This window comes from Photobacterium sp. J15 (assembly GCF_963870815.1).
GTDB classification, from domain to species: Bacteria; Pseudomonadota; Gammaproteobacteria; order Enterobacterales; family Vibrionaceae; genus Photobacterium; species Photobacterium marinum.
This window is the reverse complement of the sequence record NZ_CAWMUI010000001.1, coordinates 461371-519041: the sequence shown is the minus strand read 5'-3', so window position 1 is coordinate 519041 and position 57671 is coordinate 461371. Positions and strand designations below refer to the sequence as shown.

At 49.4% G+C, this 57671-nt stretch carries 48 protein-coding genes (1 of these 48 running past the window's edge); 16 read left to right on the top strand and 32 right to left on the bottom strand.

Going from position 1 to position 57671, the window contains the following annotated elements; translation table 11 throughout:
* The first annotated feature begins 8 nt into the window (after positions 1–8).
* Both panB and panC read left to right on the top strand, forming a co-directional pair.
* Positions 9–803, top strand: a complete 795-nt coding sequence (gene panB, locus AACQ93_RS02465; RefSeq protein WP_064601931.1) for a 3-methyl-2-oxobutanoate hydroxymethyltransferase — start codon at positions 9–11, stop codon at positions 801–803.
* 10 nt (positions 804–813) lie between these two features.
* Positions 814–1698: a pantoate--beta-alanine ligase gene (panC, locus tag AACQ93_RS02460; protein WP_064601930.1), complete on the top strand. Its 885-nt coding sequence runs from the start codon at positions 814–816 to the stop codon at positions 1696–1698.
* A 97-nt stretch (positions 1699–1795) separates the two neighbouring features.
* Here panC and AACQ93_RS02455 read toward each other — a convergent pair whose 3' ends face one another.
* The gene (locus tag AACQ93_RS02455) at positions 1796–2566 is read right to left on the bottom strand and encodes an ABC transporter permease (RefSeq protein WP_064601928.1); all 771 of its coding nucleotides are present in this window, start codon (positions 2564–2566) and stop codon (positions 1796–1798) included.
* Complete coding sequence (locus AACQ93_RS02450) at positions 2563–3486, bottom strand: ABC transporter ATP-binding protein (protein ID WP_064601926.1); 924 nt, start codon at positions 3484–3486, stop codon at positions 2563–2565. Before AACQ93_RS02450 ends, AACQ93_RS02455 begins: the two co-directional genes overlap by 4 nt.
* A gap of 339 nt (positions 3487–3825) precedes the next feature.
* Here AACQ93_RS02450 and can point away from each other — a divergent pair, with 339 nt between their 5' ends.
* Positions 3826–4479, top strand: coding sequence for a carbonate dehydratase (gene can, locus AACQ93_RS02445; protein ID WP_064601924.1), 654 nt, complete (start codon positions 3826–3828; stop codon positions 4477–4479).
* A 69-nt stretch (positions 4480–4548) separates the two neighbouring features.
* Here can and hpt read toward each other — a convergent pair whose 3' ends face one another.
* Entirely contained in the window at positions 4549–5082 is a 534-nt protein-coding gene (gene hpt / locus AACQ93_RS02440; RefSeq protein ID WP_064601922.1) for a hypoxanthine phosphoribosyltransferase, read from the bottom strand.
* A gap of 216 nt (positions 5083–5298) precedes the next feature.
* Between hpt and AACQ93_RS02435 the strand changes: the two genes are divergently transcribed.
* Positions 5299–5904: a TetR/AcrR family transcriptional regulator gene (locus AACQ93_RS02435; protein ID WP_064601921.1), complete on the top strand. Its 606-nt coding sequence runs from the start codon at positions 5299–5301 to the stop codon at positions 5902–5904.
* Positions 5905–5994: 90 nt separating this feature from the next.
* Here AACQ93_RS02435 and AACQ93_RS02430 read toward each other — a convergent pair whose 3' ends face one another.
* The 6 genes from AACQ93_RS02430 to AACQ93_RS02405 form a co-directional block, all read right to left on the bottom strand.
* Positions 5995–7035: an ABC transporter ATP-binding protein gene (locus tag AACQ93_RS02430; RefSeq protein WP_064601914.1), complete on the bottom strand. Its 1041-nt coding sequence runs from the start codon at positions 7033–7035 to the stop codon at positions 5995–5997.
* Positions 7035–8663 (bottom strand): ABC transporter permease, encoded by a 1629-nt coding sequence (locus AACQ93_RS02425; protein ID WP_064601913.1) that lies wholly within the window; start codon positions 8661–8663, stop codon positions 7035–7037. Before AACQ93_RS02425 ends, AACQ93_RS02430 begins: the two co-directional genes overlap by 1 nt.
* A gap of 62 nt (positions 8664–8725) precedes the next feature.
* A complete protein-coding gene (locus AACQ93_RS02420; RefSeq protein WP_064601911.1) occupies positions 8726–9739 on the bottom strand; it encodes a Fe(3+) ABC transporter substrate-binding protein in 1014 nt (337 codons plus the stop codon).
* Positions 9740–9983: 244 nt separating this feature from the next.
* Positions 9984–11213: an ammonium transporter gene (locus tag AACQ93_RS02415; RefSeq protein ID WP_064601909.1), complete on the bottom strand. Its 1230-nt coding sequence runs from the start codon at positions 11211–11213 to the stop codon at positions 9984–9986.
* A gap of 26 nt (positions 11214–11239) precedes the next feature.
* A complete protein-coding gene (locus AACQ93_RS02410) occupies positions 11240–11578 on the bottom strand; it encodes a P-II family nitrogen regulator (protein ID WP_007464463.1) in 339 nt (112 codons plus the stop codon).
* Between the two features lie 191 nt (positions 11579–11769).
* A complete protein-coding gene (locus tag AACQ93_RS02405; RefSeq protein ID WP_064601907.1) occupies positions 11770–12138 on the bottom strand; it encodes a YacL family protein in 369 nt (122 codons plus the stop codon).
* Positions 12139–12380: 242 nt separating this feature from the next.
* Between AACQ93_RS02405 and AACQ93_RS02400 the strand changes: the two genes are divergently transcribed.
* Positions 12381–13517 (top strand): glycerate kinase, encoded by a 1137-nt coding sequence (locus tag AACQ93_RS02400; RefSeq protein ID WP_157097505.1) that lies wholly within the window; start codon positions 12381–12383, stop codon positions 13515–13517.
* A 143-nt stretch (positions 13518–13660) separates the two neighbouring features.
* Here the strand turns inward: AACQ93_RS02400 and acnB are convergent, their stop codons facing one another.
* The gene (acnB, locus tag AACQ93_RS02395) at positions 13661–16258 is read right to left on the bottom strand and encodes a bifunctional aconitate hydratase 2/2-methylisocitrate dehydratase (protein WP_064601903.1); all 2598 of its coding nucleotides are present in this window, start codon (positions 16256–16258) and stop codon (positions 13661–13663) included.
* Between the two features lie 235 nt (positions 16259–16493).
* On the bottom strand, positions 16494–18722 hold the full coding sequence (locus AACQ93_RS02390; RefSeq protein ID WP_232323330.1) for a patatin-like phospholipase family protein: 2229 nt from the start codon (positions 18720–18722) through the stop codon (positions 16494–16496).
* Between the two features lie 139 nt (positions 18723–18861).
* Between AACQ93_RS02390 and AACQ93_RS02385 the strand changes: the two genes are divergently transcribed.
* Positions 18862–20784: a methyl-accepting chemotaxis protein gene (locus AACQ93_RS02385; protein WP_064601899.1), complete on the top strand. Its 1923-nt coding sequence runs from the start codon at positions 18862–18864 to the stop codon at positions 20782–20784.
* 274 nt (positions 20785–21058) lie between these two features.
* The gene (aphA, locus tag AACQ93_RS02380; RefSeq protein ID WP_064601898.1) at positions 21059–21772 is read left to right on the top strand and encodes an acid phosphatase AphA; all 714 of its coding nucleotides are present in this window, start codon (positions 21059–21061) and stop codon (positions 21770–21772) included.
* Positions 21773–21924: 152 nt separating this feature from the next.
* On the opposite strand, the gene lpdA is transcribed toward aphA, so the two are convergent.
* From lpdA to ampD, 5 genes are all read right to left on the bottom strand, one after another.
* Positions 21925–23358, bottom strand: coding sequence for a dihydrolipoyl dehydrogenase (gene lpdA / locus AACQ93_RS02375; protein WP_036799269.1), 1434 nt, complete (start codon positions 23356–23358; stop codon positions 21925–21927).
* Positions 23359–23540: 182 nt separating this feature from the next.
* Positions 23541–25433: a pyruvate dehydrogenase complex dihydrolipoyllysine-residue acetyltransferase gene (gene aceF / locus AACQ93_RS02370; protein WP_064601896.1), complete on the bottom strand. Its 1893-nt coding sequence runs from the start codon at positions 25431–25433 to the stop codon at positions 23541–23543.
* A gap of 14 nt (positions 25434–25447) precedes the next feature.
* Complete coding sequence (gene aceE, locus AACQ93_RS02365) at positions 25448–28111, bottom strand: pyruvate dehydrogenase (acetyl-transferring), homodimeric type (protein ID WP_064601894.1); 2664 nt, start codon at positions 28109–28111, stop codon at positions 25448–25450.
* A gap of 82 nt (positions 28112–28193) precedes the next feature.
* Positions 28194–28967, bottom strand: a complete 774-nt coding sequence (gene pdhR / locus AACQ93_RS02360; protein WP_007464444.1) for a pyruvate dehydrogenase complex transcriptional repressor PdhR — start codon at positions 28965–28967, stop codon at positions 28194–28196.
* 292 nt (positions 28968–29259) lie between these two features.
* Entirely contained in the window at positions 29260–29814 is a 555-nt protein-coding gene (ampD, locus tag AACQ93_RS02355; RefSeq protein WP_064601892.1) for a 1,6-anhydro-N-acetylmuramyl-L-alanine amidase AmpD, read from the bottom strand.
* A gap of 258 nt (positions 29815–30072) precedes the next feature.
* Here ampD and nadC point away from each other — a divergent pair, with 258 nt between their 5' ends.
* The 8 genes from nadC (at position 30073) to yacG (ending at position 37395) form a co-directional block, all read left to right on the top strand.
* Positions 30073–30960, top strand: a complete 888-nt coding sequence (nadC, locus tag AACQ93_RS02350) for a carboxylating nicotinate-nucleotide diphosphorylase (protein ID WP_064606453.1) — start codon at positions 30073–30075, stop codon at positions 30958–30960.
* 357 nt (positions 30961–31317) lie between these two features.
* Positions 31318–31764, top strand: a complete 447-nt coding sequence (locus AACQ93_RS02345; RefSeq protein WP_064601890.1) for a pilin — start codon at positions 31318–31320, stop codon at positions 31762–31764.
* On the top strand, positions 31764–33479 hold the full coding sequence (pilB, locus tag AACQ93_RS02340; RefSeq protein WP_064601888.1) for a type IV-A pilus assembly ATPase PilB: 1716 nt from the start codon (positions 31764–31766) through the stop codon (positions 33477–33479). The genes AACQ93_RS02345 and pilB overlap by 1 nt, the downstream gene beginning before the upstream one ends.
* A gap of 57 nt (positions 33480–33536) precedes the next feature.
* Positions 33537–34757, top strand: a complete 1221-nt coding sequence (locus AACQ93_RS02335; protein WP_064601887.1) for a type II secretion system F family protein — start codon at positions 33537–33539, stop codon at positions 34755–34757.
* A gap of 166 nt (positions 34758–34923) precedes the next feature.
* Positions 34924–35793, top strand: a complete 870-nt coding sequence (locus AACQ93_RS02330; protein ID WP_064601885.1) for a prepilin peptidase — start codon at positions 34924–34926, stop codon at positions 35791–35793.
* A gap of 3 nt (positions 35794–35796) precedes the next feature.
* On the top strand, positions 35797–36402 hold the full coding sequence (gene coaE, locus AACQ93_RS02325) for a dephospho-CoA kinase (RefSeq protein ID WP_064601883.1): 606 nt from the start codon (positions 35797–35799) through the stop codon (positions 36400–36402).
* A gap of 25 nt (positions 36403–36427) precedes the next feature.
* Positions 36428–37165, top strand: coding sequence for a cell division protein ZapD (zapD, locus tag AACQ93_RS02320; protein WP_064601881.1), 738 nt, complete (start codon positions 36428–36430; stop codon positions 37163–37165).
* Positions 37166–37173: 8 nt separating this feature from the next.
* On the top strand, positions 37174–37395 hold the full coding sequence (gene yacG, locus AACQ93_RS02315; RefSeq protein WP_007464426.1) for a DNA gyrase inhibitor YacG: 222 nt from the start codon (positions 37174–37176) through the stop codon (positions 37393–37395).
* A 72-nt stretch (positions 37396–37467) separates the two neighbouring features.
* Here the strand turns inward: yacG and mutT are convergent, their stop codons facing one another.
* Both mutT and secA read right to left on the bottom strand, forming a co-directional pair.
* Positions 37468–37869 carry an 8-oxo-dGTP diphosphatase MutT gene (gene mutT, locus AACQ93_RS02310; protein ID WP_064601879.1) on the bottom strand — a complete coding sequence of 134 codons (402 nt, stop codon included), beginning with the start codon at positions 37867–37869 and terminating at the stop codon, positions 37468–37470.
* 109 nt (positions 37870–37978) lie between these two features.
* Positions 37979–40714, bottom strand: coding sequence for a preprotein translocase subunit SecA (secA, locus tag AACQ93_RS02305; protein ID WP_064601877.1), 2736 nt, complete (start codon positions 40712–40714; stop codon positions 37979–37981).
* Between the two features lie 445 nt (positions 40715–41159).
* On the opposite strand from secA, the gene AACQ93_RS02300 reads away from it, so the two are divergent.
* Positions 41160–41630, top strand: coding sequence for a DUF721 domain-containing protein (locus AACQ93_RS02300; RefSeq protein WP_064601875.1), 471 nt, complete (start codon positions 41160–41162; stop codon positions 41628–41630).
* Between the two features lie 129 nt (positions 41631–41759).
* Here the strand turns inward: AACQ93_RS02300 and lpxC are convergent, their stop codons facing one another.
* The 14 genes from lpxC to rsmH form a co-directional block, all read right to left on the bottom strand.
* Positions 41760–42677 (bottom strand): UDP-3-O-acyl-N-acetylglucosamine deacetylase, encoded by a 918-nt coding sequence (gene lpxC / locus AACQ93_RS02295; RefSeq protein ID WP_036799242.1) that lies wholly within the window; start codon positions 42675–42677, stop codon positions 41760–41762.
* Between the two features lie 120 nt (positions 42678–42797).
* A complete protein-coding gene (gene ftsZ, locus AACQ93_RS02290) occupies positions 42798–43997 on the bottom strand; it encodes a cell division protein FtsZ (RefSeq protein WP_064601873.1) in 1200 nt (399 codons plus the stop codon).
* A gap of 34 nt (positions 43998–44031) precedes the next feature.
* Positions 44032–45288: a cell division protein FtsA gene (gene ftsA / locus AACQ93_RS02285; RefSeq protein ID WP_007464414.1), complete on the bottom strand. Its 1257-nt coding sequence runs from the start codon at positions 45286–45288 to the stop codon at positions 44032–44034.
* 70 nt (positions 45289–45358) lie between these two features.
* Complete coding sequence (locus tag AACQ93_RS02280) at positions 45359–46114, bottom strand: cell division protein FtsQ/DivIB (RefSeq protein WP_064601871.1); 756 nt, start codon at positions 46112–46114, stop codon at positions 45359–45361.
* Positions 46115–46379: 265 nt separating this feature from the next.
* Positions 46380–47840, bottom strand: coding sequence for a UDP-N-acetylmuramate--L-alanine ligase (gene murC / locus AACQ93_RS02275; protein WP_064601869.1), 1461 nt, complete (start codon positions 47838–47840; stop codon positions 46380–46382).
* Positions 47841–47854: 14 nt separating this feature from the next.
* Positions 47855–48919 carry an undecaprenyldiphospho-muramoylpentapeptide beta-N-acetylglucosaminyltransferase gene (gene murG / locus AACQ93_RS02270; RefSeq protein ID WP_064601868.1) on the bottom strand — a complete coding sequence of 355 codons (1065 nt, stop codon included), beginning with the start codon at positions 48917–48919 and terminating at the stop codon, positions 47855–47857.
* Positions 48906–50117 (bottom strand): cell division protein FtsW, encoded by a 1212-nt coding sequence (ftsW, locus tag AACQ93_RS02265; protein ID WP_007464406.1) that lies wholly within the window; start codon positions 50115–50117, stop codon positions 48906–48908. The genes murG and ftsW overlap by 14 nt, the downstream gene beginning before the upstream one ends.
* Complete coding sequence (murD, locus tag AACQ93_RS02260) at positions 50117–51454, bottom strand: UDP-N-acetylmuramoyl-L-alanine--D-glutamate ligase (protein ID WP_064601866.1); 1338 nt, start codon at positions 51452–51454, stop codon at positions 50117–50119. The genes ftsW and murD overlap by 1 nt, the downstream gene beginning before the upstream one ends.
* Entirely contained in the window at positions 51455–52537 is a 1083-nt protein-coding gene (gene mraY, locus AACQ93_RS02255) for a phospho-N-acetylmuramoyl-pentapeptide-transferase (RefSeq protein WP_007464402.1), read from the bottom strand. It lies immediately after the preceding gene.
* Positions 52534–53925 carry a UDP-N-acetylmuramoyl-tripeptide--D-alanyl-D-alanine ligase gene (gene murF, locus AACQ93_RS02250; protein WP_064601864.1) on the bottom strand — a complete coding sequence of 464 codons (1392 nt, stop codon included), beginning with the start codon at positions 53923–53925 and terminating at the stop codon, positions 52534–52536. Before murF ends, mraY begins: the two co-directional genes overlap by 4 nt.
* Positions 53922–55439 (bottom strand): UDP-N-acetylmuramoyl-L-alanyl-D-glutamate--2,6-diaminopimelate ligase, encoded by a 1518-nt coding sequence (gene murE, locus AACQ93_RS02245; protein ID WP_064601863.1) that lies wholly within the window; start codon positions 55437–55439, stop codon positions 53922–53924. The genes murF and murE overlap by 4 nt, the downstream gene beginning before the upstream one ends.
* Positions 55426–57195, bottom strand: a complete 1770-nt coding sequence (locus AACQ93_RS02240; protein WP_064601861.1) for a penicillin-binding transpeptidase domain-containing protein — start codon at positions 57193–57195, stop codon at positions 55426–55428. The genes murE and AACQ93_RS02240 overlap by 14 nt, the downstream gene beginning before the upstream one ends.
* 8 nt (positions 57196–57203) lie before the next feature.
* Positions 57204–57524, bottom strand: a complete 321-nt coding sequence (ftsL, locus tag AACQ93_RS02235; protein ID WP_007464393.1) for a cell division protein FtsL — start codon at positions 57522–57524, stop codon at positions 57204–57206.
* On the bottom strand, positions 57521–57671 hold the 3' end of the coding sequence (rsmH, locus tag AACQ93_RS02230) for a 16S rRNA (cytosine(1402)-N(4))-methyltransferase RsmH (protein ID WP_064601859.1). It continues 797 nt past the right edge of the window; 151 of the gene's 948 nt are visible here — the last part of the coding sequence; its start codon lies off the right edge, out of view; it ends in the stop codon at positions 57521–57523. Before rsmH ends, ftsL begins: the two co-directional genes overlap by 4 nt.

Sequence of the window (57671 nt, the reverse complement as noted above, 5' to 3'; positions counted from 1 at the left end):
ATAAGTTTATGAAAAAGATTACCATCAACGACCTAATGAAATGGAAGCAGGAAGGTCGTAAATTTGCGTCAGTAACCGCTTATGATGCTAGCTTTGCCCAGCTGTTTGAACAGCAGGAAGTACCCGTCATGCTGGTGGGCGACTCTCTGGGTATGGTACTGCAGGGCAAACCGGACACTCTGCCTGTCAGCGTACAGGATATCGCCTATCACACCCGTTGTGTGCGTGCCGGCAGCCCGAATTCACTACTAATGGCTGATATGCCTTTCATGAGCTACAGCACACCGGAGCAAGCTTGTGAGAATGCTGCCGAACTGATGCGTGCCGGTGCCAACATGGTGAAGCTTGAAGGCGGTGCCTGGCTGGCTGAAACTGTTTCAAAACTGACAGAACGAGCAGTTCCTGTCTGTGCCCACCTTGGCCTGACGCCTCAATCAGTAAACATTTTTGGTGGCTATAAAGTTCAGGGACGTGACTCTGACCACGCTGAGCAGATGGTAAAAGATGCTATCCTGTTGAAAAATGCAGGCGCACAAATCATTTTGCTGGAATGCGTACCGGCCCGTCTGGCGGAACGCATTACCAAAGCTGTCGAAGTACCAGTGATTGGTATCGGTGCAGGTAACGCGACCGACGGCCAAATCCTGGTGATGCATGACATGTTCGGTATCTCCGCCAACTATATTCCACGCTTCTCAAAGAACTACCTGGCAGAAACCGGCGAGATGCGTGCGGCTGTTACCAAATACCTAGAAGATGTCGAGGCCGGGACGTTCCCGGGCCCAGAACATACCTTTGAGTAAGGAATTAAAAATGCAAACATTCGCTGAGATTGCCCCGATCCGAGAGCAAGTTCGCCTGTGGCGCCGTGAAGGCCGCCGTATCGCGTTTGTTCCGACCATGGGCAACCTGCATGAAGGCCACCTTACACTGGTTCGTAAAGCGCGTGAAAACGCTGATATCGTCGTTGTCAGCATCTTTGTTAACCCAATGCAGTTTGATAAAGCTGACGACCTGGCTAACTACCCGCGCACCCTTGACGACGATCTGGCGAAACTGAACGCTGAAGCCGTAGACATGGTCTTCACCCCAACGCCGGACATCATGTATCCGCAGGGCCTGGATCGCCAGACCTTTGTCGATGTTCCGGGTCTGTCTACTATGCTGGAAGGCGCGCTGCGTCCGAGTCACTTCCGCGGCGTATCCACCGTTGTGACTAAGCTGTTTAACATCGTTCAACCGGACGTAGCCTGTTTCGGTGAGAAAGACTACCAGCAGCTGGCTTTGATCCGCCAGATGGTTAAAGACATGGCGATGGACATCGAAATCATCGGTGTACCGACCGTACGTGAAATGGACGGCCTGGCAATGAGTTCTCGCAATGGTCTTCTGACTGTTGATGAGCGTCAACGTGCACCGGTTCTATCCCGCTCTATGCGTTGGATCAGCAGCCAGATGCGCGGTGGCCGTACCGATTACTCGGAAATTGTTGTTGATGCCAGCGACCAGCTGCGTGCTGCAGGCCTGCAACCGGATGAAATCTATATCCGTGATGCCGCGACTCTGCAGTCAATCTCAGAAGAAAGCCAGCAGGCCGTGATCCTGATGTCTGCATTCCTGGGTAAAGTTCGCCTGATCGATAACCAGACAGTTGATCTAACACCTCCGGCTCCGGCAGAGCAGCCATCAGACTCTTAAATGATTCATTATGACTGATACAAAAATCCCGGCCATGTGCCGGGATTTTTTATGGTTGTAGCTTTTAATAAGCACAGCTTTTCGATTTTAGCCGTTGCTATGAACGCAAACCGATGCCACGGGAAATCAAATAGTGGACAAAGCCATACAGTGCCAGAGTAAATGCGCTGAGAACCGCGAACGAAGTACCGATACCGACATCAGAGACACCCAGGAAGCCATAACGGAAAGCATTAACCATATAAACAATAGGGTTAAGCTTGGATACGCCCTGCCAGAACTCAGGCAACAAACTCAATGAATAGAATACCCCGCCCAGATAAGTCAGCGGTGTCAGCACGAATGTCGGGATAATACTGATGTCATCAAATGTCTTGGCATATACCGCGTTGATAAGACCGCCCAGTGAGAAAACCACAGATGTCATCAGCACAGTCGCAATCACCACGACCGGATGCGCAACCTGCAGATCTACAAACAATAGCGACACTACAGACACAATAAAACCAACCCCTAAACCACGCAGCACACCGCCACCGACATAACCGGCGATGATCACATAGTTAGGCACCGGAGCAACCAGCAGCTCCTCAATGTTGCGCTGGAACTTGGCACTGAAAAACGACGAAGCTACATTGGAATAGGAATTGGTGATCACCGACATCATGATCAAACCAGGAACGATATATTCCATGTAAGTAAAGCCGCCCATCTCACCGATACGACTGCCGATCAGGCTGCCAAAAATGATGAAATACAAAGTCATGGTGATTGCCGGCGGAACCATGGTCTGAATCCAAATCCGGGTAAATCGGTTAACCTCTTTGGTGATCAGGCTCTTAAAGGCGATCCAGTACTGGCGCTTCATGCTTGCTCTCCTTTGCTCTGTGCCACCAGAGTGACAAACAATTCTTCCAGACGGTTCGCCTTATTACGCATCGACTTTACTTCAATCCCCTGCTCTGTCAGTTGGGAGAATACATCGTTCAGGCTTTCTCCCTTGGAGATATTCACCTCAAGGGTGTGATTATCCGGCAGTTTCCAGTCAATCCGGTTCAGCTCGGGCTTATTGCCGTTCAAGTTCACATCCAAAATAAAGGTTTCCGTTTCCAGCTTACCCAGCAGCGCTTTCATACTCGTATGTTCAATCAAAATCCCGTTGTTGATAATACCGATATTGCGGCACAGCATTTCAGCTTCTTCCAGGTAGTGAGTCGTCAGGATAATAGTGACCCCCTGGCGGTTAATTTCACGCAGAAAGTCCCACATAGAACGGCGCAACTCAATATCAACCCCAGCAGTCGGTTCATCAAGGATCAACAACCTAGGCTCATGCATCAGCGCACGGGCAATCATCAGCCGGCGCTTCATACCGCCAGAAAGGTTCCGAGCCCGCTCATGGCGCTTTTCCCACAAATCCAGCTGGCTTAGGTACTTTTTCGCCCGTTCTTTCGCCTGCTGGCGTTCTACGCCGTAATAACCGGCCTGATTCACAACGATCTGTTCAACCGTTTCGAACTGGTTGAAATTAAACTCCTGAGGAACCAAGCCTAACTGATTTTTCGCATCAACCAGTTGAGTATCAATATCGTAGCCAAAAACCTTTACCGTTCCTGATGTTTTATTGACCAGTGAACTGATGATCCCGATGGTGGTAGATTTCCCGGCACCATTTGGGCCAAGCAAAGCAAAAAAGTCCCCTTCTTCGACATTCAGGCTCATATTTTTCAGCGCCTGAACACCGCCCTTATAAATTTTGCTTACACTTTTTATTTCCAATGCGTTCATAAAATGCAATCTTTATGTTAGAAATTTTATTCACTCGGACAACTAATCCGATTTGCTATCTGGCCAGCTTGTGTATAGTGGAGCCAGTTTTCATAACTATCCGCCCTGGCATAACCAGGGGTGATACTTATGTGAATTAGTAATACCCGTCGGAATGTTTCTCTGGCGTCAGCCCTGAAAAGTATTATTACTTCAGAACAGTGAGACATAGCTGAAAGCGCGATATTGCTTGATTTGGAAAGAAATCAATACACCTGTAATCAAGCGCTATTTCCAACAGACAGAAATAATATAATGTTTCCCGACAGGTATAAGAATGTATCAGAGAAAGGCATCATCATGGCAGATATTAAGCAGCTCTTCGCAAATAATCTCTCCTGGTCAGAGAATATTAAGGAAGAAACCCCGGAGTTCTTTACTCACCTAGCAAAAGGCCAACGCCCTGAATACTTATGGATCGGTTGTTCTGACAGCCGGGTTCCCGCTGAACGATTAACCGGCCTGGATTCCGGTGAACTGTTCGTTCACCGTAATGTTGCCAACCAGGTGATCCACACCGATCTTAATTGCCTATCGGTGGTTCAGTATGCGGTTGATGTACTGAAAGTAAGACACGTAATTGTCTGTGGCCACTACGGCTGTGGCGGGGTAACGGCCGCTATCGACAACCCTCAGCTTGGCCTGATCAACAACTGGCTGCTGCACATCCGCGACCTGTATCTGAAATACCGCCCGGAATTAAGCACCCTGCCACGCGAAGAGTGGAGCGACAAACTGTGTGAAATCAATGTTGCAACTCAGGTTTATAACCTGGGCAATTCCACCATCATGCAGCAGGCATGGGAGCGCGGCCAGAACGTTAAAATTCACGGCTGGATCTACGGCATCGGCGACGGTGTTCTGAGGGATCTCGGCGTAGCCGCCACCAGCAAAGAAGGCCTGGAAGAAGCCTACCAGAACGCCATGGCTTCAATCGTCCCGACCATCGAGTAAGAGCAATCGGGATATATACCAATAAAAAAAAGCGACCTTAACGGTCGCTTTTTTTAAATCCGTAAAGCATTAATCTTCAAGTGGTACTACTCTGCCGATAAATGGCAGGTGACGGTATTTTTGCGCGTAGTCGATACCTACACCAACAACGAACTCATCAGGAATCTCGAAACCAACCCACTCAACATCAACATGAACCTCACGACGCTCAGGCTTATCTAGAAGCGTACAGATACGAATTGAGTTCGGCTCACGCAGTGCCAGGATCTCGCAGACTTTGTTCAGGGTATTACCAGTATCGATAATATCTTCCACCAGCAGCACATCTTTACCTTTAATGTCATCATCCAGATCTTTCAGGATGCGTACATCGCGGTTGCTTTCCATGGTATTGCCATAACTTGATGCAGTCATGAAGTCGACTTCATGCGGAAGCTCGATCGCACGAGCCAAATCGGCCATAAATACGAAAGAACCACGCAACAGGCCAACCATTACTAGGTTTTCAGAATCCTTGTAGCACTCTGTGATCTGCTGTCCCAGCTCTTTTACCCGCGCCTGAACATCCTGCTCAGAAATCATTACTTCAACTGTGTGCTTCATCTTCTTCTCCATCAGGACGGCTCAATCAACCGCCTGCAGGCTATCACTCTCAACGGATCTCTATTCTAACACTCACAGTTATTTTATCGATACTGTCAACTATATGATACAGCTTGAATAAAAACTGGTTTGAACGCAATCTGTTGCTATTGTAAAGTTATGAGGAAGAATCAGCATATAACTTTAAAAAATAGTTAGGGCTAGGGAATAAGCGAAATGGATACGATCGTTAAGAAAACCAGAACACGCCTTTCACCAGAAAAAAGAAAACAGCAATTACTTGATTACGCGCTGGATGTTTTTGCCCGTCGCGGCATCGGTCGTGCAGGTCACGCCGACATCGCCGAAATGGCCAACGTGTCCGTAGCAACTGTGTTTAACTACTTCCCAACTAGGGAAGCTCTCGTCGAACAGGTGCTAACGCAGGTTGAAAACCGATTCAGCACAATGCTACAGACATGTATGGGCAACCCAGGCAAACCATTGCTGCTGCGCCTCAACTGCATCACTCACAACCTGATTGATGCCGTTATCGAACAGCAGGACTGGCTAAAAGTCTGGTTTGAGTGGAGTACTTCAATCCGTGATGAAATCTGGCCACAGTTTACTCACGATAACCGTAAGAGCCTTGAATGCCTGACTGAAATGTTTGCAGAAGGACAGGAAAAACAAGAGATCTCCACTCAACAACCTGCGGAGAAACTTGCTTGGCAATTGTACGGTATTTGCTACGTGCTTTACCTGCAGGCCAACCTTAACCCAGATCAGGAACAGATGCGAGAACTGGCTGATGGTTATGTTACCGGTCTCCTTGGTAAATAACTTACCGTCTCAGTCTTTCAATCCTCCAAACAAGGCCAGCGTTAAGCTGGCCTTATATTTATCGTCAAAGCAATAACTTAAACGGATAAACTAACATGCGGTATCAAAAACAACTGGGTCATGCGGCTCTAGCTCTACCGCCACCTTATCGCCGACCTGCAGGATGAGATGCGAATTGACCATCAGCTTGTGTCCCTGATAATCCACCGTATAGCGACAGCTGTCGCCCATGAATAACTGCTCAGTGATCACCCCGAGCCCTGTTTCGGCCGGTTTGATCCTCAGGTTTTGTGGCCTCAGTAACCATTCAACATTGGTCCCGGAGCCATACTGTCTGTCAGCTTTCAGATCAAGCTCACCAAACGGTGTAAACAACTGATGATCATTCTTCACCGTCGCCGGTAGATAGGAACCGGTTCCCAGAAATTCAGCAACAAACCGGCTGCTCGGACGATAATACAGCTCTGTGGCATAACCAAACTGCTCAATCACCCCGTTATTCATTACAGCCAGACGATCAGCAAAAGCAAAGGCTTCTTCTCGACTGTGAGTAACAAAAATCGCTGTCACCCCCTGCTCTTTAAATATCCGGCGGATCTCTTTGATCAACCCATGACGGACCTGGGTGTCGATATTGGAGAAAGGCTCATCCAGCAAAATTAAATCCGGCTCACAAGCCAGAGCCCGGGCAATCGCGACTCGCTGCTGCTGACCGCCAGATAACTGGTGAGGGTAGCGTTTATCCAATCCGGTCAGATGCACCAGCTCCAGCATATCCTTAACTTTGGTTTCAATCCGGTTGCTATCCCAGTCTCGTAACCCAAAAGCTATATTCTCTGCCACCGTCAGATGCGGAAAAAGGGCGTAATCCTGGAAAATCATACCGATGTTACGCTTTTCTGGTGGCAGCCAGGTATGCTGGTCCGCAATCACCCGTCCATTGATATGAATATCACCACTTTCCAACGGCAACAGGCCGGCAATGGCTTTAAGCAATGTTGTCTTACCACAGCCACTGGCCCCCAGCAGGCAGACAATCTCGTTATCTTTGACAGGCAGGGAGAGATTCTTCAGTACCGCCTGCCCGTTGTACTTACATGTCAGGTTTCGAACGGATAATGCATGACTCATCAGTGTTTCTGCTCCAATGAACGGTTAACCATCACCAGTGGGATCAAGCCAACAAAGACAAGGATAATCGCCGGAAGGGCTGCCAGCTCAAGCTGCTCATCTGAGGCGAAGTTAAAGACATAAGTTGCCAGTGTTTCGAAATTAAAAGGCCGCAACAACAAGGCTGCGTTGAGTTCCTTCATTGACTCAATGAACACCAACAAACCGGCGATCAGGCATCCTCTGCGAATAAGAGGCAGGTGAACCCGGCGCAACATTTGGGTTGAAGCATAGCCCATAGTTTTTGATGCCATGTCCAGCGATGGCGGCACCTTAGCCAGGCTACTTTCGATACTACCGATCGCCACGGCGGCAAAACGCACCACAAACGCAAAGATAATCGCAATCATAGTACCGGAGAAAAACAGGCCCGGACGGCCAAAACCAAAGCTAATCGCCATATCGTTAAGTAGGTGATCTGCACTGGTCAGCGGGATCATCACCCCGATAGCCAAAACAGTTCCGGGCACAGCATACCCCAATGACGACATCCGGATCGGCACCAGCGTCGACCTGCCGCCATCAAGACGACGATAAAAATTCACAGTGAGCGCCAACAGCACAGCCAGTAAAGCAGCTACCGTGGCTACAAACAGGCTGTTCAAGCTGTATTGCTGAAATTCAGGCGTCCAGCTCTCGGCGAAGTAATGCCAGGTGTAATATCCCAGCTGCAACAATGGCAAAGCAAAAGCAAAGCAGAACAGCCCCCAACACCAAACCAGAGCCAGCCATTTGTTCAGTCCTGTCAGGGTATAGCGAATATCATCACCATGCTCAAACTCCTGCTGAAACAGCTTCTGCTTGCGGCGGCTGAAACGTTCAGCACTGATCAACAAGAAGATCACCATCAGCATGATGGCGGAAATTTTGGCGGCAGCATTGAGATTGGAGTACCCCAACCAAGTATCGTAAACCGCGGTTGTCAGGGTGTTGACCGCGAAGTAACTGACTGTACCGAAATCTCCCAGCGTCTCCATCGCCACCAGTGACATACCGACAGCAATAGAAGGACGAGCCAACGGCAGCGAAATCCTGCGGAAGCTATCCCAAGGCGAACAACGCAGCAAACGGGCTGATTGAAGCAGGCTGACACTCTGTTCCATAAAGGCTGCACGGGCCAGCAAGTAGATGTAAGGGTAAAGGACTAAGGCCAGAACCAGACAGGCTCCACCTAACGAGCGAATGTCCGGGAACCAGTAATCATGGATAGTTTGCCAGCCAAACAAGTCGCGAAGGAAAATCTGGATCGGGCCGGCATAGTCAAACCAGTCGGTATAGATATAACCAATGATGTAGCCGGGCATCGCCAACGGCAGAACCAGAGCCCACTGCAACACTTTTTCTCCGGGGATCCGGCACATCGCCATGATCCAGGCAGCAGGCAGGCCAAAAAGCAGGGCAAGCACCAGGGTTCCGGTTACCAGCCAGAATGTATTGCCGGTATAGGTCGCCATGACTGTGCCCATCAAGTGAGAGAAGACCTCATCAGACTCTCCCATCGCGGTATAAAAAATTGCCAGAACGGGCAAAACCAGCAGCAGGGAAAGCCCCCAGCCACTGGTTCGCCAAAACATATATTTTTCTTTCATTGCTTACTACTTAGCACCAATGAATAAATGGGGCATGGTGCCCCATTTTTTGTAACGACTACTTACAGATCAAACTTCACTTCATCCAGTAGTTTGATCGCCGTGCTGTGATAGTGCGCCACTTTTTCCAGTGACAGGTTATCAGCACTGAAGTCACCCCATGACGCAACAAGCTCTGAGCGCTTAACACCTTCCTTCACCGGATACTCGTAGTTCACTTCCGCATACATATGCTGTGCCTTATCATCGGTCAGGAATTCCATCAGCTTCTGAGCATTCGCTTTGTTAGGCGCATACTTAGCCATCGCCATACCGCTTACATTCACGTGAGTACCATTTGCTTTCTCACCCGGGAAGTTAATGTAAACCGCTTCAGCCCATGACTTCTGCTTCTCATCATTCACCATTTTGCCCAGGTAGTAGCTATTGCCGATCGCCAGATCACACAAGCCTTCCTTCACTGCTTTCACCTGGGCACGGTCATTACCCTGAGGCTTACGTGCCAGGTTCGCCTTCACGCCTTTCAGCCATGCTTTCGCCTCAACCTCACCATGATTAGCAATCATTGAAGAAACCAACGACACGTTATATGGGTGCTTACCGGAGCGAGTACAGATCTTGCCTTTCCATTCAGGCTTCGCCAGATCTGCGTAGTCAAAGTTCGCAGGAAGGTGACCAACACGGTCACGGGAAGAGTAAACGCTGCGGGTACGCAATGTCAGCGCAAACCACTCATCTTCATTGTCACGGTACTGTGCCGGAACGTTTTTCTCGATTTCTTTACTGTCTACAGGCTGAACTAGTTTCTTGTCTGCCAGCTCAACCAGACGGCTGATATCCGTTGTCAGAATAACGTCCGCCGGACTGTACTCACCTTCCTGCTGTAGCTTCTCAGCCAGGCCCTTCTTGGCAAATTTCACATTAACCTTAATACCGGTTTCTTTTGTGAATTCATCAAACATTGGTTCAACCAAGAATGGTTGACGGTAAGAATAAACATTTACTTCTTCAGCAGCAGTCGCCACCTGTGGAGCCGCCAAACCAACCAGAATCGCCGAAGCCAACAGCTTTTTCATTTATCATCCCTTAATGCAAAATGTAATGAGAATGTTTATCAGTTCGATGATTATACTGTAGCACTTTTGTAAAACAATGCTCTCTTACATTTGAAAACAAAAAAAACGCTGCCTTCTGGCAGCGTTTTTAAAAGTTGTGATCTAAATGTATGTTATGAGTTTCGTAACAGCGTATTAACTTTAAGCACTTCCATTCATACCAAGAATATCTGTAGTGCTTTATCGTATCTCTCTACTCTTTATGTTATTTCACACTTACGAACTCAGGATAGGCATCAATACCACAGTCATGTAAATCCATACCCGCCAGCTCTTCTTCTTCTGTCACACGAATACCAACTGTGTACTTCAGTACCGCCCATACCGCCAGGCTCATAGCAAATACCCAACAGAAGATTACCGCCGCACCCAGTAACTGCGCACCGAAGGTAGCGTCCGCGTTGCTGAACGGTACAACCATCAAGCCAAACAGACCACAGGTACCGTGAACCGAAATCGCACCAACCGGATCGTCAATCTTAAGCTTATCCAGACCAATAATGCTGAAGACAACCAAAGCACCGGCAATCACACCGATAATGACTGCAGCAACCGGAGACGGTGAAAGCGGATCCGCCGTAATCGCAACCAGACCAGCCAGAGCGCCGTTAAGGATCATAGTCAGATCCGCCTTGCCCCAGGTCGTCTTACAGACCGCCAGCGCAGCAATCGCACCGGCAGCAGCTGCCGCATTGGTATTAAGGAAGATCTGACCAACAGCTGTCGCGTTCTCAAAGTCAGAAACCATCAGCTGTGAACCGCCGTTGAAGCCAAACCAACCGAACCACAGGATGAAAGTACCCAGTGTTGCCAATGGCATGTTTGAACCCGGAATCGGCATAATCTCACCGTTTTTACCGTATTTACCTTTACGGGCACCCAGTAGAAGTACCCCCGCTAATGCCGCAGACGCACCGGCCATATGAACGATACCCGAGCCGGCAAAGTCACTGAAGCCCGCTTCTGACAGGAAGCCGCCACCCCAGGTCCAGTAACCCTCCATTGGATAAATAAAGGCCGTCAAAATGACTGAGAAAACGAGGAACGACCATAGTTTCATGCGCTCAGCAACAGCACCGGATACCACCGACATCGCTGTAGCAACAAAAACTACCTGGAAGAAGAAATCAGATTCCAGCGAGTGATCAGCCCCTTCAGCCTGAGTACCAATCAGCGAGCCGAATGAAGGCAGCCAGCCCCCTTCGCCATTATCGACATACATAATGTTGTAACCCACGATGAGATACATGGTGCAGGCAATGGCATAAAGACAGAAGTTTTTAGTCAGAATCTCTGTCGTATTTTTCGAACGAACCAAACCCGCTTCCAGCATGGCAAACCCTGCCGCCATCCACATAACCAGTGCGCCGGACATAAGGAAGAAGAATGTGTCGAGCGCATAACGCAGCTCTGTTACTGTCGTTGATAGTTCCATAGTCATAACCCCTCTCAGTCCAGTTCCTATAATGCTTCCAGATCGGTCTCACCGGTACGGATACGCACGGCATGATCCAAGTCATAAACAAAAATCTTACCGTCACCGATTTTTCCGGTTTGGGCTGCTTTTGAAATCGCCTCAACAATCGACTCCAGGTTTTCTGCCTGAGTCGCAATCTCCAGCTTCACCTTCGGCAAAAAATCAACCTGATATTCAGCACCGCGATACAGCTCGGTATGCCCTTTCTGACGACCAAATCCCTTTACTTCTGTTACCGTCATCCCTTCAACACCAACATCGGCCAGCGCTTCACGCACATCATCCAGCTTGAACGGTTTTATGATTGCATTAATTAGTTTCATTGCCTGCTCCTCGAATTCAGAACTCCCTCTCAATTACAGTTCACAAGCAAACAAGCTTTGTGCCAGTTTTTAAATCGCTTAAAAATCAAAATCTTAACCAGAAAGACAAATATAATAAAAAAAGGCTGCACCATAGCGGTGCAGCCTTTTCACTCAAAGGAAGCAAATTGTTCTGAAACGGGGCGACGTAGTTAGAAACGAGTCACAAATGCGCGCCAGGCCTGAAGCATCTGCTCAAAATCTTCAAAACCACACAAAGACATACACTCTTCATCGTAAAAGCTCATGTCTTCTTCAAGCTCGGTATCATCTTCAGAAAACAGATAATTAGCTTGGACTAAGGCTTCATTGTCCTGCAGGCAAAGGGTCAGCTCCTCTCCTACCAGTCGCCATTCCTGGGTACTGTTTTTCAACGCACCAATTTGAGCCACGATAGTGTCCATCTTGGCAAAGTCTTTTCCGACTTCCTCAACCAACCAGCGCCCCATCGCCTCGTGGCCCATTGAGAATACGGCATGATAGCTACCTTCCAGGGTGTTTTTCTTAAATTCGTAGTCCATAGCTATCCTCATCAATCTTAATTCAGTCTTTGGCAACCGTGGCTGATACAATAACGGTACGTAGCAGGGCAACAGTGCTGTCAACCTGCATAATGCACTACGTCGGCATGTAATAGTCATTACCAGAGTCCGCACATTGTCAGGATCTGGCGCAGGAATGCAACCTCACCTTACCCGAAGGCAGCAAATGACCATTTGCGGCCAGCATCATGGATGAATCCCTTCTAACAGGAATAAAACGAATGAAGATTGTTATTGCCCCGGATTCCTACAAAGAAAGCCTGACCGCGATGCAAGTGGCCACCGCCATTGAAGATGGTTTTCGCGATATCTTGCCCGATGCTGAATATCACAAGCTTCCAGTCGCTGACGGCGGAGAAGGCACTGTGCAATCTCTGGTTGATGCTACCAGCGGTATCATCATGAGCCGCAAGGTAACAGGCCCTTTGGGTGAACAGGTAAACGCTTTTTGGGGCCTACTGGGTGATGGCCACACAGCTGTCATTGAAATGGCCGCCGCTTCTGGCCTGCACCTTGTAAAACCAGAGCTGCGAAATCCATTGCTTACCACAACATTCGGTACCGGAGAATTGATAAAGGCCACCTTAGATAATGGGGTTGAGCATATCATCATCGGTATCGGCGGCAGCGCGACCAATGACGGCGGACTAGGGATGGCACAAGCGTTGGGGATTGAGTTTTCAGACAGCAACGGAAAAGCACTCGGCTTTGGCGGCAGCGAATTGTCGAAGCTTGTCTCGATTGATACCAGCAAGGTCGATCCGAGGCTGGCAAATATAAAGTTGGAAGTAGCCTGTGATGTCGACAACCCGCTCTGTGGCCCCAAAGGCGCTTCCCACATATTTGGCCCGCAAAAAGGCGCAACACCGGAAATGGTCGAGTTACTGGATTCAAACCTGGCGCATTATGCAGATATCATCAAACACCAGCTCGGCCGTGATATCAAAAATACCGCCGGAGCAGGTGCTGCTGGCGGACTCGGCGCAGCATTGCTTGGTTTGCTGGATGCTGACCTGCGCCCCGGCATTGATATCGTGATGGAGGCAGTTAATCTATCAGATGCCATAACGGGTGCAGATCTGGTGATCACAGGTGAAGGCCGTATCGACAGCCAGACGATTCACGGTAAAACGCCTGTCGGCGTAGCACGCTGCGCAAAACAGCAGAATGTTCCGGTCATCGCTATCGCCGGTTGTGTATCCGCTGACAGTAATGTGGTCTATGACCATGGCATTGATGCTGTTTTCAGTGTTGTCCCGCGAGCAATGACATTAGAAGAGGCCTTCAAAGAAGCCACATTCAATGTCAGGATGACAGCAAGTAATGTGGCCAGAGTCTGGGTCTTAGGAAGAAAATAACGGGCTCAGAGGGGGGCCATTCTGAGAAGCCAGGAAAGAAAAAAGGGAAGCCAACTATTGGCTTCCCTTTTCTGTTATCAGGTTTGAATACCGAAAGGCAACTTATCGCTTGCCTCTCGAATCCCTTACCTCGCTTAGATAACCTATACCGCCGCCTGAATAATGACGTCACCGGCTTTATTGGTGTAACTCTCCATCTTATGGAAGTTCAGGTAACGATAAGTATCGGCTGCTGTGGCATCGATTTGTTTGGCGTACTCCAGATATTCTTGCTGAGTAGGAATACGTCCAAGGATCGCACCGACTGCCGCCAACTCTGCCGAAGACAGGTAAACATCAGCACCGGTTCCCAAACGGTTCGGGAAGTTACGGGTCGAGGTCGACATTACCGTCGCCTTATCGGCTACCCGGGCTTGGTTACCCATACACAGTGAACATCCCGGGGTTTCAATCCGTACCCCGGCACGACCGAAGATACCGTAATAACCTTCTTCGGTAAGCTGATCGCGGTCCATCTTCGTCGGTGGCGCAACCCACATTCTGGTATCAAGCTGACCTCCGAATTTCTCCAACAGCTTACCTGCAGCACGGAAGTGACCGATATTGGTCATACACGAACCGATGAAGACCTCATCAATCTTGGTGCCCTGCACTTCTGACAACAGACGCGCATCATCCGGATCATTCGGCGCACACAGGATCGGCTCCTTGATTTCTGCCAGATCAATCTCGATCACATGGGCATACTCTGAATCCTTATCCGCTTCCATCAGCTCAGGATTAGCCAGCCAATCTTCCATCGCAGTGATCCGGCGCTCAATCGTACGGCGATCACCATAACCTTCTGCAATCATCCACTTAAGCATCACAATATTCGATTGCAGATACTCAGAGATCGACTCTTCTGACAACTTAACCGTACAACCTGCAGCACTTCGCTCAGCAGATGCGTCAGAAAGCTCAAACGCCTGCTCTACCGTCAGGTGCTCAACCCCTTCGATTTCCAGGATACGGCCGGAGAATTCATTGATCTTGCCCGCTTTCTCAACGGTCAACAGACCTTGTTGAATCGCATAGTAAGGAATCGCATGAACCAGATCGCGCAGAGTGATCCCAGGTTGCATCTCGCCTTTGAAGCGCACCAGGATCGATTCCGGCATATCCAGCGGCATCACACCGGTTGCCGCCGCAAATGCGACCAGACCGGAGCCTGCCGGGAACGAAATACCCAGCGGGAATCGAGTGTGTGAGTCACCACCGGTACCGACAGTATCCGGCAGCAACATACGGTTCAACCAGGAGTGAATAACACCGTCGCCCGGACGCAGGGCTACACCGCCACGATTCATGATGAAATCTGGCAGAGTATGGTGAGTAACAACATCAACCGGTTTAGGATAGGCAGAGGTGTGACAGAATGACTGCATAGTAAGTTCAGCAGAGAAGCCAAGACAAGCCAGATCTTTCAGCTCATCACGGGTCATCGGCCCGGTTGTATCCTGGGAGCCGACCGTTGTCATCTTAGGCTCGCAGTATGTCCCCGGACGGATCCCTTCGACACCGCATGCCTTACCGACAATCTTCTGAGCTAAGGTGTACCCCTTACCACTGTCTGCAACCGCCCCCGGACGACGGAAAATATCAGATGCAGGCAGATTCAAAGACTGACGGGCACGATCAGTCAGACCACGACCAATGATCAGTGGAATACGACCGCCGGCACGAACTTCATCCAGCAAAACATCAGTTTTAAGTTCAAAATTCGCCACTAATTCATTTGAGTCATGACGGCGAACTTCACCTTTGTAAGGATAAACATCAATGACATCCCCCATATTCAGGGCTGTCACATCAACCTCAATCGGTAGTGCTCCAGCATCTTCCATGGTGTTAAAGAAAATCGGCGCAATCTTACCGCCCAGAACAAAACCGCCAGCGCGTTTATTCGGTACATAAGGAATATCTTCACCCATGAACCAGAGCACTGAGTTAGTTGCAGATTTACGTGACGAACCGGTACCGACAACATCACCGACATAAACCAGTGGATGGCCTTTTTCATTCAGCTTTTCAATCTGCTTAACCGGCCCCACCGCCCCCGGCTGATCAGGCTCAATACCTTCACGTTCATTTTTCAGCATCGCCAAGGCATGCAGCGGAATATCCGGGCGCGACCAGGCATCTGGTGCAGGAGACAAGTCATCGGTGTTGGTTTCACCCGTTACTTTAAACACAGTCAGAGTGATCTTTTCTGCTAGTTCCGGCTTAGACAGGAACCACTCAGCATCAGCCCAGGACTGGATAACTTGCTTCGCAAACTCATTACCAGCTTTGGCCTTCTCTTCCACATCATAGAAGGCATCGAACATTAGCAACGTATGGGAAAGTGCTTTAACAGCGATCGAAGCAAGTTCAGAATCATCAAGAAGAGAAATCAGCGGTTCGATATTGTAGCCACCCTGCATAGTACCCAGCAGTTCGGCAGCCCTTTCTTTACTGACAATCGGAGATACCGCCTCACCTTTGGTCAGTGCAGCCAGAAAACCGGCTTTAACGTATGCCGCTTCATCAACACCCGGTGGAATACGATTTTCTAACAGGTCCAACAGGAAGGCCTCTTCACCTGCTGGCGGATTTTTCAGGAGTTCAACCAGCGCCGCAACCTGCTCGGCATCCAAAGGTTTGGCTACAACTCCCTCTGCAGCACGCTCTTCGACGTGTTTACGGTAAGCTTCAAGCACGACATATTCCTCTTATTACGGTTTAACCTTAGTGGTTAAACATCCTTGGAAGTGATTGATCTCTTCTGTTGCTGTATGCCATTGAAGAAACCCTGGCTCAGAGCTAAGTCCATACAGAAGAGACCAAAACCGTCCTGTGAGCATATCAGTTTTAACTTAAAATTAAAATCCACCCTGTTTTCACAACATTCACACTTCACGCATAATTATTGAGTAACGATTCTCGAGAGTGAGATCACAATGCGCCGCCGAAAAAGACATAGAAAGTGCTGTGATCCTGCTCCGTCTGACCATAAGCCAGGATCAAAGGACCAAGCGGTGTTGTGATGCCTGAGAACACACTTCCCGCCATATACAATGGCGCCTCATTAAGAGGCTTATCGATGTCGTTATACACACCGCCCCACTCAACAGAGCCGCCAAGATACACAGATGAGTTAAACAAACCGAAATCCTGATCCAGCAAATGATAGCGGTAGACAAAAGCCGTAAATAGCTTATTGCTGCCAGACAGGCTGTTTTTCGGAATACCCGATAAGTTGAGGAAACCACCAATCCTTTGTGGATACAGCAATTTAATAAGCTCAGAATCTAATCGACCTATTTCCGCTTTACCCATAAAGGTGTGATCACCTGTGGTATAGGCGCCTTTCCACTTGACATCAAAGTGCATTGAAAAATCGGTATCGACGCCCTCAGAGCTCTTTCCGATATCATCAGATCCTGCAACTTCAAGGTGTAAAAAGTTACCACTTTTCGGCAGCATAAAATCATCCAGCGTATCCAGGTTATAACTGATATAACCCATCCGACTCTCTCGTTTTAAATCAGGATATTCAAAATAACGAGGAAACTCGATGTCACCGGTGATATAGCGAAAACCCAGTCTAAACTCCTGCCACAACTCAGGTTGCCAACCAAAAGAAGCATCGAACGTCACATCCATAAAAGAAGCTGGAATAAAAAAGTCCACATTGTCCAGACTTGGCTCATCAAAGAAACTAGTGATATGCCTATCTTCCAATTTGTACTCAGCTGATACCTGGCTGAACCACTCCTGGTCTTTGAAAAAAGGCAAATAAAGCCCGGTAGCAATCCGGCTGCTTGAACCGTATTCCAGCTCAGTACGCCATTCAGCCCCGGCTTCACTTAACCCGGTAACGTTAAACGCAATCCCCATGGAATATTCGGTACTATTCTCAAAATCGTCTTCCAGAGCAAAACGTAAATCGATAAAGTGGGGGCCCCAACTCTTCTCCGTCACTTCAAGCTGAATGGTATTTTTGTCCCCTTCACTCTGAATCCGGTAATCTACGCGCTCAAAACGATCCAGGGCATACAGGTTACGGACACTCTCTGCCAAGTCTTCGGAACTGATCCTGTCCCCGGCTTCCAGTTCAAGCCTGTCCAACAGCACCTGATCAGCATAATGGGTATGATTTACCAGCTGAATATCATCAATGCGGAGCTGGTCAAGGTGGTTAAGCGCGCGACGGCGAAGCTGCTTGCGATCAACATAATCCTGATATTGGGATGCCCGCCCCCAATCCTGCAACTGTTGCTTATAGGCCATGGTCGCCTTATAACCACTTTCGTATGCATCGGGCATCTTTTGAAAATCTGAGGTGAAAATGCCTTTTACATCCGGACGGATCAGCACATCTGTATCTGTCAACAACCGGATCTGACGGTTGGCATTGTCTCGCACCATAAAATCCGTCAGCTGATCCATCACTGCAAAATAGTTATCAAGATCATCACGCTTTTTGAATTCATTACTGATATCAACAGCGATAACAATATCGGCTCCCATCTCCTTCACCACGGAAATAGGCAAATTATTGGTTATACCACCATCCACCAACAGCTTGTCACCGAGCTCCATTGGCGGCAGCAGACCAGGGATCGACATACTGGCTTGCATGACCTCGGCCAAATCACCTTTACTCAGCACCACTGGCTCCAGATTTTCAATATCTGTCGCTACAGCCCTGTATGGAATCGGCAAATGATCAAACGTGTCAACTTCCGGCAGGTTGCCGGAGGTGGAGCGCAAGATCTCGCCCATACTCTGCCCTTGTACAATTCCCTTTGGCACCTTCAGTTCCCAGAAATCAAAGCCGACTTCACTAGGGATCTGATATCTGTCTTCCTGCTGCTTTTCTCGTACCCGACGATCACTGCGCTGAACCCGGTCGGTATAGCCTTTATCCCAGTCAACCGTCGTCAATAACGCTTCAATTTCATCGGCGCTCATACCTGTTGCATAAAGGCCACCAACATATGCTCCCATGCTGGTACCCGCGATATAGTCAATCGGAATCTGCATTTCTTCCAGCGCTTTAAGCACACCGATATGAGCAGCACCTCTGGCACCGCCACCGCCTAATACAACACCAACCTTAGGTCTATCCGAGGCATATGCGTTTATTGAGAAAAATATCCCGCATAACGTGATGAGCATCACTAAAGTTTTACATTGAAATGGCCGATACATCTTAAATGAGTGTTTTGTTACTAGTGGCATAATTGGTGTCATTGGCTACATGTTGTCCGAGAACGACTCGCTCGTTCAAAACTATATCTAGAAGCAGCTAAGCATTATGAAGTTGAACCAGTTTACAATTAAACAGAAACTGATCCTGGCGATGGTTCTCGCCGTCCTAGCCTCAACAATTCTCGTGGGCATCATTGGCCAAAACCAAGCCCGAGATGTTGTAGAAACCCGATTGCTCAAGTCGGAATTACCCGCCACATTAAAGCAAATTGGCAATAATATCGACAAGGAGATTTCTGTCATGCAAGCCGCCGCCCAGCAGCTTGCCAATAACCGTTTTATCACCGATTACTATGAAGGTGAAAAAACACCAGAACAGGAAGCGCGTCTGGTTCAGATGCTCAATGATATCAAAGCGCAATACAATCTGTTCGATTCATCAGTAGCAGACAGGAAAACCCATCGCTACTGGAACCAAGATGGCTTTTTGCGTCAGCTTAGCCCTAAGAACAACATCGACGGCTGGTTCTTTGACTACATAAAAAGCGGCAACGCAACAATGCTGAACGTATTCCAGGAAGCCAACGGCGATATCAAGCTGTTCATTAACTACCAACAACTAAATGGCCGTGGTATGTCGGGACTGTCAAAGTCTATCGACGAAATGGTTCGTTTCGTTAACCAGTTCAAGCTGGAACAAACCGGCTTTGTCTACCTGACTGATGCCAATGGCCTGGTTCGCATCCATAAAGATTCTAGCAAGATGGGCAAGGCGAACCTAACCAATATTTACGGCAGTGACACCGCCCGCAAGCTACTGAACAAATCAGAATTCAATGTTGCTGAAGCGAAGCTAAACGGTCTGGACACCCTGATTGCGACCAGTTATATCCCGTCAATGGGATGGTATGTGGTTGCAGAGTTGCCAAAAGAGGAAGCCTTTGCCGGTCTGAATCAGGCTCAGTATCAGATCATGCTCTGGACTGCCGTTATCGCTTCAGTCTTTGTTCTGCTGGCCATTTGGCTTGGCAGCAATATTACCCGCCCTATCGAGCGACTGGCTGTGGTATTCAAAGATCTAGGTGAAGGCGAAGGCGATCTGCGCCACCGTATTGATATTGAAGGCAAAGATGAAATTGCTCAGCTGTCTGACGGCTTCAACAGCTTTATCAGCAAAATCCATCACTCAGTCAAAGAAGTTGCTGAAACCGGTAACTCATTGCGCGGTGCAGCTGAAGCGGTTGCTTCTCAGGCTCAGCTGACGCTGGACAACAGCAATACTCAGCGTGACCGCACTCTGCAGGTTGTAACCGCAATCAACCAGATGGGCGCAACCGTTAATGAAATTGCCGGCAACGCCGCTCAAGCAGCAGAAGCTGCACACAATGCAGAAGAAGAAACCCAGAGCGGCCAGAATGTAGTCGGCCAAGCCCGCAACAGCATCAACCAGTTGTCCAGTGACGTGGGTCAGGTCAGTGAAGTGATTGAATCACTGGCCAACAATACACAGGCAATCGGCAGCATTTTGGATGTGATCCGTGGTATCTCGGAGCAAACCAACCTGCTGGCACTGAACGCCGCTATCGAAGCAGCTCGCGCCGGTGAACAAGGCCGTGGCTTTGCTGTTGTTGCTGATGAGGTACGCAGCCTTGCAAGCCGAACTGCTGACTCAACCGACGAGATCCAAAATATGATCAACCGTCTGCAGGAAGAAGCCAGCAATGCGGTAAATGCGATGGTTCAGAGCCGCCAGCTGACTTCGGAAGGGGTATCTGCAGCGGACGAAGCATCAGGCGCACTGGTTTCGATTGCTGACCGTATTACTCTGATTTCTGATATGAATACTCAGGTTGCAACCGCAACAGAAGAGCAGTCGACTGTGGTAAATGACATCAACAGCAATATCGAAGAAATCAATGAGACAACCCAGCGCACGGCAGACACAGCAACAGATCTGGCTCACTCAAGCCAGGAACTGCGTGATTTGTCGAAGCGACTGGATGACATGGTTGGCGCATTTAAGCTGTAATCAGATTAGAAGCGAAGGACGAAAGTGCTTCGCCGAGAAAATCGAGTGGTTAATTTAAAGGAGAGCTTCGGCTCTCCTTTTTATTGCTTTATTCACCAAAGCCAGCTTTATAGTCACAATCATAATTCAGACTTATCAACACCCTTCACTACGTCAAAATCACCGCAAACTTATGCAACAAGATTAGCGCTTTGTGACTTTCATCTAGTTCTAATGTGTTTTTGAGGAGTATTTTTGCCTCTCAGTTTTATCAATGACAAAAAGAACAATACCAATGAAAATCACTAAAATTGCAATCTCTTCCCTATTAGCTTGCGCTTTTGCATCCGGTTCTGTGTTCGCCGATCCAAAATTACCTGGTACAGAAACCGGCTTCAGTTCCATTCAAATCATGCGTCAGGGCGAACCAACTCAGCTACATTGGGTATCGGTTGAGGACATTGAAAAGAGCCTTGAAAATCAACCACCAATGGCTGTCGGCTTCGATATTGACGATACAGTTCTGTTCAGCTCTCCTGGTTTTTACCGCGGCCAGCAAGAATTTTCTCCCAACGGCTATAGCTATCTGAAATCTCAGCAATTCTGGGACAAAATGAACTGTGAATGGGAAAAATTTAGTTTACCGAAAGAAATTGGCAAGAAGCTGATTGATATGCACCAGAAGCGTGGTGATGAAATTTACTTCATCACCGGACGTACCGGATCAAAATGTGAAATTTCAACTCAGTACCTGAAAGATGCCTTCGATATTAACAACATGCACAAGGTAATTTTTGCAGGATCCAGCAAAACGGAATACACCAAAACCAAGTACATCAAAGCGAACAATATTAAGCTTTACTACGGAGATTCCGATGGCGATATTATCTCGGCTCGTAACGCCGGTGCGGAAGGACTGCGTATTATGCGCAATGCCAGCTCCAGCTATAAGCCAGTACCGCAAAACGGCATCTACGGTGAGAAAATCGTGAAGGACTCTCAGTACTAATTCTGAGGTAATTCATTACCAAAGGCTCTCAATAAAAACAGCTCAGTGCCAGCAACTGAATTGATTATTGAGTGGCGACCTTATTTAAGACAGGTCAACAGAAACTAAAAAAGCGCCCTGAGGCGCTTTTTTCATATTCATTTAAAGAAGGCTTACTTCTTACGCTTAACCGCTTTAGCATTTGGCAGGTCAGTGATAGAACCTTCAAACACTTCTGCAGCCAGACCAACAGATTCATGCAGTGTCGGGTGAGCGTGGATAGTCAGAGCGATATCTTCCGCATCACAGCCCATCTCGATTGCCAGGCCGATTTCACCCAGCAGTTCACCACCGTTGGTACCAACGATAGCACCACCAATTACGCGGTGAGTATCTTTGTCGAAGATCATCTTCGTCATACCGTCAGCACAGTCAGAGGCGATTGCACGACCTGATGCAGCCCATGGGAATGTAGCCACTTCGTAGTTGATGCCTTCAGCTTTCGCTTCTTTCTCAGTCTTACCAACCCATGCCACTTCCGGCTCAGTGTAAGCGATTGAAGGAATAACTTTAGGGTCGAAGTAGTGCTTCTTACCGGCAATAACTTCTGCTGCAACGTGGCCTTCATGCACACCTTTGTGAGCAAGCATTGGCTGGCCAACGATGTCACCGATAGCGTGGATATGAGGAACGTTAGTACGCATCTGCTTATCAACGTTGATGAAACCACGCTCATCAACTTCAAGACCCGCTTTCTCTGCGTCGATCAGCTTACCGTTAGGTACACGGCCGATAGCAACCAGCACCGCATCGTAACGTACAGGCTCAGAAGGTGCTTTCTTACCTTCCATAGAAACGTAGATACCGTCTTCTTTCGCTTCAACTGCAGTTACTTTCGTCTCCAGCATCAGGTTGAATTTCTTCTGGATGCGCTTAGTGAAGACTTTCACGATGTCTTTATCTGCCGCCGGGATCACCTGGTCGAACATTTCTACAACGTCGATCTGAGAGCCCAGAGCGTGATAAACCGTACCCATTTCAAGGCCGATAATACCGCCGCCCATTACCAGCAGTTTCTCTGGTACTTCTTTCAGCTCAAGTGCGTCAGTTGAGTCCCAGATACGTGGATCTTCGTGCGGAATGAACGGTAGCTCGATAGGACGAGAACCCGCCGCTACGATAGCGTTGTCGAAGTTAACAGTGGTCTGTTCGCCGTCTGCACCTTCAACCAGGATAGAGTTAGGACCGGTGAACTTACCGTAACCCTGAACAACATTAACCTTACGCATCTTAGCCATGCCGCCAAGACCGCCAGTTAGCTGAGTGATTACCTTTTCTTTCCACAGACGGATCTTGTTGATGTCTGTTTGAGGCTCACCGAATACAACACCGTGATCGGCCATTGCTTTTGCTTCTTCGATAACTTTCGCTACGTGAAGCAGAGCTTTAGATGGGATACAACCCACGTTCAGACATACACCACCAAGGGTGTTGTATTTTTCAATTAGAACCGTTTCCAGACCTAAGTCAGCGCAACGGAACGCCGCAGAGTAACCAGCAGGGCCTGAACCCAAAACCACTACCTGGGCTTTAATTTCTTTACTCATCATGACCTCGTTGTAAGTCTTTTATCCCTAACAGGCTATAAGGTTAATTGCTTCTTTATACTTCTGGTTGATTATCAAGTTTACAGACCTGTTAACAAACTGAAAAGCAAATTAGTATAGCCTGTGAGCTGCTCAACAATTCCATGCCTGCTTTTGCAGGCATGGTGTTGCGGATTGAAACCTTATAGCACCAAACGGCGGATATCAGATAGACAACCGTTCAGGTATGTAATGAAGCGTGCACCTTCCGCACCGTCGATCACACGGTGATCGTAAGACAGTGACAGAGGAAGCATCAGGCGAGGTTCGAAGTCCTTGCCGTTCCATACCGGTTTCATTTCAGACTTAGATACACCCAAGATACCTACTTCCGGCGCATTCACGATTGGTGTGAACGCAGTACCGCCAAGGCCACCCAGGCTTGAGATTGTGAAACAGCCACCCTGCATGTCAGCTGCAGTCAGCTTACCAGCACGCGCTTTCTTCGAAACGGCCATTAGCTCTTCAGACAGCTCGAAGATACCTTTCTTATTCACATCCTTAAATACAGGAACAACCAAACCGTTTGGCGTATCTACTGCGATACCGATGTTCACGTATTTCTTCAGGATCAGGCTCTCACCGTCTTCAGACAGAGAAGAGTTGAACGAAGGGAACGCTTCTAGCGTCTTAGCTACCGCCTTCATGATGAACACTAGCGGCGTGATCTTCATGCCTGAGTCTTTCTTCGCTTCAATCGCGTTTTGCTCTTTACGGAATGCTTCCAGAGCTGTGATGTCTGCGTTATCCCACTGTGTAACGTGAGGGATCATCACCCAGTTACGATGCAGGTTCGCGCCAGAAATCTTCTTGATGCGAGACAGAGGCTTAGTTTCAGTCTCACCGAACTTGCTGAAATCAACTTTCGGCCAAGGAAGCAGGCCAAGTGCAGAACCGTCGCCTTTACCTGCTGCCGCAGCACCAGATTCCAGACGCTTAAGCGCATCTTTAACGAAGTTCTGTACGTCTTCTTTCAGGATACGGTTCTTACGGCCAGTACCTTTAACCTTAGCAAGGTTAACACCGAATTCACGAGCCAGACGGCGAACAACCGGAGACGCGTGCGCGTACTCGTTGTTTTCCTGGAAGTCACCCGCAGTTGGTGCTGCCGCTGGAGCCGACGCAGCTGGTGCTTCAGCTTTAGGTGCAGGGGCTGCTGCAGGAGCCACCGCTGCTGGTGCAGGTGCAGGTGCAGTGCCGGCCACCTCAAATACCATGATCAGTGAACCCGTAGAAACCTTGTCGCCTTCAGCAACTTTGATTTCTTTAACTGTGCCGGCAAACGGCGCAGGAACTTCCATTGAAGCCTTGTCACCTTCAACAGTGATCAGAGATTGCTCTTCTTCTACTGTATCGCCAACAGATACCATGATTTCAGTAACTTCTACTTCGTCGCCACCGATGTCAGGTACATTCACTTCTTTAGCTGCTGCGGCTGCTGGTGCAGCAGGAGCCGCCGCTGGTGCTTCAGCTGCAACAGGAGCTGCCGCAGGAGCAGAACCAGCCACTTCGAAGATCATGATCAGAGAGCCAGTCGATACTTTATCGCCTGCAGCTACTTTGATTTCTTTCAGAGTACCGGCAAATGGTGCAGGTACTTCCATTGATGCTTTATCGCCTTCAACCGTCAGAAGTGACTGCTCTTCTTCGATGCTGTCGCCAACGGCAACCATGATTTCAGTAACTTCTACTTCGTCACCACCGATATCCGGTACGTGAACTTCTTTAAGCTCAGCCGCTGCTGCCGGCGCCGGAGCAGCAGGAGCTGCTTCAGCGGCCGGAGCAGGTGCAGCTTCTGCTGCACCTTCGGCTTCGAAAATCATGATTAGAGAACCGGTAGAAACCGTGTCGCCTTCAGCAACTTTGATTTCTTTAACGATACCCGCCTGAGAAGCTGGTACTTCCATAGAAGCCTTGTCGCCTTCTACAGTGATCAGAGACTGCTCTTCTTCAACCTTGTCGCCAACGCTTACAAGAATCTCAGTAACTTCAACCTCATCCGCACCGATGTCAGGTACATTAATTTCGATTGCCATGTTTAATTTGCCTCTTACGCGTATAGCGGGTTGATCTTGTCAGCGTCGATGTCGAACTTAGCAATTGCTTCTGCAATTACAGATTTCTCAACATCACCGCGTTTAGCCAGTTCAGTCAGTGCAGCAACAACTACGTAGCCAGCATTAACTTCGAAGTGACGACGCAGGTTCGCACGGCTGTCAGAGCGACCGAAACCATCAGTACCAAGTACTTTGTAAGAATCTGATGGCATGAATGCGCGAACTTGCTCTGCGTAGTTCTTCATGTAGTCAGTCGCAGCAATTGCTGGCTCTGTACCCATTACTTGTGCAATGTAAGGTACTTTCTGCTCAACTTCAGGGTGAAGCATGTTGTAACGCTCAGCATCCTGACCTTCACGAGTCAGCTCGTTGAAAGAAGTTACAGAGAATACGTCTGAAGCAATACCGTAATCATCACTCAGGATCTGAGCGGCTTTACGTACTTCGTTCATGATCGTACCAGAGCTCATCAGCTGAACTTTAGACTTATCGCCCGCGTAAGATTCCAGCTTGTAGATACCCTTACGGATGCCATCTTCAGCGCCTTCAGGCATTGCTGGCATACCGTAGTTTTCGTTCATTACCGTCAGGTAGTAGAACACGTTCTCTTGCTCGCCGTACATGCGACGAATACCGTCTTGCATGATCACAGCAACTTCGTAAGCGAACGTCGGGTCGTAAGAGATACAGTTAGGAACAGTGTTAGCCATGATGTGGCTGTGACCGTCTTCGTGCTGCAGACCTTCACCGTTAAGCGTTGTACGGCCGGCAGTTGCACCCAGTAGGAAACCACGTGCCTGCTGGTCACCCGCCATCCACGCCATGTCGCCAACACGCTGGAAGCCGAACATTGAGTAGTAGATGTAGAACGGGATCATTGGCAGATCGTTGGTGCTGTATGACGTTGCCGCAGCAACCCAAGAAGACATTGCACCCAGCTCGTTGATACCTTCCTGAAGTACCTGACCAGAAGTCGCTTCTTTGTAGTAAGAAACGATGTCACGGTCCTGAGGAGTGTACTGCTGGCCGTGCGGGTTGTAGATACCGATCTGACGGAACAGGCCTTCCATACCGAAAGTACGAGCTTCGTCGGCAATGATAGGAACAATGTTCTTACCAATGTTCTTGTTCTTCAGCAGGATATTCAGCGCACGAACAAATGCCATTGTTGTAGAGATGTCACGCTTCTGCTCAGTCAGCAGCGGCTTGAACTCTTCAACTTCAGGGATCACCAGCTCTTCAGTAAACTTAGGCAGACGCTGTGGTGTGTAACCGTGCAGAGCATTACGGCGAGCGTGCAGATACTCGTGTTCTTTTGAACCTTCTTCCAGCTTCAGGTAAGGCAGGTTCTTAACTTCTTCATCAGAAACAAGATCTTGCAGTCCTAGGCGGTTACGCAGGTGCATAACAGAAGACATATCCATCTTCTTAACCTGGTGCGCAATGTTCTTACCTTCAGCCGCTTCACCCATGCCGTAACCTTTAACAGTCTTAGCAAGGATAACGGTTGGACGATCTTTGGTTTCTGCCGCGTTTTTGTATGCCGCGTACAGTTTAGATGACTCGTGACCACCACGCTTAAGTGCGAAGATTTCGTCATCAGTCATGTCAGCAACCAGTGCTGCTGTTTCAGGGTACTTACCGAAGAAGTGCTCACGTACGTAAGCGCCGTCTTTTGACTTGAATGTCTGGTAGTCACCGTCAACAGTTTCGTTCATCAGCTGCAGCAGCTTACCAGAGGTATCTTTCGCCAGCAGAGAATCCCAGTTGTTACCCCAGATAACTTTAACAACGTTCCAGCCAGCACCTTTGAACAGGCCTTCCAGCTCCTGGATGATCTTGCCGTTACCCATTACCGGGCCGTCAAGACGCTGTAGGTTACAGTTGATTAGGAAGCATAGGTTGTCCAGTTTTTCACGTGCAGCGAAAGAAATTGCACCGCGTGATTCTGGCTCATCCATCTCACCATCACCCAGGAACGCGTATACGCGCTGAGCTGATGTATCTTTAAGACCACGACCTTCAAGGTATTTCAGGAAACGAGCCTGGTAGATAGCTGAGATTGGGCCAAGGCCCATAGAAACGGTAGGGAACTGCCAGAATTCAGGCATTAGTTTAGGGTGCGGGTATGAAGGAATACCTTTACCGTCTACTTCCTGGCGGAAGTTATCTAGCTGCTCTTCAGTCAGACGGCCTTCAACAAACGCACGGGAGTAGATACCCGGTGCAATGTGACCTTGATAGTAAACCAAATCGCCGCCGTCTTTTTCGTTCGGCGCACGGAAGAAATGGTTAAAGCAGGTTTCATAAAACGCGGCTGCAGACTGGAATGATGCCATGTGGCCACCCAGCTCAAGATCTTTCTTCGAGCCACGCAGAACAATCATTGCCGCATTCCAACGGATAATGGCACGGATACGACGCTCAAGCGTTGTGTCACCTGGGTATGCAGGCTCTTGATCTGATGGGATAGTGTTGATGTAGTTGGTCGTAATGCCAGTCGGCATATCTACGCCATCAAGACGTGCTTGCTCTAGAACTTGCTCTAGTAGGAACTGGGCGCGTTCAACACCTTCTTCACGAACGACGGACTCCAGGGCTTCTAGCCATTCTTGAGTCTCAAGTGCGTCCACGTCATTTTTCATGACTTCAGACATGCGATCTATCCTTTTGTTGATAATCTACAAAACTAACAATGTCGCGACTGTTTACTACCCGCCTCGGCTTATATGATGGGTACTAATCCAGCCCGTCCTTGCGTTGTTGAATCCGTCGAAGAGAGCGCTGTCGTCTGCTGTCTTCACGATTTAAATCCAACAAGGTTTCCTCGATATAAGCCAAGTGTGCATGCGATGCTTCACGGGCCATCACGGGCTCACCAGAAACTATCGCCTGTACGATATCGGCTCGGTGCTTGCTCACCTTCTCCACCACTTCTTGGCGACGGTTCAGGAGTTCAAAGTTTTGTAATATGTTTTGCTCCAGCAATGGTGCAAGGCTGCGAATAATATGAAGCAATACAACGTTGTGGGCGGATTCAGTCACTGCAATCAGGTACTGCATAACCGCACTTGCTTCGGCTTTAATATCGCCTTGCTGCTGGGCATCTTGTATCCGTTTATGGCAGTCACGGATACGGCTGAAATCTTCCTCATTTCCCCGCAATGCTGCGTAGTACGCCGCCAGACCTTCAAGGGCATGGCGAGACTCCAATAAATCTAGTTGGGTTTCCGGATGGGCACTAATCAGTTCCAAAAGAGGTTCAGAAAAACTCTGCCATAGCTTTTCTGTTACAAAGGTGCCACCGCCCTGACGGCGGGTCAGAAGGCGTTTTGCCTCAAGACGTTGGATGGCTTCTCGGACTGACGGGCGCGAAACGTCAAATTGCCGTGCCAGCTCCCGCTCAGGCGGTAGCTGCTGTCCCGGAGACAAGGTGCCTTCCAGGATTAGACGCTCAATTTCCTGCTCAATAGCATCGGAGAGCTTTGGCTGACGAATCCGTTTATAAGTCATTTTTATCGTTTTGTTTCTTGTACTTATTTACGCTTCAGGAAACCCAATTGCGGATAATTGGTATTACCAATTAAATTATGGAAGGAAAGTTTACAGAAATATTTTAGGATGTCCACCGACAACTTGATGGAAATCATAGAATGGCGAGACATTTAACACAAATTTCAACTTATGAAAACTTGTTAAAACATTTACGACATCATTCATCAACAGTAAGAAAGGGAAATAAGGATGGGCGAAGAATAAATGGTCAGACCAATTTAGTTTGGTATAGATTCCCATCCCTAAGAGGTTATTTTTCCCGCAATGCGGTTTTATAAGCCCGCCAGTCAAACGACAATCCAGGGTCAGTTTTTCGCCCCGGTGCAATGAATTCGTGGCCGGTGATCCTTGAGGAATTAACTTTCGGATAACAGTTAAAAATAACCCGGGTCAGCTCAGTAAGCGTGTCATATTGAGCCTGGGTATAAGGGAGGGTGTCCGTTCCTTCCAACTCTATTCCGATTGAAAAGTCATTGCATTTATCCCGGCCCGCAAACTGCGAAACACCGGCATGCCATGCCCGACAATCAAATGGAACAAATTGAATAATATCGCCATTTCGCCTAATTAAACAGTGAGCCGAAACACGAAAGCCTGAAATTAACTCGAAATAGGGATGTTCGTCCGGGTTTAGCCGGCCGGTAAATAACTGCTCAATATAGGGACCACCGAACTGCCCCGGCGGCAAACTGATGTTATGAACCACCAGCAGCGAGATATCATCACTGTCCGGCCGCTGATCATAAAACGGTGAAGGCACATGTTTGACTCCTTCGATCCAGTGTCGGGAATTAATTGTTAGCATTTGTAAATCCTGAGTGTAGAAGGTCTACAGCCTTCCTGAAGCCAAAAGAAGAATCAAGTCTCTTCACCTGAACACTCCTCTCCGCTCAGCATCTCGTTACCATATCGCTATTATATTCTTTTACCTGGAACTCAGATCCCGGATCTCGCATCTCCCTGACTCTCCATGTATGATCCCGGACATCAAAAAAGCGGACAGAACAAATAATGTTCCGCTTTATCAGCAGTTGAATCTTGCTACGGATATGTCATGACTCAGATGGAAAAGAAACACGACAGCGCCTCGCGCCTGAATTACCTCAAACAGCAACTTCCTCAGGAAATAACCCGTGCCGTTGCCGATACATTGCGAGAAGATCTCGGTGGTGAAATTGATCCTTCACTGGATATTACTGCCAGCCTGATCCCGGCTGACAGCCAGGGTGTCGCGACCATTATTACCCGCGAGCACGGCGTCTTCTGCGGGCAAATGTGGGCAGAAGAAGTGTTCAGACAGCTGGGGGGCGAGGTATCTATTGAGTGGCATGTCCAGGACGGTGATACCGTTGAGCCGAACCAGACGTTGTGTACCCTGCGCGGCCCGTCTCGGATCCTGCTGACCGGCGAGCGCAATGCGATGAACTTTATCCAGACCCTCTCAGGCTGCGCCTCTGTTACTGCCAAATACGTTAAACAGCTTGAAGGCACCAACACCCGCCTGCTGGACACACGCAAGACTATTCCGGGCCTGCGCAGCGCACTGAAATACGCGGTTACCTGCGGCGGCGGCTACAATCACCGTATCGGGGTGTTTGATGCGTACCTTATTAAGGAAAACCACATCATCGCCTGCGGCAGCATTGAAGCCGCCATTACCACGGCCAAAGAACTCAACCCGGGCAAACCGGTTGAAGTGGAAACCGAAAGTCTTGATGAACTAAAACGCGCCATTGATGCCGGAGCTGACATCATCATGTTGGATAACTTCACACTGGACATGATGCGAGAAGCTGTAGCCATTAATAAGGGCCGAGCTGCACTGGAAAACTCCGGCAATATCACGCTGGAAACCATCCGGGAATGTGCCGAAACCGGCGTTGATTACATTTCTGTCGGTGCGCTAACCAAGCACTTGAAAGCGATGGACTTGTCGATGCGGTTTAAGTAACCCAGCCTTGAATCTAAAGGGGCGATAAACGAGAGTTCGCCCCTCTTCCCCCCAACGAATCCACAACTAGCAACTAGCAACTAGCAACTAGCAACTAGCAACTAGCAACTAGCAACTAGCAACTCAAGCTATTATTCCCTACAGCGATAATCCCATCCCTTCGCTGACAATTTCCTTATTACAAAAACCCGCTACTCGCCGAAACTGACATGCAAAAAATGCAACACCATGCATTATTTTTCTAACTGTGCCCAGTAACCTTTTTTCGTCATTTTCAATCAGTTGCACTCAGGAACTATGCTGAAGCCACTTTATTTTCGTGCCTGCGGGCATAATTTTCGAAAGGGTTAAATACACATGAAAGGACAAAAGGGTTTCACGTTAATTGAATTGATGATCGTGGTGGCAGTGATTGGCGTTCTATCCGCGATTGCCTTACCAGCTTACCAAAATTATGTAAAAAAATCAGAAGCTGCGGCTGGTTTATCTACGTTAAGATCATTACAGACAAATATTGATAATTTCATAGCTTCAAACTCCGGAGCTTTCCCAGAGGACAGCAACCTAGGTGACCTTGGCGCAGCTAAAAAAATGAATAAATTAGGAGAAATAGCTCTAGACAATAAAGCTCAAACAGTAACTTTTGAATTTAACACCGAAGCATCCATTCCCACTACAGAGACTCTAGTCATGACAAAAGACACAACAACAGGGCTTTGGGGTTGTGAAAGTAAGGTAACTGATGTTGATTTGAAGGGGTGTCCGAAGGCTACAACACCATCTAAACCAAATCCTAAACCATAATGCAAACCAACCTCGCCTCTATCCTGCATCAGGCCGGGCTGACCAGCCTGGTGCAGGAGCAGCAAGTGGTAGATTTGGTGCAGGCCGGAGGCACCAGTGTGCCTTCGGCTCTGGTTCAGCTCGGCCTGTTCAGCAGCGCCGAGCTGGCGCGCCACTTAGAACATCTCTTTGCCATCGCCCTAGTAGACGTCCACCAGTATGACTATGCTAACTGCTGTAAAACCCTCAACCAACGAGACTTAGTACTCAGGCACAAAGTCCTGCCACTGCAATCCACTGACCATACCCTGTATATTGGCCTCAGCGATCCGACTCAACTTGATGCCCTGGATGAGTTCCGCTTTGCCACCGGCAAAAATATCGAACCACTGCTGCTGGAAACCAAGCAACTTGAAGCGTCCATCCGACGGCTGTACGGCAGTGATATCGACGGTAACAAGACGCAAAACGGAAAGGCCTCTTATCAGCGCAGCGTCAGTGATGCTGACCTTGTTGAACTGGTTGATCTCAGTGATGAAGAACTGAGTGGCGATGACACCACAGACTTAAGCCAGGACACAGCACCGGTTACTCGCTATATCAACCAAATACTGCTCGATGCGGTGCGCAAGAAAGCCTCGGATATCCATTTCGAGCCGTACGAAGAAAGCTATAGGATCCGCTTTCGCTGCGACGGGATCCTGCACCAACATGCCACTCCTCCGGCTCATCTGTCACGGCGTCTGTCGACACGCCTAAAGGTCATGTCCAAACTCAACATTGCCGAGCGCCGCCAGCCCCAGGATGGCAGGATCAAGCTCAGGCTGACCTCGACACTGGCGGTTGACCTGCGGGTTTCCACCCTACCGACACTGTGGGGCGAAAAAGTGGTCCTTCGGATCCTCGACAGCTCCAGCGCAAATCTGGATATCGATATCCTCGGCTATAACGATCAACAAAAACAGGCTTATCTGGATGCCCTGCAGCAACCGCAGGGAATGATCCTGATGACCGGCCCGACCGGCAGCGGCAAAACCGTTTCGCTTTATACCGGACTAAAGATTCTTAACACCGAAGAGCGCAATATCTCAACTGCCGAAGATCCGGTGGAAATAAACCTGCCGGGGATCAACCAGGTTCAAATTAACAGCCAGATCGGACTGGGCTTTGCCGAAACCCTGCGCTCCTTTTTACGTCAGGATCCCGATGTCGTCATGGTCGGTGAGATCCGCGATCTGGAAACCGGCTCAATTGCGGTAAAAGCCGCCCAAACCGGACACCTCGTGCTATCGACACTGCATACCAATTCCGCAGCCGAAACCATTACCCGACTGACCAACATGGGGGTGGAAAACTTCAACCTCGCTTCCTCCCTCACACTGATCATTGCCCAACGCCTGGCCCGTCGCCTGTGTAATCACTGCAAAGAAGTCCACCAGCTTGATGATTTTGTCCGGGAAAAGCTCGGTATAGGAACCGACACCACCATTTATCAAGCCCGACTTGATGGTTGTGACGACTGTAACAAAGGCTATATCGGCCGGGTCGGCATTTATGAAGTAATGCCCTTTACCCGAGAGTTGGCAGAAGCACTGATGGCCGGTGCAACCACCCTGGAGCTGGAAGATATTGCCTGTCGCCAGGGTATGCAGAAACTACAACTATCAGGCATAGAAAAACTCAAAAAAGGCATTACCAGTCTGGCAGAACTACAGCGGGTACTGCACTTCAGTTAGATCGTTTTTTTCAAGGCCACAAAACAATTAAAAGAATGACAGCAACAAGGAGTAATCATGTCACAGGCCAATAAAGTTCGTTATTACCACTGGCGAGGCGTAAACCCGGCAGGAAAGAAAATCTCAGGCGTCACGCTGGGATTTCAGGAGCAGGAAATTCGCGCCAAACTCAGCGAGCAGATGATCCAGGTAAAAAAAATCAAGCGGCGTAATCCATCAACACTGAGTAAGCTCAAAAACCAGATGAAGGCGAAAGATGTCACCGCCATCACCCGCCAGCTAGCGACCATGATTGCTGCCGGGGTTCCTGTGGTGCAAGCATTAAAGCTGATGTCCAACAGCCACCACAAAGCCGAGGCCCGTGCCGTACTGACACAAGTGACCATACAAGTCGAATCAGGTGCATCACTTGCTAAAGCACTGAAAACCAGTTCACCGCTGTTTGATAACTTCTATTGTGATCTGGTTGCAACCGGCGAGCAGACAGGTCATCTTGGTGAAATATTCGAACGCGTAGCTACCTACCGGGAAAAAAGCGAAGCAATGCGTAAGAAAGTCGTTAAGGCCATGATTTACCCGGCAATGGTGACTCTGACAGCCATCGGCGTCACCATTATGATGTTGTTGTTTGTTATCCCTCAGTTTGCCGGCATTTTTAGCAGCTTTGGTGCCGAGCTGCCCTGGTTTACCCGTCAGGTGATCAAAACCTCTGACTTTATGATTAACAGCGGGGCCTACCTCGCTATGATTCTGGGTTGTACCCTGATTCTAATGCGATACAGTTATAAGTGCTCGCCGGGGTTCAGGCAGGCTGTTCACCGCTTTAACCTAAAATTGCCCATCATTGGCGGCGTACTGCTCAAAGCCACCGTAGCCCGATTCTCCCGAACTCTGGCAACCACTTTCAGTGCAGGTATCCCGCTACTAAACGGCTTACAGTCAGCCGGGAAAACCGCCGGAAACCTGCACATAGAACAAGCCGTCGAGGATGCCTACAGCAGCACCGCAGCGGGTATGCCTCTGCACATCGCACTGCGCCAAAGTGATGTGTTTCCCGAGCTGATGCTACAGATGACCATGATAGGAGAGGAATCCGGTTCTCTCGACGACATGCTTAACAAGATGGCTAACCTCTATGAGAGTGATGTTGATAACACCGTCGATAATCTCGGTAAAATTATCGAACCTCTGATCATCATTTTTCTCGGAGGCCTGATCGGCGGCTTACTGGTCGCGATGTACATGCCAATCTTCAAACTGATGAGTGTCATTGGCTAATAGCAGGAACTCACTTCGGTTTTCCGGGTCATAAGCACGGGCATATCATCTTCCCGAGCCACAAACCGGCAGCAAATGATTATGAGCAGGAACTGTCACCGTGGCTCTGGGATCTCCCTTTTGATTCCCATACAATAGCAATACAACGAAATATGAGATGTTTTTCATGGAACTGCTGACTTACTATCCCTGGCTTTTTCCTGCCTTTGCAGCCCTGTTCGGCCTGCTTATCGGCAGCTTCCTCAATGTCGTGATCTACCGCCTGCCGATTATGATGGAACGACAGTGGAGAGCCGACTGTGCCGAATGCTTCCCGGAATTTAGTTACACGGAAGACAGCCAGCCGTTTAACCTCAGTGTACCGCGATCACGTTGCCCGCACTGCCAGCACCCCATCAGCATGTTGGAAAATATCCCGGTGATTAGCTGGCTGCTGCTCAAAGGCCGTTGTCGTTCATGCAATGCCAAAATCAGTGCCCGTTACCCGGCTGTCGAACTGTTTACCGCCATTGTTACAGCCACAGTCGCCACAGTCATTCCACCATCAGAGTGGGCTGTCGCTGTGGTCTTTTTCAGCTTTGCCCTGATCGCCCTGACCTTTATTGATATCGACAAGATGCTGCTACCGGATCAAATCACCCTGCCCCTGATGTGGGCCGGGATCCTGGTTGCTTTGCTCGGCTGGGGGCCTGTATCTCTGACCGAATCAGTCGTTGGTGCCATGGCTGGCTACCTATCGTTATGGAGCCTTTACCAGGGCTTTAAGCTACTGACCGGAAAAGAAGGGATGGGATACGGTGATTTCAAGTTACTTGCAGCACTAGGTGCTTGGCTGGGCTGGCAATTATTGCCTTTTGTTGTCCTGTTGTCTTCCTTGGTCGGGGCTATTTGTGGCATCATCATGTTGCGTATGAAAAGTTCAGACTCCCAAACCCCGTTTTCGTTTGGTCCTTACCTCGCCTTAGCTGGCTGGATCAGCATCCTGTGGGGAGAAGATATCCTGAACTGGTACCTGACTTCATATTTAGGACTGTAATTAATGACTATGGTTGTCGGGCTGACTGGTGGCATCGGTAGTGGGAAATCCACTGTCGCCGATCTGTTTGCCCAATATGACATTGATATTATTGATGCCGACATTGTCGCACGAGAAGTTGTCGAGCCTGGAACTCCGGGGTTGAATGCCATTGCTGACAAACTGGGTTCTGACATCCTGTTGACAGACGGCACTCTCAACCGCAGTAAGCTTAGAGATGCAATTTTCAACGATAACAGTCTGAAAAATTGGCTAAATCAACTTTTGCACCCGATGATCCGGGAAAAAATGCAAGCTGATATTGCCCGAGCACAATCGCCATACTGTCTGCTGGTCATTCCGCTGATGGTTGAAAACAACCTGCAGACCATGACTCACCGCCTGTTGGTTGTCGATGTCGACGAAAAAGTGCAGATAGCCCGAACCCGACATCGGGATCAGGTCAATGCCGAACACGTACAAAAAATCCTGGCAGCTCAAGCAAGCCGTGACGAAAGGCTGGCGGCTGCCGATGATGTGATCAGCAACAATGGTGACAGCAGTGAACTAGCCACCAAAGTGGCCAAGCTTCACCAGCAGTATTTAGCGATGAGCCTTCAATACAAATAACGAGTTAACATCGGATAATACGAGTATGCTAACAAACCGCTTTGAACATCCGTTGAATGAAAAAGTGCGTATCTATTTACGGCTTGAGTATTTGATCCGGCAGATGACTCATTCCAGCCAGCTCAATGACCAGTGGCAGCATCAGATTTTCTTTCGCGCCCTGTTCGATCTGCTGGAAATTCTTGATCAGATCCAGGTAAAGTCTGAACTGGCAAAAGATCTTGATAAACAACGAGCTAAGCTGAAAAACTGGCTTAACATTGATGGGGTTGATCAAACCGCCCTGTTAGCAATTCTTGATAACCTGGATATGGCCCATCACAGGCTGATTGCCGCCAACCGCCTGGGCCAGGATATCCGAGAAGACCGTTTTCTAAGCGGTATTAAACAACGCTTCTCAATTCCGGGAGGCAGTTGTAGCTTTGACCTGCCAGCACTGCATCACTGGTTACACTTACCACTAGCCCATAAACAGAGTGATATGGCTAACTGGATGAAACAACTGGCAGAGTTAACTGAAGCCCTGAACCTGTGGCTACGCCTGACCCGCGAGTCCGGCCATTTACAACCTCAGGTAGCTCGTAAAGGTTTTTTCCAGCATGAAGCCGAGGATGCCACCCTGTTACGTCTGGACATTTGCCCTAGCTACGGGGTTTACCCTATGATATCGGGCCACCGTAACCGCTTTGCTATCCGCTTCCTGCCATTTGATGAAGGTGCAAGCATCGCGGAAGCTATCGAGTTTAAACTAGCTATCTGCTGAGGTTCATTGTGACGCAATCTAGCACGCCTTCCCAGGCACAGATCACTATAGTTAAATGCCCAACCTGCAAGACACAGGTTGAGTGGAGCGAAAAAAGCCCGTTCCGTCCGTTCTGCTCTAAGCGCTGTCAGCTGATTGACCTTGGTGAGTGGGCTGAAGAGGAAAAAGCCATCCCGGGTGCGCCTGACATGTCAGATGCTGATGGCTGGTCAGAAGATATGGGTTACTAATCCAGTAAGCGAAAAACAAGAAGCGAGGAAAGCCAAATCATTTCTCGCTTCTCTTCACTTATCACTCGAGCCTTACATAAGCCCCATTAACTTATCCAGTACAACATCATTCGCTTCCGGAAAAGCGTAATCTCGCAGCTCAGAAAGCTTTACCCATCCCCCTGGCTGGCCTTCTTTTCCGTAGGCTTCACCATCAAAACCTTTGATAAGAAAGAAATCAAACTTCAACGCTTTTTCAGGGTAATCGTGCTCTAGGGCAACAAAGTGTTCCAGCTCAGTAACGCGGATTCCCACTTCTTCATCCAGCTCGCGGATCACCGCCTGCTCAGCTGTTTCACCTGATTCCACCTTACCGCCAGCAAATTCCCAAAATCCGCCTTTATGCGCTTTAGCAGCCCGTTTGGTAATAAAAACCTGATCCTGCTGCTCGTTAAGAATGATCCCGGCCGAGATCCAAACGCGTTTTTTATCCATTTAAAGCCTGCTTTTTTGAGGGATAAACACATTCATCCCCTATTTGATTATTGTAAAAAAGGCCGCATAAGCGGCCTTCTTACTGTATCAAAGCTGTAAACCGAATCAATTAGCTCAGTTTTCCGTGACACTGCTTATATTTCTTACCAGAACCACATGGGCAAGGCTCATTACGGCCTACTTTACGCTCACCACGCTGGTATGGAGTAGACTCTTTACCTTCCGCTCCGTCTTCGCTTTCATCAGCAATCTGGCTCTGCGCATTCTGGTGCTGGAACTGCTGGCGACGGGCAAGCTCTTCAGCCTGACGGCGACGCTCTTCTTCCATACGCTCAACTTCTTCTTGCTGTTGTACACGAACCTTACTCAGGATCGCGATAACGTCCGCTTTCAGGTTATCCAGCATGTCTTCAAACAGTTCGAACGACTCGCGCTTATATTCCTGTTTAGGGTTCTTCTGAGCGTAACCACGCAGGTGGATACCTTGACGCAGGTGATCCATCGCAGCTAGATGCTCTTTCCACAGCGTATCCAGGTTCTGCAGCATAACCGTCTTCTCGAAGTTGCGCAGTACCGGAGCACCTACCACTTCTTCTTTCTGACGGTAAATTTCAACTGCTTTCTCGACAATACGCTCACGCAGTGCTTCTTCGTAAAGCTTCTCTTCGCTGTCCAGCCATTCCTGGATTGGCAATTCAAGGTCAAAATCTTTACGCAGGCGCTCTTCCAGGCCAGCAATATCCCACATTTCTTCAAGCGACTGCTGTGGAATGTGACCATCGATAACAGACTGAATGACATCATCACGGTTCTGCTCAATCATCTCGCTGATGTCTTCCGCATTCATCAGCTCATCACGCAGTTCGTAAACAACTTTACGCTGATCGTTAGCTACATCATCGAATTCAAGCAGCTGCTTACGAATATCGAAGTTACGGCTTTCAACTTTACGCTGAGCGTTTTCAATCGCCTTGGTTACCCATGGGTGCTCGATCGCTTCACCTTCTTCCATACCCAGCTTCTTCATCATGTTAGATACACGATCAGAAGCAAAGATACGCATCAGGCCATCTTCCATCGACAGATAGAAACGAGATGAACCCTGGTCACCCTGACGACCTGAACGACCACGTAGCTGGTTATCGATACGGCGAGATTCATGGCGCTCTGTACCAATAATATGAAGGCCACCAGCAGCCAGAACCGCATCGTGTTCTTCTTTCCAGCTTTCTTTAATCTTCGCAACCTGCTCGTCAGTCGGGTTTTCCAGCTTCGCGACTTCATTCTGCCATGAACCGCCCAGTACGATATCCGTACCACGACCAGCCATGTTGGTAGCGATAGTTACTGAGCCAGTCTGACCAGCCTGAGCAACAATGTCCGCTTCCATTTCGTGGAACTTAGCATTCAGAACCTGGTGCTTAATACCTTTACGCTTCAGCTCATTCGATAGCAGTTCAGACTTCTCGATCGAAACAGTACCAACCAATACCGGCTGGCCGCGGCCAACACGCTCGACAATATCATCGATGATGGCAGCAAACTTCTCACGCTCTGTCATGTAAACCAGATCACCCATATCCTGACGAACCATAGGTTTGTTGGTCGGGATAACCACAGTCTCAAGACCGTAGATAGACTGGAATTCGAAGGCTTCAGTATCCGCCGTACCTGTCATACCAGACAGTTTGCTATACAGACGGAAATAATTCTGGAATGTGATCGATGCCAGCGTCTGGTTTTCATTCTGGATCTTCACGCCTTCTTTGGCTTCTACAGCCTGGTGAAGACCTTCAGACCAGCGACGACCCGGCATAGTTCGACCTGTGTGCTCATCAACAATGATCACTTCATCGTCTTTCACGATGTAGTCAACATCACGCTCAAACAGAACATGGGCGCGCAGAGCAGCATGAACGTGGTGCAGTAGACTGATATTAGCTGGCGAATACAGAGTATCGTCTTCTTCCATCATGCCTTTTTGTTTCAGCAGCTCTTCAACATACTCCTGACCGGTTTCAGTCAGGTAAGCCTGCTTGGCCTTTTCGTCAACGGTGTAGTGGCCGTCGCCGCGATATTCTTCTGTATCTTCCTGATCCTGCTTTTGAAGGCTAGGGATCAGGGTATTGATCTTGGTGTACAGCTCAGAGCTGTCTTCAGCCGGACCAGAAATAATCAGCGGAGTTCGGGCTTCATCGATCAGAATGGAGTCCACCTCATCGACTACAGCAAAGAAACGCTCGCGCTGAACACGATCTTCCGGACGGAATGCCATGTTGTCACGAAGGTAGTCAAAACCAAATTCATTGTTAGTACCGTAAAGAACATCTGCCGCGTAAGCTTCTTTCTTTGTCTGTGGCGGCATATTAGGTACGTTAACACCAACAGTCATGCCCAAGAATTCAAATAGCGGACGGTTGGTTTCTGCGTCACGAGCAGCCAAGTAGTCGTTCACGGTTACAATGTGAACACCTTTACCTGTCAGTGCATTCAGATATGCAGGCAGGGTTGCGGTTAGGGTTTTACCTTCACCGGTACGCATCTCAGCGATTTGGCAGTTATTCAGCACCATACCACCGATCATCTGAACGTCGAAGTGGCGCATACCAAAGACACGCTTGGACGCTTCACGAACTGTGGCAAAAGCTTCAGGAAGAAGTTGGTCCAGGGTTTCGCCCTGTTCCAAACGCTCACGGAACTCAACGGTTTTGGCTTTCAGTTCCTCATCTTGCAGGCTTTCGAATTGAGGTTCTAGCTTATTGATTTGGTCAACAATTTTGCGCATACGACGCAGGGTGCGGTCGTTACGGCTACCGATAACTTTGGTCAGTAGTTTTGATAACATGGCGATGCCGTTTTCTCTTTGTTATTTCAGCTTCAGTACTGGCTGAATCGCTTAATCTGGGTTTCATAACCGGGTGTATACCAAACTTAGTCAGCTGGTATGCTCATCCCTGTCCCGTCTGAATCCGCCACAAGTGTGACAACAGAAGCCGACACGAAAAACAAGGGTTATTCAGTTGATATTGTGGTCACCCTGAGCAATTTCAAGGGGAACCCAAAAACAATACTAACGATTTGCTTCATGGCGGCACCTTACCGACAGTAGCAGCTCTTGGCTGCCAGGCATACATGCCATTGCTACTGAAGGCATTCTTTATCCAGCCTTTCAATAGACTTGGTATAATAAGACATATTAACGAAGCCGCCTATGGTTAATGCAGGTGACTTGCTTTTCATATGCGAAAAATTAGAACTTAGCCCTAAATCATGATTAGGAACAGAGTGTAATGCGCGACCATCGTCCCCAATCTACAGCCAGCCTGCTTGATGACAGCCAGTTAGGCAACATCCAGCAACGTGCTATTGCGTTGAGTAAACTCAACAAAGCCGTCAAGGAACACTTGAACTGTGCAGAACACTGCCGGGTTGCCAACTACCGCCAGGGAAACCTGATCATCGAAACTGCCTCTGCGGCCTGGTCGATGCGACTAAACTATGAGCGTAATAACCTGATCCGTAAACTTAGGGAAAAGCTACTACCTAATCTGGCAGATATAGAAGTGAAAGTGAACCCGGCCCTAGCGGCTGTGGAACAGAAAGCACAAGACAAAACACCGGATATTGTACAAAAGCCGATATCTCAGCAGGCCGCTCAATATCTGCTTTCCACCGCACAAAATGCACCGGCTAAAGTAAAAGCCAGGCTGGAGCGACTGGCTGCACTTTCGGCTAAAAAGAAAGAAAATCCTGAAAGGTAGGCGTGAGGAGCGAGACAAATAAAAGCAGTCACATTCCAACCGCATATGGCTCATCCCCCAAAAACAAAAACGCCGGACAATGTCCGGCGTTTTTTTAAATCTGACAGCTTAGCTGCTTCACTGTTGAGCTTACGCTAATACCATACCAGGCTGAGCAAAAGTAACTGGTACTTCGTTCTCTTCCTGGAAAGTAGACCACTCATAAGCTTCCTGATCAGCAAGCACTGCGCGTAGCAGTTTGTTGTTCAGGGCATGGCCGGACTTATACGCACACATTTCACCGATAATATTGTGACCACACATGTACAGGTCACCGATGGCATCCAGTACTTTGTGTGTTACCAGCTCATTATCGAAACGTAGGCCTTCATCATTAAGGATGCGGTAATCATCCAGAACAATGGCGTTATCAAAACTACCACCCAGACACAGGTTCTGTGACTGTAAGTACTCGATATCACGCATGAAACCAAAAGTACGTGCACGGCTGATATCTTTTACGAATGACTGGCTGGAGAAATCCAGCACCAAACGCTGCTGCTCTGATTGAATCGCCGGGTGATTGAAATCGATAGCGAAATCAAGGCGGAAACCATTATGCGGACGCAGTTCTGCCCATTTGTCGCCATCTTCGACGCGAACAGGTTTCTTAATACGCAGGAATCGCTTAGGTGCGTTCAGCGTATCAATACCGGCAGATTGCAGCAGATAAATGAACGGGCTGGCACTGCCATCCATGATCGGAATTTCAGGCGCATCGACTTCGATAATCACGTTATCGATACCCATGCCCGCCAATGCTGCGTTCAGGTGCTCAACAGTCGAGATTCGTACGCCTTCCTCGTTAACGAGGGCGGTACACAGCATTGTGTCACGAACAGAATCAGCATTTGCCGGAAAATCGACAGGTGGATTCAGGTCAGTACGACGGTAAATAACACCGGTATTTGCTGCGGCAGGACGAAGAATAAGCGTCACTTTACGCCCAGAGTGAAGGCCCACCCCAGTCGTTTGCACAATGCTTTTTAGTGTACGTTGTCTAATCATCTGCTCTTCTCAACTATTTATTGCTTATAGCCAATTCATCGGCCCACTGACGACAAAAAATCGAAAATGGGCAGATATTATACCACTGATTACTTGATAACCCAAATAGTTTGCGTTGGCTTAGTCAGCCTGCTTACGCAAAAATGCAGGAATATCCAGGTAATCGTGATCAGCTTGAGGCTTAGATTTCGGCGCAGCAGAAGAAGACGATGACTGCACATTGTTTTCAGCAGCAGGTGACTGCTGAGTCAATGGTGCAGGTTTAGTTTCTTCTACAGCCGGAGCTGCAGGTGCTGCTGGTTTTTCTTGAGCAACAGCCTGAACCGGCTTCGAGCTTGTTACCAGAGTAATGTCTGGCTTAGTCTCTTTACCAATACCTGTCGCTACAACAGTTACACGCAGCTCATCAGTCATTTCAGGATCCAGAGATGTACCGATAACTACGGTCGCATTGTCCGAAGCGAATGCTTTCACTGTGTTACCCACAGTTTCAAATTCGTCAAGACGCATGTCCAGGCCAGCAGTAATGTTAACCAGTACGCCACGAGCACCAGCCAGATCAATATCTTCCAGCAGTGGGCTTGAGATTGCCATTTCAGCGGCTTCCTCAGCACGGTCGTCACCAGTAGCAACACCGCTACCCATCATAGCGTGGCCCATCTCAGACATCACGGTACGAACGTCAGCAAAGTCGACGTTGATCATACCCGGACGAGTGATCAGCTCTGCAATACCCTGTACTGCGTTCTTCAGTACGTCGTTCGCCTTAGCGAAAGCATCCAGCAGCGTAATACCGCGGCCAAGTACCTTCAGCAGTTTTTCGTTTGGTATTGTGATCAGAGAGTCAACGTGCTTAGAAAGCTCCTCGATACCCTGCTCAGCAAACGCCATACGCTTCTTGCCTTCAAAGCTGAATGGCTTAGTCACAACCGCAACGGTCAGAATACCCAGCTCTTTTGCTACTTCAGCAATGATTGGCGCAGCACCAGTACCTGTACCGCCACCCATACCAGCAGCGATAAAGACCATGTCAGAACCCTGAAGCTCAGATTTGATCGCTTCACGATCCTCAAGAGCCGAATCACGACCAACCTGAGGGTTAGCACCGGCACCCAAACCTTTAGTGATATCACCACCAATCTGGATAACCGTATTAACACTGCTCTTACGAAGAGCCTGAGCATCGGTATTTACACTGATAAACTCAACGCCTTCAATCGATTCACGTACCATGTGATCGACAGCGTTACCGCCACCGCCACCAACGCCAACGACCTTAATTACTGCCTCATCAGACATTTCCATCATCGGTTCAAACATTTGTTCTCTCCGTCTTTCCTGTTCGCATCAGGTTTTAAAATTCTTTTCTTAGCCAGCCACTGATTTTTGAGAAGATACCGGAAACCGAACGTTTCGGCTCCAAATCATTCTCATCGAATGTCTGACTGTCCTTTCCGTAATGCAGCAAACCTACTGCAGTTGCATAATGCGGTGACTGGACATAATCAGTCAGGCCACTAAGCTCCAGCGGCTGACCAATTCGTACCTGGTTGCGAAACACTCGCTCGGCACATTCAATCAAACCTTCCATTTGCGCAGAGCCTCCGGTGAGGACAATGCCTGCAGCCAAATGGTGTTTTACGCCCGCATTACGCAGTTGTTCTTGTATTTCCAACAGTTTCTGATTAACCAGACCCAAAAGTTCACTGTACCGGGGTTCAATGACTTCAGCTAAAGTCTGTCTCTGCAAGCTGCGGGATGGACGTCCACCTACACTAGGAACATCCACTTTTTCATCTTTGCTTACCAGCTCACTCAGTGCACAGCCGTATTTTACTTTGATTTCTTCAGCATCGCCCGGTGGCGTGCCAAATGCGTAGGCAATATCACTGGTAACAACATTACCGGCATAAGGGATCACTTCAGCATGGCGAAGCGCGCCGCCAGTCCAGACCGCAAGGTCCATGGTCCCACCACCGATATCGACCACACAAACACCCAGTTCGCGCTCGTCAGCGGTAAGCACGGCATGGCTGGCTGCAAGACCGGAGAAGATCAGCTGATCGACCTTTAAGCCGCAGCGCTCCACTGCCTTGACGATATTCCGAGCCATGTCATTGTGACAGGTAATCAAATGTACACTTGCTTCCATGCGAACGCCTGATAAACCAACAGGGTTTTTAATTCCCTCTTGATAATCAATAGCAAATTCCTGAGGAATTACATGCAAAGTTCGGTGTTCGTCGCTAATTTTTACGGATTTCGCTGTATGAATAACATTATCAACGTCATCCTGCGTTACCTCTTTGTCAGAAATAGGCACCATGCCTTTCTCTGTCTGGCAACGTATATGTTTGCCTGATAACGATAAAAACACTGAGGAAATCTGGCAATCAGCCATCAGTTCAGCCTGATCGACTGCACGCTGAACCGACTTCACCACAGACTCAAGGTCATTGACCCCGCCTTTATCCATTCCCCGTGACGGGCTGCTGCCAACACCGATGACGTTCACGCCGCCATCTGGCAACACTTCCCCAACCAAAGCACATACTTTGGAAGTACCGATATCCAGGCCAACTATGAGTTTCTTATCTGCCGCCTTCGTCATTAGCGCACGCTCTTATCGTTATACCCGCCATTACCGCCAGGCTGTCGCCCGGATCAGCTTCAGCCCGGTATTATTCAGGAATCACTTTCCACCCTACAGCAGCCCCGGTATCGTAGCGCATGTCTACATACTCAATGGCTTTTCCCTGCTGTTCTAATTCCGGATACAGCCGGATAAACCGTTCCAGACGCTCCATCCTGGCTTCTCGGCCCACTTCAAGCCGAACTCCGTTTGTTAACCATATTCGCCAGGCCCGACGTTCATTAAACGCCAATGTAGCAATATCAAACCCGGCAAACTGTAATCTGGGTTGCATCTCCTGCAGCGCAGCCAGCATTTCCCGGCTGCTGTTTTCCGGCCCGGTCAGTTCAACCAGATTTTGCCCGTTAACCTGCTGTGCCGGAGCCTGAAACACATCACCGTTGGTATTTACCAGGTATCGCTGGTTCCATACCGCTGCCGGCTGATGCTCAACCAGAAACACTTTGATTGTTTCTGGCCACTGTTTTCGAACTGATGCCCTTGCCACCCAGGGTAAGTCTTCCAGAACATGCTGAATTTCATTCACATTCTGGGTCATGAAGCTTCCCATGTGATCCAGTTGCAATATTGCCTGACGGACGTCCTCCGTACTCAGATAATGCAACTCTCCCTGAATCACTAGTTGAGAAAGCGGCAAGCGGTTAGCATCTGTCATCCAGTTTATTGCCGCACTAAACAGCCAAACAATAAACCCGATAATGAACAGGAAAAATGCCAATCCCCCCCACTGACCTTTTGTCATTGAAAATGGCAGGGATTCTTTATTCAAGACTGCATCAGCCATATTTTTGTACGTTTACCTTACCTTAGCAGCTACTTTCTCTTCTAAAATTAACCATTTAGAACAGATTTTGGCGCTTTGGACTATCAGGCAGGAGCACACAAAGTTGATCGATTATACCGACCAACCCGCAGCACTCCAACTATTGTTGGATTTTTCCTTACATATCCTTCGAGCAAAATCAGATAACAGCTCCTGATCAGGACACTTTGCCGCCTGAAAAACATGCAAAGTTTATGCCTTTAACGCAACTTTTTAGGGTTTCGCCTTAGTTTTCACTCATTACTGAGATATCCAGCTTCATTTCAGCCAGTTTTCGTGCAATTTTGCCGACATCACCGGCTCCCTGTGTCAATACCAAGTCGCCTTCCTGAATAATATTGGCCAGTGCCGACGGCAAAGCATCACTGTGCGGCACAAAAATCGGATCAATCTTGCCGCGTCCGCGAATAGTGCGGCAAAGAGAGCGGCCATCAGCACCGGCAATCGGCTTCTCACCTGCCGGATAAACATCAAGCATCACCAGCACATCAACCTGTTCAAGAACATTCGCAAAGTCTTCATACAGATCACGAGTGCGACTGTAGCGGTGAGGCTGGAACACCATCACCAGGCGTTTTTCTTCCCAACCGGCACGTGCCGCCTTAATTGTCACATCCACTTCGCTCGGGTGGTGACCATAATCATCGACCAACATTACCTTACCATTGCCAGTCTCATACTCACCCAAGTGATCAAAGCGACGGCCTGTACCTTCGAACTCAGCCAGAGCACGGATAATCGCCTCATCCTCAACGCCTTCTTCGGTAGCCACGGCAACGGCAGCCGTTGCATTTAGGGCATTATGGCGACCAGGAATATTCAGTTTTACCTTCAGCGCAGGTTTCCCTTTACGTAGTATTGAGAAGTGTCCCTGCTGTCCGCGCTGGTCATAATCAACCAGACGTACATCAGCATCTTCTGAGAAACCATAGGTAATCACCTGACGGCCAATTTGCGGCAACAATTCACGGATCACCGGATCATCAATACACATCACCGCCAAACCATAAAACGGCAAATTATGGAGGAAATCGATGAAAGTCTGCTTAAGTACCTCAAAATCACCACCATAAGTTTCCATATGGTCGGCTTCAATGTTGGTCACCACACACACCATAGGTTGCAGGTGCAGGAACGAAGCATCGCTTTCATCCGCTTCCGCAATCAGGTAACGGCTTGAACCAAGGCGCGCATTGGTACCGGCACTTTTAACCAGCCCACCGTTCACAAATGTCGGATCCAGATCTGCCTCAGAGTAAATCTGGGTAACCAGCGCAGTAGTGGTTGTCTTTCCGTGAGTGCCGGCAATAGCAATACCGTGGCGGTAGCGCATTAGTTCAGCCAGCATTTCCGCCCGACGGACAACCGGGATCCGAAGCTCGCGTGCAGCCAGTAGTTCCGGGTTTTCAGCGGCAATTGCTGTCGACACGACAACCACACTGGCACCACGAACATTATCCTCGGCATGGCCAAAGAAAATGTCCGCTCCTTTTGCCGTCAGACGCTCTGTCACCGCATTCGGTGCCAGATCTGAACCACTGATGCGGTAGCCTTCATTAATCAGTACTTCTGCGATACCACTCATTCCGGCACCGCCGATCCCAACAAAGTGAATACGCTCAACTCGGCGCATCTCTGGCACCATGGTTCGAATTTTGGCTAGCTGCTGGTTATCCAGTTTACTCATCACTCTGTCTCGTCTTATTTGTTTGCCAGCGACTTAATGACATCGGCCACCCGGGCGTCAGCATCGAGGATCGCTGCATCGCGTGCTGCCGTTGCCATCTGTACAAGCGCATCACGGTCTAATTGTTTTAATTCATCGGCCAAACCTTGAACGGTCAGATCCGGCTGCTCAATCATCCTTGCGGCACCACACTTGACCAAATGGTCTGCGTTCAGGGCCTGCTGGCGATCTTTGTGCATAAAAGGAATAAAAATGGCGCCAACACCAGCCGCAGACAGTTCTGACACTGTCAGTGCACCGGAGCGACATACCACAATGTCAGCCCAGTTATACGCCTGGGCAACATCATCAATAAACTCTGTCACCTTATGTGGAACATCGGTTTTCGCAGCATAAGCCTGCTCGGTTTCCAGCTGACTGCCTTTACCGGCCTGATGCCAGATAGTAACGTGTTCACCAAGTAAAGCGGCGACTTCTGGCATGGTCTGATTGAGGATACGCGCGCCCTGGCTACCGCCCATCACCAGAATCCGAACTGGCCCCTTACGATCCGCAAAACGCTCGTCAGGAAGAGGCAGTACAGTGACATCGTTACGTACCGGGTTGCCGACAACCTCTCGGCCAGGAAATGCCCCTGGGAATGCCTGCAGTACTTTGGCCGCAATTCGTGACAACCATTGGTTAGTCAAACCGGCAACTGCATTTTGCTCGTGCAAGACAACCGGCACACCGGATAGCCAGGCTGCTACGCCACCCGGTCCGCTGACATAGCCGCCCATACCTAACACCACATCCGGCTGCCAGGCTTTGATATATTTCCGGGCTTGCATAATTGCACCGACAATCTTGAATGGTGCAGCTAACAGGCGTGCAACGCCTTGGCCACGCAAGCCTTTCACTTTGATGAAATCTATCTCGATACCATGCTTAGGGACCAGATCGGCCTCCATCCGGTCAGCCGTGCCGAGCCAGCGGATTTCCCATCCTTCTTCCTGAAGTTTCTTGGCCACAGCCAGCCCGGGAAAAACATGGCCGCCGGTACCGCCGGCCATCACCAGTAAACGTTTATTCTTCTTCATTTTCTTCGTTTTCTTCTAAATCTTCCGCAGGACCATATCTGGCAGCTAATCGCTGTTCATGATCGATTCGAATCAAAATGGCAACCGCCGTTGCCATAATAAATAAACTGGAGCCACCGTAACTGATCAGTGGCAAAGTAAGGCCTTTCGTCGGCACCAACCCGGCCGCCGCCCCAACATTGACCAATGTCTGGAAGGCAAACCAGAAACCAAAGCCGAAAGCCAGAAAACCGCCAAACAGCTGGCCGGTCTGCAGACAGCGTCGTCCAATAAACAGGGCCTTAAAAACAAGTGCAAACAATAGCATAATAACAATCGTAACACCTAACAGCCCGACTTCCTCTGCCAATACCGCAAATACAAAGTCGGTATGCGCTTCAGGCAAGTATTCCAGCTTTTGAATTGAGTTACCTAGCCCTTGTCCTAACCAGTCCCCCCGGCCGAACGCCATCAGTGACTGAGTCAACTGATAGCCACTACCGAACGGGTCTTCCCAGGGATCCATAAATGAGGTCACTCGCCGCATACGGTAGGGTTCGAAAACGATCAGCAGGATAATTCCCATTACCGCCATTGCCAGCATCGCAAGAAACTGCCACAACCTGGCTCCAGCGATAAATAGCATCCCAACCGTGGTGACAAACATCACTACGAACGATCCCAAGTCCGGCTGCTGCAACAGTAAAAAAGCGAGAATACCAAGCACAATCAAAGGCTTGATGAAGCCATAGAAACTATCGCGAACCTGATCATACTGGCGTACCAAGTAACCGGCCAGGAAGATAAACAACGACAGCTTGGCAACCTCTGCCGGCTGGAGGTTAAAAATCCCCAGCGGGATCCAGCGTGATGCGCCGTTAACAGAACGCCCCACCGCCAATACAGCTATCAACAAGACAATGGACACCAGCAACATAGGCACACTGAGTTGACGCCAGCGGGCCAGCGGGATCTGTACCATCACACTGGCAATAACCAGTGAACAAAGGAGAAATACGCCGTGGCGCAGGGCAAAATAAAACGGCATATCCGTAAGACGGGTTGCTACCGGCACTGAAGCCGATGTCACCATCACCAGTCCGGTAACCATTAATGCCAGCGCAATCCAAACCAGCTGGCGATCATACATGCATGGTGCTGCAGGTCGGGTGAACCAGTCACTGACCGCAGACCAATTCTCCTTGATCTGCTCCAGCATTAATTTGCTCCGGCGACTTTATACTGCAGTTCGTTAGCCAGCGCGACAAAAGCATCGCCCCGTGCCATAAAGTTGGGGTACTGATCAAAACTGGCGCAAGCCGGTGAGAGCAATACCATGTCTCCGGCCTGGGCTGTATCTGCCGCTATTTGCATTGCCTGCTCCATGGTTTCTACCGATAACGGTGCTTCAACAAGCGAAGCGAAATGATGGCCATCCCGGCCATAACAGTAAAGCTGTACGTTAAGATTAGCCAATACTGGCTTTAGTTCAGAAAAATCAGCGCCTTTTCCGTCACCACCAACTAAAAGGTGCAGCTTACCTGACAGGTTCAGTCCTTTCAGGGCTGCCAGGGTACTGGCAAGGTTGGTCGCCTTAGAATCATTCACCCACCGCACATCCTGATGGTTTGCCACCAACTGACAGCGGTGTGCCAAGCCATTATAACGCTGAAGAGCCCGACATGCGGCATCATGACCGATACCAGCAGCATCTGCCAAAGCTAAAGCCGCCAGGCTGTTGGCGACATTATGACGACCAACCAGAGCGATCTGGCTTGTCACCATTACCGGCTGCTGGTCAACGGCAAGATACTCTTCGCCATTTACCGTAACCAATCCGTAAGCTTCAGAATCAAAACCGAAGCTGGTCATAGCACCATAAAAATCAACCGGGCGTGTTGCCAAATCATCGCGATTAAATACCGCCAGTTCTGCGTGGCGGAAAATACGCATCTTGGCCTGACTGTAATCTTCCAGACCGTTATAACGATCCATGTGATCTTCAGAAAGGTTCAGGTATACCGCTGCTTTGAGTTTCAGGGATGATGTTGTTTCCAGCTGAAAGCTCGACAGCTCAAGTACGTAAAGGTCGTGATCCTGAGCCAGCATATCCAAAGCGGCAAAACCGATATTACCGCCAACACCGACATTGATACCGGCTTCTTTAGCCATTTCGCCAACTAAGCTGGTGACGGTGCTTTTACCGTTAGAGCCGGTAATCGCCACCACAGGCTTGGTTACGGCGCGGGCAAACAGCTCGATATCGCCAACAATTTCAATGCCAGCTTCGGCTGCCTGCACGAGTTCCGGTGTTGCCAGCGCAATACCTGGACTGGCGACAATCATATCGGCAGCCAGCAACCAGTCCATACTCCACTGACCGCTGCAAAGTGCTACCGATTCCGGCAATTGATCCTGGCCTGGTGGCGTGCTGCGGGTGTCGATCACTTTAATATCCAGTGGCTGTGGCAAACGCAGCAAATGCTTCACCACCGACAGGCCTGTCATTCCCAGACCGATTACCACAACGTTTTTCACACCATCCAAGCCTTTCATTTAACGTACCTTCAGTGTTGCCAGGGCAATCAAAACCAACATAAGAGTAATGATCCAGAAACGGACAATTACGCGCGGCTCCGGCCAGCCTTTTAGCTCGTAGTGGTGATGGATAGGTGCCATACGGAAAATACGCTGACCACGCAACTTGTAAGAACCCACCTGCAGGATCACAGATACAGTTTCCATTACGAATACACCGCCCATCACAACCAGCAGCAGTTCCTGACGAACCAGCACAGCAATGGTACCCAGCGCCCCACCAAGTGCCAACGAACCTACATCGCCCATAAATACCTGTGCTGGATAAGTGTTGAACCACAAAAAGCCAAGACCCGCACCGACAATCGCGGTACAGACGATAACCAGTTCACTGGCATCTTTCAGATACGGAATATGCAGGTAGTTCGCGAAGTTAACGTTACCTGTCGCCCAGGCAATAAATGCCATACCGGCAGCAACCATCACGGTTGGCATAATTGCCAGACCGTCCAGGCCGTCTGTCAGGTTAACGGCATTACTGGTACCGACGATGACAAAATAAGTCAGAATGATGTAGAACAGACCAAGCTGCGGCATAACATCTTTAAAGAACGGCACAACCAGCTGAGTCGCTGCGGTATCCTGCCCATGCACATACAAGGCAAACGCCACACCGAATGCAATCACTGACTGCCAGAAATATTTCCAGCGCGCGATCAGGCCATCAGTATTTTTACGCACTACTTTACGGTAATCATCGACAAAACCGACAGCACCATAACCAAGCATGACTGTCAGTACCGCCCAAACGTACGGGTTGGACAGATCACACCAAAGCAGAACCGTGATTGATATGGCAGCCAGGATCATAAGCCCGCCCATTGTCGGGGTACCACGCTTACTGAAGTGAGACTCTGGACCTTCGTTACGAACAACCTGGCCAATCTGCAACATTTGCAGGCGTGCGATCAGGCGCGGTCCCATCCACAAAGAGAGCAGCAATGCTGTCAGGATACTGATGATCGCGCGGAACGTCAGGTACTCAAACAAGCGGAAAAAGGGAAACGTAGACTGTAATACGTCAGCTAACCAATAAATCATTGTGTGTTTTCCTGCAGTGCGACAATGACGTCTTCCATCCGGGAGCTGCGAGCCCCTTTTGCCAGCACTGTAACTTCTGTTTTTTGTGAATTAAGTTGTTCAGTCAGTTGTTGGATTAACGCTGACTTATCATCAAAATGTCGGCCGTGGTTCAACTCACTGACCACTGCACTGGCTTTACCGTAAGTCAGTACACGATCCAGTGATTTACCCATGGCGTACTCGGCAACTTCACGGTGCAAAGCCGCGCTGTCCTCTCCCAGCTCAGCCATATCACCCAGCACAAACCAGCGCTGACCGGAGAAAGTCGCCAGCAAATCAATCGCCGCCTTTACCGATGCCACACTAGCATTGTATGTATCATCAATCAGGCGCAAGCCTTCGCGAGGTTGGGTAACCTCTACCCGGCCTTTAACATTTTCAACCAGCTCTAGGCCGGTTTTAACCTGCTCAAGTGTCACGCCCTGCGCAATAGCCAATGCCGCCGCCGCCAGGGCATTTGCCACATTATGAACGCCAGGCATAGTCAGTGCGACAGATACATCACCGCAAGGGGTGTGCATTGTAAAACAAGCGCGCCCCTGACTGTTAATAATAATGTCACTAGCTGAGAAGTCGGCCGCAGCCTGAGTCGCTGAAAACGTCACAACCTTATGATCAGCCAGCAATGGTTGCCAAAGCGCCTGATCGTTAGAGTCCAGATTAATCACCGCCGTCGCCTGGCTGATATCAGCAGAAGCAAGCGGTGTAAGGCCTTCAAAGATTTCGCCTTTTGCCTTGGCAACCCCTTTAAGTGAACCAAAACCTTCAAGGTGTGCTGCTGCCAGGTTGTTAATTAAGGCAACCTGAGGCTTCACCAGATTCGTGGTGTAGGAAATTTCATGCTGATGGTTAGCTCCCAGCTCAATCACCGCAAATTCATGCTCAGGAGTCAGGCGCAGCAGAGTCAAAGGAACGCCGATATCATTGTTGAAGTTGCCTGCCGTCGCCAACACTTTTCCTTTGCGAGCCAGGATAGCCGCGGCCATTTCCTTAACCGTGGTTTTGCCACAACTGCCGGTCAGCGCCAGGGTTTTCAGGCCACATTGCTGTTCCATTTGCAGCTTCACCCAGGCCCCCAGCTGACCTAATGCCAAACGGGTATCCGCGACCACCAGCTGAGGCAACGCAACAGGTAAGTGCCTGCTTACCAACAGCGCGTCAGCGCCATTGTCCATTGCTGTCTGGCAGAAGTCATGGGCATCAAAACGCTCACCTTTAAGCGCGATAAATAACGTTTTATCAGCAATTTTACGGGTGTCTGTCGAGACATCGGCAATCGTTCTGTCATCACCGATCAACTCGGCACCTAAAACTTTTGCCAGTTGCGAAAGCTGAACTTCAATCATGCGTCATTCTCCAGTAATGCCTGCACTGTCTCGCGATCTGAGTAATGAATTGTGCGATCCGCCAGAATCTGGTAATCCTCATGACCTTTACCAGCCACCAGAACAATATCTTCAGAGCCAGCTTGAGTTAGTGCCCACTGACAAGCCTCACGGCGGTCATGGAGCACTTTGGCTAATGCGGGCTGCTTCAGGCCCGCCAGCATATCTGTAACAATCAGCGCCGGGTCTTCACTGCGCGGGTTGTCATCGGTCAGGATCACTTTATCGGCCAGGTTTTCAGCAATTGCCGCCATCATCGGGCGCTTGCCTGTATCACGGTCACCACCACAGCCGAAAATACACCATAATTTTCCGTCGCAGTGCACACGCAGGGCATGCAGCGCTTTTTCCAGTGCATCTGGTGTATGAGCATAATCAACAACCATCATAGGTTTGTCAGTTTTCTGAAAAACCTCCATCCGGCCAATCACCGCCTGAAGCTGTGGTGCGGTTTCCACCAGGCGCTCAAGCGGATGACCCATTGCCAGCAAGGTTGCCAGTGCCAGCATCAGATTCATGACATTAAATGAACCAACCAAAGGCGCGGTAAACTGACCAGCTCCCCAAGTTGAGTTAAACGCTACTGTGACACCTTGTGTGCTGTAGACCACATCTTCCAGCCACAGAGCCGGGCCCTGATGCTGCGCCAGAGAGGCTTTATCGCTCGTAACAGCTACCGCCTGAGGCAGCGTTACCAGCCAGTCACGCCCAACAGGATCATCGGCATTAATCACGGCAATGCCTGCGTGGTGTTCGGTAAACAGCAATTTTTTCGCTTCGGCATAAGCGGCCATGTCACCGTGATAATCCAGGTGATCACGGCTTAAATTAGTGAAAATACTGGCGGCAAAATTCAGGGCCTTAACCCGCCCCTGAACCAAGCCATGGGAAGAAACCTCCATGGCGGCAAAATCCGCACCGTCATTGACCAGCTCAGACAGCACCTGCGCAATTTCAATCGCACTACCGGTTGTGTTTACAGCAGGCTTTAGCTGCTCCAATAAACCATTTCCAGTCGTGCCCATCACTCCGGCGCGGTAATTCAGTAACTGCGCCCACTGTGCCAGCAACTGGCTGATTGTCGTTTTACCGTTAGTGCCGGTTACCGCGACCAGCTTAAGCTTTTCATCCGGCATACCATAAAAGCGGCGGGCCACAGCCGATAGCAGCGCCCCTAAATCACGCAGATAAATGATTGCAATGCCATCCTGACAGGTTACTTCACCATGTTCAGCAACGCCCTCTGCCTCGGCCAGTATTACAGCGGCCCCAGATTCAATCGCTGCGGGAATAAACCGACGTCCGTCAACCGCATGTCCTTTAACGGCAACAAACACTTCGCCGCTACGTACCTGACGGCTGTCTAACGTCATACCGGCCAGTTCAAGTTCGGCCAGTCCGGCAGGCAACGCCTCGGCTGCAATCCATGGAGACAACAAGGCTCCCAGTTGATTATTCTGATTAAGTACCGGCATGCGCATTGCCTCTGTTGTGTACAATATTTAATTTTTCATTTGTCCCGGCATCCGGCGGCACATTCAGGATCTGAAGTGCACTTTCCATCACTTCCGAGAAGATCGGTGCTGCAATGGCACCACCATAATATTTATCGCCCTGCGGCTCATTGACGACCACCACCATCGCAATACGCGGGTTACTGATCGGAGCCAGACCAGCAGTCATCGCGACATATTCATCGCTGTAACCACCGGCAGCGGCTTTCTTTGCGGTACCCGTTTTGGCACCAACGCGGTACCCGGGCACGGCTGCACGTTTGGCACTACCATCTTTGCCAGTTACCATTTCCAGCATATTCAAAAGTTTGCGGGTATTTTCAACCGATGCGATCTGACGCCCCGGTACAATTTGTTCTGTTTTCAAGATCGACAGCGGACGGTTAATCCCGATCGAACCTAACGTGGCATAAGCTCGGGCCAGCTGGATTGGCGTCACCGAAATACCGTAACCAAAGGCCAGGGTTGCACGTTCAAAATCAGACCAGCGACGACGATCCGGGAAGAATCCCTGCGCTTCACCGATCAGGTTAATCCCGGAGGCATCTCCCAACCCGACACTGCTGTACATTCCCAGCACCGCATCGACCGGCATCGCCAGTGACAGCTTACTGACCCCGATGTTACTGGACTTCTGGAGGATCCGGGCCAGATTGGCTTTACCGACTTTAGATACGTCACGTACCCGGCTACCGCCAACCTGCATAATGCCGTTGCCAGTATCGATAATGGTATCCTCATCAGCGACACCATTTTCCATCGCCGCCAGTACCACAAACGGTTTAATAGTCGAGCCCGGCTCCATGGCATCAGTAATGGCACGGTTACGCATCCGGAAACTCTGAAGCTGATCCCGGTTATTCGGGTTATAAGATGGAGCATTCACCATTGCCATAATTTCACCGGTACGAACATCCACCATCACAATGGTGGCTGACGTTGCACGGTAATCAGCAACCGCCTGTTTAACGGCGCGGTAAGCAACAGCCTGAAGGCGCTGGTCGATACTCAATATCAGCGGCTTACCCGGCTCTCTTTGCTTAAGGGAGATATTCTCAACAACCCGGCCATAGCGGTCTTTACGTACGGTGCGACGTCCTGGCTCTCCGGTCAGCCAACCGTCATAGGTCCGTTCAACCCCTTCAAGGCCATGACTGTCGATACCTGTCACCCCAATCAGGTGGGCACTGACTTCACCGGCAGGATAAAAACGGCGTGACTCATCTTTAAGGCCAACTCCCGGCAGTTTCAGCTTACCGACGTAAGCCGCCATCGCCGGGCTCACCTGGCGCTGCAGGTAGATAAAACGACGCTGTTTGTTCTTTTCAATGTGGGACAACAACTGGCGACGCTCCAGCCCCAACACATCCGCCAGCGCATACCAGCGGTCTTGCTGTTCAAGACCACCATTTTTGAAAATCTGTACAGGATCGGCCCAAACAGCCTGAACCGGAACACTGACCGCCAGTGATTCACCGTTACGATCAGAGATCATACCGCGGGCAGAAGGCATAGCTTTGACCCGAAGGGAGCGCATGTCCCCTTCCTGAATCAATTTGCCCGGTTCCAGAACCTGGATGTACGCAGCGCGCCCGACTAACGCGAGCACAGCCAGAGCAACGCAAGCGCAAATAACACCAAAGCGCCACGGGATAAAAACCGGTGGCGCTTTCTGGCGACGCTGATTCTTAGATTGTTGACGCTTAAATATCTTCATCAAATCTCTTACTGCACGACGACTTCACTGTCTACGGAAGGACGTTTCATCTCCAACTCCTTCTCTGCCAGCCGTTCAATCCGACTGTGCTCCGCAAGTGAGTTTTCTTCCAGAATCTGGTTCCGCCATTCGATGTCCAACTGATCCCGTTCGATCAACAGTTGCTCCTGCTGAGCAATTAACTGTCGGGAATGATGGGTGATCAAAACAACACCCAGGGCAGAAATAAGCACCAGAACCAACAGGATCAACGGCACCCGGCCAACCGACACGAGATCCCGTGCGATCTGGCGGGCAAGGTTGTCAGTTGGTTCCGGTACTGAATTCATAGACGTTCAGCCAGACGTAATACTGAGCTACGAGAGCGGGCATTGCCGCCAATTTCACTTTGTGACGGTTTAATCGCCTTACCAACCGGCTTCAGTGCCGCAGAACCAAGTGCTTTAATTTGATCTTCAGTCAGAGGCAAACCAGCT

Coding starts and splice junctions, on each gene's coding strand:
- AACQ93_RS02430 (WP_064601914.1), bottom strand. CDS start 7,035: ATGAGTCATGCATTATCCGTTCGAAACCTGACATGTAAGTACAACGGG.
- nadC (WP_064606453.1), top strand. CDS start 30,073: ATGGAAAAGAAACACGACAGCGCCTCGCGCCTGAATTACCTCAAACAG.
- AACQ93_RS02455 (WP_064601928.1), bottom strand. CDS start 2,566: ATGAAGCGCCAGTACTGGATCGCCTTTAAGAGCCTGATCACCAAAGAG.
- AACQ93_RS02390 (WP_232323330.1), bottom strand. CDS start 18,722: ATGCTCATCACGTTATGCGGGATATTTTTCTCAATAAACGCATATGCC.
- ampD (WP_064601892.1), bottom strand. CDS start 29,814: ATGCTAACAATTAATTCCCGACACTGGATCGAAGGAGTCAAACATGTG.
- AACQ93_RS02280 (WP_064601871.1), bottom strand. CDS start 46,114: ATGGCTGATGCAGTCTTGAATAAAGAATCCCTGCCATTTTCAATGACA.
- hpt (WP_064601922.1), bottom strand. CDS start 5,082: ATGAAGCACACAGTTGAAGTAATGATTTCTGAGCAGGATGTTCAGGCG.
- lpdA (WP_036799269.1), bottom strand. CDS start 23,358: ATGAGTAAAGAAATTAAAGCCCAGGTAGTGGTTTTGGGTTCAGGCCCT.
- murF (WP_064601864.1), bottom strand. CDS start 53,925: ATGATTGAAGTTCAGCTTTCGCAACTGGCAAAAGTTTTAGGTGCCGAG.
- aphA (WP_064601898.1), top strand. CDS start 21,059: ATGAAAATCACTAAAATTGCAATCTCTTCCCTATTAGCTTGCGCTTTT.
- AACQ93_RS02240 (WP_064601861.1), bottom strand. CDS start 57,195: ATGAAGATATTTAAGCGTCAACAATCTAAGAATCAGCGTCGCCAGAAA.
- AACQ93_RS02300 (WP_064601875.1), top strand. CDS start 41,160: ATGCGCGACCATCGTCCCCAATCTACAGCCAGCCTGCTTGATGACAGC.
- AACQ93_RS02450 (WP_064601926.1), bottom strand. CDS start 3,486: ATGAACGCATTGGAAATAAAAAGTGTAAGCAAAATTTATAAGGGCGGT.
- aceF (WP_064601896.1), bottom strand. CDS start 25,433: ATGGCAATCGAAATTAATGTACCTGACATCGGTGCGGATGAGGTTGAA.
- coaE (WP_064601883.1), top strand. CDS start 35,797: ATGACTATGGTTGTCGGGCTGACTGGTGGCATCGGTAGTGGGAAATCC.
- ftsA (WP_007464414.1), bottom strand. CDS start 45,288: ATGACGAAGGCGGCAGATAAGAAACTCATAGTTGGCCTGGATATCGGT.
- murE (WP_064601863.1), bottom strand. CDS start 55,439: ATGCCGGTACTTAATCAGAATAATCAACTGGGAGCCTTGTTGTCTCCA.
- murC (WP_064601869.1), bottom strand. CDS start 47,840: ATGAGTAAACTGGATAACCAGCAGCTAGCCAAAATTCGAACCATGGTG.
- AACQ93_RS02435 (WP_064601921.1), top strand. CDS start 5,299: ATGGATACGATCGTTAAGAAAACCAGAACACGCCTTTCACCAGAAAAA.
- murG (WP_064601868.1), bottom strand. CDS start 48,919: ATGAAGAAGAATAAACGTTTACTGGTGATGGCCGGCGGTACCGGCGGC.
- AACQ93_RS02335 (WP_064601887.1), top strand. CDS start 33,537: ATGTCACAGGCCAATAAAGTTCGTTATTACCACTGGCGAGGCGTAAAC.
- AACQ93_RS02425 (WP_064601913.1), bottom strand. CDS start 8,663: ATGAAAGAAAAATATATGTTTTGGCGAACCAGTGGCTGGGGGCTTTCC.
- AACQ93_RS02405 (WP_064601907.1), bottom strand. CDS start 12,138: ATGGACTACGAATTTAAGAAAAACACCCTGGAAGGTAGCTATCATGCC.
- ftsL (WP_007464393.1), bottom strand. CDS start 57,524: ATGAATTCAGTACCGGAACCAACTGACAACCTTGCCCGCCAGATCGCA.
- ftsW (WP_007464406.1), bottom strand. CDS start 50,117: ATGCTGGAGCAGATCAAGGAGAATTGGTCTGCGGTCAGTGACTGGTTC.
- AACQ93_RS02385 (WP_064601899.1), top strand. CDS start 18,862: ATGAAGTTGAACCAGTTTACAATTAAACAGAAACTGATCCTGGCGATG.
- can (WP_064601924.1), top strand. CDS start 3,826: ATGGCAGATATTAAGCAGCTCTTCGCAAATAATCTCTCCTGGTCAGAG.
- panC (WP_064601930.1), top strand. CDS start 814: ATGCAAACATTCGCTGAGATTGCCCCGATCCGAGAGCAAGTTCGCCTG.
- panB (WP_064601931.1), top strand. CDS start 9: ATGAAAAAGATTACCATCAACGACCTAATGAAATGGAAGCAGGAAGGT.
- aceE (WP_064601894.1), bottom strand. CDS start 28,111: ATGTCTGAAGTCATGAAAAATGACGTGGACGCACTTGAGACTCAAGAA.
- AACQ93_RS02400 (WP_157097505.1), top strand. CDS start 12,381: ATGAAGATTGTTATTGCCCCGGATTCCTACAAAGAAAGCCTGACCGCG.
- AACQ93_RS02345 (WP_064601890.1), top strand. CDS start 31,318: ATGAAAGGACAAAAGGGTTTCACGTTAATTGAATTGATGATCGTGGTG.
- lpxC (WP_036799242.1), bottom strand. CDS start 42,677: ATGATTAGACAACGTACACTAAAAAGCATTGTGCAAACGACTGGGGTG.
- mutT (WP_064601879.1), bottom strand. CDS start 37,869: ATGGATAAAAAACGCGTTTGGATCTCGGCCGGGATCATTCTTAACGAG.
- secA (WP_064601877.1), bottom strand. CDS start 40,714: ATGTTATCAAAACTACTGACCAAAGTTATCGGTAGCCGTAACGACCGC.
- AACQ93_RS02420 (WP_064601911.1), bottom strand. CDS start 9,739: ATGAAAAAGCTGTTGGCTTCGGCGATTCTGGTTGGTTTGGCGGCTCCA.
- AACQ93_RS02330 (WP_064601885.1), top strand. CDS start 34,924: ATGGAACTGCTGACTTACTATCCCTGGCTTTTTCCTGCCTTTGCAGCC.
- mraY (WP_007464402.1), bottom strand. CDS start 52,537: ATGATTTATTGGTTAGCTGACGTATTACAGTCTACGTTTCCCTTTTTC.
- AACQ93_RS02415 (WP_064601909.1), bottom strand. CDS start 11,213: ATGGAACTATCAACGACAGTAACAGAGCTGCGTTATGCGCTCGACACA.
- pilB (WP_064601888.1), top strand. CDS start 31,764: ATGCAAACCAACCTCGCCTCTATCCTGCATCAGGCCGGGCTGACCAGC.
- ftsZ (WP_064601873.1), bottom strand. CDS start 43,997: ATGTTTGAACCGATGATGGAAATGTCTGATGAGGCAGTAATTAAGGTC.
- AACQ93_RS02410 (WP_007464463.1), bottom strand. CDS start 11,578: ATGAAACTAATTAATGCAATCATAAAACCGTTCAAGCTGGATGATGTG.
- zapD (WP_064601881.1), top strand. CDS start 36,428: ATGCTAACAAACCGCTTTGAACATCCGTTGAATGAAAAAGTGCGTATC.
- pdhR (WP_007464444.1), bottom strand. CDS start 28,967: ATGACTTATAAACGGATTCGTCAGCCAAAGCTCTCCGATGCTATTGAG.
- murD (WP_064601866.1), bottom strand. CDS start 51,454: ATGAAAGGCTTGGATGGTGTGAAAAACGTTGTGGTAATCGGTCTGGGA.